The sequence below is a fragment of the Nonomuraea sp. NPDC049709 genome (assembly GCF_040674815.1).
Classification (GTDB): Bacteria; Actinomycetota; Actinomycetes; order Streptosporangiales; family Streptosporangiaceae; genus Nonomuraea.
On sequence record NZ_JBFANM010000003.1, the window covers coordinates 111757 to 168539 of the forward strand.

Annotated in this window: 49 protein-coding genes and 1 riboswitch (2 of these 50 only partly in view); of the genes, 24 read left to right on the forward strand and 25 right to left on the reverse strand. The window is 71.0% G+C overall.

What is annotated here, in order from left to right; translation table 11 throughout:
- Positions 1-77: the final stretch of an MFS transporter gene (locus AB0J69_RS04095; RefSeq protein ID WP_364112660.1), read on the forward strand. Its footprint begins 1144 nt before the window's first position; only the last 77 of its 1221 coding nucleotides appear in the window; its start codon lies beyond the left edge, outside the window; its stop codon occupies positions 75-77.
- 46 nt (positions 78-123) lie between these two features.
- Here AB0J69_RS04095 and AB0J69_RS04100 read toward each other — a convergent pair whose 3' ends face one another.
- Both AB0J69_RS04100 and AB0J69_RS04105 read right to left on the reverse strand, forming a co-directional pair.
- The gene (locus tag AB0J69_RS04100; RefSeq protein WP_364112662.1) at positions 124-1110 is read right to left on the reverse strand and encodes a malate dehydrogenase; all 987 of its coding nucleotides are present in this window, start codon (positions 1108-1110) and stop codon (positions 124-126) included.
- A gap of 58 nt (positions 1111-1168) precedes the next feature.
- Positions 1169-3190, reverse strand: a complete 2022-nt coding sequence (locus tag AB0J69_RS04105) for a transporter substrate-binding domain-containing protein (RefSeq protein ID WP_364112664.1) — start codon at positions 3188-3190, stop codon at positions 1169-1171.
- A gap of 205 nt (positions 3191-3395) precedes the next feature.
- On the opposite strand from AB0J69_RS04105, the gene AB0J69_RS04110 reads away from it, so the two are divergent.
- A complete protein-coding gene (locus tag AB0J69_RS04110; RefSeq protein ID WP_364112666.1) occupies positions 3396-4526 on the forward strand; it encodes a saccharopine dehydrogenase NADP-binding domain-containing protein in 1131 nt (376 codons plus the stop codon).
- A gap of 20 nt (positions 4527-4546) precedes the next feature.
- Here AB0J69_RS04110 and AB0J69_RS04115 read toward each other — a convergent pair whose 3' ends face one another.
- From AB0J69_RS04115 to AB0J69_RS04130, 4 genes are all read right to left on the reverse strand, one after another.
- Positions 4547-5575 (reverse strand): polysaccharide deacetylase family protein, encoded by a 1029-nt coding sequence (locus tag AB0J69_RS04115; RefSeq protein WP_364112668.1) that lies wholly within the window; start codon positions 5573-5575, stop codon positions 4547-4549.
- A 227-nt stretch (positions 5576-5802) separates the two neighbouring features.
- Positions 5803-7020 (reverse strand): NADP-dependent isocitrate dehydrogenase, encoded by a 1218-nt coding sequence (locus tag AB0J69_RS04120; RefSeq protein WP_364112670.1) that lies wholly within the window; start codon positions 7018-7020, stop codon positions 5803-5805.
- Positions 7021-7073: 53 nt separating this feature from the next.
- Positions 7074-7376, reverse strand: a complete 303-nt coding sequence (locus tag AB0J69_RS04125; RefSeq protein ID WP_364112672.1) for a DUF3017 domain-containing protein — start codon at positions 7374-7376, stop codon at positions 7074-7076.
- 2 nt (positions 7377-7378) lie between these two features.
- On the reverse strand, positions 7379-8500 hold the full coding sequence (locus tag AB0J69_RS04130) for a citrate/2-methylcitrate synthase (RefSeq protein WP_364112674.1): 1122 nt from the start codon (positions 8498-8500) through the stop codon (positions 7379-7381).
- A 181-nt stretch (positions 8501-8681) separates the two neighbouring features.
- Here AB0J69_RS04130 and AB0J69_RS04135 point away from each other — a divergent pair, with 181 nt between their 5' ends.
- Positions 8682-9329 carry an FHA domain-containing protein gene (locus tag AB0J69_RS04135; RefSeq protein WP_364112676.1) on the forward strand — a complete coding sequence of 216 codons (648 nt, stop codon included), beginning with the start codon at positions 8682-8684 and terminating at the stop codon, positions 9327-9329.
- Between the two features lie 195 nt (positions 9330-9524).
- Here the strand turns inward: AB0J69_RS04135 and AB0J69_RS04140 are convergent, their stop codons facing one another.
- Complete coding sequence (locus tag AB0J69_RS04140) at positions 9525-11054, reverse strand: family 10 glycosylhydrolase (protein ID WP_364112678.1); 1530 nt, start codon at positions 11052-11054, stop codon at positions 9525-9527.
- A gap of 87 nt (positions 11055-11141) precedes the next feature.
- On the opposite strand from AB0J69_RS04140, the gene AB0J69_RS04145 reads away from it, so the two are divergent.
- Both AB0J69_RS04145 and AB0J69_RS04150 read left to right on the forward strand, forming a co-directional pair.
- Positions 11142-12572: a glycoside hydrolase family 3 N-terminal domain-containing protein gene (locus AB0J69_RS04145; protein WP_364112680.1), complete on the forward strand. Its 1431-nt coding sequence runs from the start codon at positions 11142-11144 to the stop codon at positions 12570-12572.
- Positions 12569-13429: a MurR/RpiR family transcriptional regulator gene (locus AB0J69_RS04150; RefSeq protein WP_364112682.1), complete on the forward strand. Its 861-nt coding sequence runs from the start codon at positions 12569-12571 to the stop codon at positions 13427-13429. Before AB0J69_RS04145 ends, AB0J69_RS04150 begins: the two co-directional genes overlap by 4 nt.
- A 65-nt stretch (positions 13430-13494) precedes the next feature.
- Here the strand turns inward: AB0J69_RS04150 and AB0J69_RS04155 are convergent, their stop codons facing one another.
- Positions 13495-14265, reverse strand: a complete 771-nt coding sequence (locus AB0J69_RS04155) for an IclR family transcriptional regulator C-terminal domain-containing protein (RefSeq protein WP_364112684.1) — start codon at positions 14263-14265, stop codon at positions 13495-13497.
- Positions 14266-14369: 104 nt separating this feature from the next.
- On the opposite strand from AB0J69_RS04155, the gene AB0J69_RS04160 reads away from it, so the two are divergent.
- The 4 genes from AB0J69_RS04160 to AB0J69_RS04175 are packed head-to-tail and all read left to right on the forward strand — an operon-like array spanning position 14370 to position 19394.
- The gene (locus AB0J69_RS04160; protein ID WP_364112686.1) at positions 14370-14549 is read left to right on the forward strand and encodes a hypothetical protein; all 180 of its coding nucleotides are present in this window, start codon (positions 14370-14372) and stop codon (positions 14547-14549) included.
- A complete protein-coding gene (locus tag AB0J69_RS04165; RefSeq protein ID WP_364112688.1) occupies positions 14546-16129 on the forward strand; it encodes a thiamine pyrophosphate-dependent enzyme in 1584 nt (527 codons plus the stop codon). Before AB0J69_RS04160 ends, AB0J69_RS04165 begins: the two co-directional genes overlap by 4 nt.
- Before the next feature lie 11 nt (positions 16130-16140).
- Positions 16141-17601 carry a benzaldehyde dehydrogenase gene (locus tag AB0J69_RS04170; RefSeq protein WP_364112690.1) on the forward strand — a complete coding sequence of 487 codons (1461 nt, stop codon included), beginning with the start codon at positions 16141-16143 and terminating at the stop codon, positions 17599-17601.
- A gap of 44 nt (positions 17602-17645) precedes the next feature.
- Positions 17646-19394 carry an ABC transporter substrate-binding protein gene (locus AB0J69_RS04175; RefSeq protein WP_364112692.1) on the forward strand — a complete coding sequence of 583 codons (1749 nt, stop codon included), beginning with the start codon at positions 17646-17648 and terminating at the stop codon, positions 19392-19394.
- Here AB0J69_RS04175 and AB0J69_RS04180 read toward each other — a convergent pair.
- From AB0J69_RS04180 to AB0J69_RS04205, 6 genes are all read right to left on the reverse strand, one after another.
- Entirely contained in the window at positions 19330-20103 is a 774-nt protein-coding gene (locus AB0J69_RS04180) for an SDR family oxidoreductase (protein WP_364112694.1), read from the reverse strand. The genes AB0J69_RS04175 and AB0J69_RS04180 overlap by 65 nt on opposite strands.
- Positions 20103-20930, reverse strand: coding sequence for a polysaccharide deacetylase (locus AB0J69_RS04185; RefSeq protein WP_364112696.1), 828 nt, complete (start codon positions 20928-20930; stop codon positions 20103-20105). Before AB0J69_RS04185 ends, AB0J69_RS04180 begins: the two co-directional genes overlap by 1 nt.
- A complete protein-coding gene (locus AB0J69_RS04190; RefSeq protein WP_364112698.1) occupies positions 20923-22047 on the reverse strand; it encodes a C45 family peptidase in 1125 nt (374 codons plus the stop codon). The genes AB0J69_RS04185 and AB0J69_RS04190 overlap by 8 nt, the downstream gene beginning before the upstream one ends.
- Before the next feature lie 16 nt (positions 22048-22063).
- Positions 22064-23368, reverse strand: a complete 1305-nt coding sequence (locus tag AB0J69_RS04195; RefSeq protein ID WP_364112700.1) for an MFS transporter — start codon at positions 23366-23368, stop codon at positions 22064-22066.
- Positions 23369-23403: 35 nt separating this feature from the next.
- Positions 23404-24153, reverse strand: a complete 750-nt coding sequence (locus AB0J69_RS04200; RefSeq protein WP_364112703.1) for an SDR family oxidoreductase — start codon at positions 24151-24153, stop codon at positions 23404-23406.
- A gap of 111 nt (positions 24154-24264) precedes the next feature.
- The gene (locus tag AB0J69_RS04205; protein ID WP_364112705.1) at positions 24265-25116 is read right to left on the reverse strand and encodes a bifunctional methylenetetrahydrofolate dehydrogenase/methenyltetrahydrofolate cyclohydrolase; all 852 of its coding nucleotides are present in this window, start codon (positions 25114-25116) and stop codon (positions 24265-24267) included.
- Between the two features lie 231 nt (positions 25117-25347).
- On the opposite strand from AB0J69_RS04205, the gene AB0J69_RS04210 reads away from it, so the two are divergent.
- Genes AB0J69_RS04210 through AB0J69_RS04220 form a run of 3 tightly spaced genes read left to right on the forward strand, consistent with a single transcriptional unit; the run spans position 25348 to position 32425 of the window.
- Positions 25348-29682: a glycoside hydrolase family 38 C-terminal domain-containing protein gene (locus AB0J69_RS04210; protein ID WP_364112707.1), complete on the forward strand. Its 4335-nt coding sequence runs from the start codon at positions 25348-25350 to the stop codon at positions 29680-29682.
- Positions 29679-30878: a hypothetical protein gene (locus AB0J69_RS04215; protein WP_364112709.1), complete on the forward strand. Its 1200-nt coding sequence runs from the start codon at positions 29679-29681 to the stop codon at positions 30876-30878. The genes AB0J69_RS04210 and AB0J69_RS04215 overlap by 4 nt, the downstream gene beginning before the upstream one ends.
- Entirely contained in the window at positions 30878-32425 is a 1548-nt protein-coding gene (locus tag AB0J69_RS04220; protein WP_364112711.1) for an ROK family protein, read from the forward strand. Before AB0J69_RS04215 ends, AB0J69_RS04220 begins: the two co-directional genes overlap by 1 nt.
- Before the next feature lie 532 nt (positions 32426-32957).
- Here AB0J69_RS04220 and AB0J69_RS04225 read toward each other — a convergent pair.
- A complete protein-coding gene (locus tag AB0J69_RS04225; RefSeq protein WP_364112713.1) occupies positions 32958-34412 on the reverse strand; it encodes a glycine hydroxymethyltransferase in 1455 nt (484 codons plus the stop codon).
- Between the two features lie 20 nt (positions 34413-34432).
- Positions 34433-34518: riboswitch (ZMP/ZTP riboswitch) on the reverse strand.
- A gap of 169 nt (positions 34519-34687) precedes the next feature.
- Positions 34688-35869, reverse strand: a complete 1182-nt coding sequence (locus tag AB0J69_RS04230) for an FAD-dependent monooxygenase (RefSeq protein ID WP_364112715.1) — start codon at positions 35867-35869, stop codon at positions 34688-34690.
- A 31-nt stretch (positions 35870-35900) separates the two neighbouring features.
- Here AB0J69_RS04230 and AB0J69_RS04235 point away from each other — a divergent pair, with 31 nt between their 5' ends.
- Positions 35901-36629: a TetR/AcrR family transcriptional regulator gene (locus tag AB0J69_RS04235; RefSeq protein ID WP_364112717.1), complete on the forward strand. Its 729-nt coding sequence runs from the start codon at positions 35901-35903 to the stop codon at positions 36627-36629.
- Here AB0J69_RS04235 and AB0J69_RS04240 read toward each other — a convergent pair.
- From AB0J69_RS04240 to purN, 3 genes are all read right to left on the reverse strand, one after another.
- Positions 36626-36805, reverse strand: a complete 180-nt coding sequence (locus AB0J69_RS04240; RefSeq protein WP_364112719.1) for a hypothetical protein — start codon at positions 36803-36805, stop codon at positions 36626-36628. The two genes, AB0J69_RS04235 and AB0J69_RS04240, sit on opposite strands and share 4 nt — an antisense overlap.
- 121 nt (positions 36806-36926) lie before the next feature.
- Complete coding sequence (gene purH / locus AB0J69_RS04245) at positions 36927-38474, reverse strand: bifunctional phosphoribosylaminoimidazolecarboxamide formyltransferase/IMP cyclohydrolase (RefSeq protein ID WP_364112721.1); 1548 nt, start codon at positions 38472-38474, stop codon at positions 36927-36929.
- The gene (gene purN, locus AB0J69_RS04250; RefSeq protein ID WP_364112723.1) at positions 38471-39100 is read right to left on the reverse strand and encodes a phosphoribosylglycinamide formyltransferase; all 630 of its coding nucleotides are present in this window, start codon (positions 39098-39100) and stop codon (positions 38471-38473) included. Before purN ends, purH begins: the two co-directional genes overlap by 4 nt.
- 75 nt (positions 39101-39175) lie before the next feature.
- On the opposite strand from purN, the gene AB0J69_RS04255 reads away from it, so the two are divergent.
- Positions 39176-39595, forward strand: coding sequence for a hypothetical protein (locus AB0J69_RS04255; RefSeq protein WP_364112725.1), 420 nt, complete (start codon positions 39176-39178; stop codon positions 39593-39595).
- A gap of 19 nt (positions 39596-39614) precedes the next feature.
- Here AB0J69_RS04255 and AB0J69_RS04260 read toward each other — a convergent pair whose 3' ends face one another.
- From AB0J69_RS04260 to sucC, 3 genes are all read right to left on the reverse strand, one after another.
- Positions 39615-41249, reverse strand: a complete 1635-nt coding sequence (locus AB0J69_RS04260) for a DUF6350 family protein (protein ID WP_364112727.1) — start codon at positions 41247-41249, stop codon at positions 39615-39617.
- 345 nt (positions 41250-41594) lie between these two features.
- A complete protein-coding gene (sucD, locus tag AB0J69_RS04265) occupies positions 41595-42470 on the reverse strand; it encodes a succinate--CoA ligase subunit alpha (RefSeq protein ID WP_364112729.1) in 876 nt (291 codons plus the stop codon).
- Between the two features lie 3 nt (positions 42471-42473).
- The gene (gene sucC / locus AB0J69_RS04270; protein WP_364112731.1) at positions 42474-43655 is read right to left on the reverse strand and encodes an ADP-forming succinate--CoA ligase subunit beta; all 1182 of its coding nucleotides are present in this window, start codon (positions 43653-43655) and stop codon (positions 42474-42476) included.
- A gap of 350 nt (positions 43656-44005) precedes the next feature.
- On the opposite strand from sucC, the gene AB0J69_RS04275 reads away from it, so the two are divergent.
- From AB0J69_RS04275 to AB0J69_RS04285, 3 genes are all read left to right on the forward strand, one after another.
- Positions 44006-44809: a hypothetical protein gene (locus tag AB0J69_RS04275; RefSeq protein ID WP_364112733.1), complete on the forward strand. Its 804-nt coding sequence runs from the start codon at positions 44006-44008 to the stop codon at positions 44807-44809.
- Positions 44810-44888: 79 nt separating this feature from the next.
- Positions 44889-45746 carry a hypothetical protein gene (locus tag AB0J69_RS04280; protein ID WP_364112735.1) on the forward strand — a complete coding sequence of 286 codons (858 nt, stop codon included), beginning with the start codon at positions 44889-44891 and terminating at the stop codon, positions 45744-45746.
- A gap of 67 nt (positions 45747-45813) precedes the next feature.
- Positions 45814-46590: a hypothetical protein gene (locus AB0J69_RS04285; protein WP_364112737.1), complete on the forward strand. Its 777-nt coding sequence runs from the start codon at positions 45814-45816 to the stop codon at positions 46588-46590.
- A gap of 160 nt (positions 46591-46750) precedes the next feature.
- Here AB0J69_RS04285 and galE read toward each other — a convergent pair whose 3' ends face one another.
- Positions 46751-47728, reverse strand: a complete 978-nt coding sequence (gene galE, locus AB0J69_RS04290) for a UDP-glucose 4-epimerase GalE (RefSeq protein ID WP_364112739.1) — start codon at positions 47726-47728, stop codon at positions 46751-46753.
- 164 nt (positions 47729-47892) lie between these two features.
- Between galE and AB0J69_RS04295 the strand changes: the two genes are divergently transcribed.
- The 6 genes from AB0J69_RS04295 (at position 47893) to AB0J69_RS04320 (ending at position 53127) form a co-directional block, all read left to right on the forward strand.
- Positions 47893-49344, forward strand: a complete 1452-nt coding sequence (locus tag AB0J69_RS04295; RefSeq protein ID WP_364112741.1) for a glutamate--cysteine ligase — start codon at positions 47893-47895, stop codon at positions 49342-49344.
- A 6-nt stretch (positions 49345-49350) separates the two neighbouring features.
- Positions 49351-50061 (forward strand): neutral zinc metallopeptidase, encoded by a 711-nt coding sequence (locus AB0J69_RS04300; RefSeq protein WP_364112743.1) that lies wholly within the window; start codon positions 49351-49353, stop codon positions 50059-50061.
- 97 nt (positions 50062-50158) lie between these two features.
- The gene (locus AB0J69_RS04305) at positions 50159-50416 is read left to right on the forward strand and encodes a WhiB family transcriptional regulator (protein ID WP_364112745.1); all 258 of its coding nucleotides are present in this window, start codon (positions 50159-50161) and stop codon (positions 50414-50416) included.
- 708 nt (positions 50417-51124) lie between these two features.
- The gene (locus tag AB0J69_RS04310; protein WP_364112747.1) at positions 51125-51898 is read left to right on the forward strand and encodes a CPBP family intramembrane glutamic endopeptidase; all 774 of its coding nucleotides are present in this window, start codon (positions 51125-51127) and stop codon (positions 51896-51898) included.
- A 594-nt stretch (positions 51899-52492) separates the two neighbouring features.
- A complete protein-coding gene (locus AB0J69_RS04315; protein ID WP_364112749.1) occupies positions 52493-52717 on the forward strand; it encodes a type II toxin-antitoxin system VapB family antitoxin in 225 nt (74 codons plus the stop codon).
- A complete protein-coding gene (locus AB0J69_RS04320; protein ID WP_364112751.1) occupies positions 52699-53127 on the forward strand; it encodes a PIN domain-containing protein in 429 nt (142 codons plus the stop codon). The genes AB0J69_RS04315 and AB0J69_RS04320 overlap by 19 nt, the downstream gene beginning before the upstream one ends.
- Positions 53128-53209: 82 nt before the next feature.
- Here AB0J69_RS04320 and AB0J69_RS04325 read toward each other — a convergent pair whose 3' ends face one another.
- On the reverse strand, positions 53210-53929 hold the full coding sequence (locus AB0J69_RS04325; RefSeq protein WP_364112753.1) for a PIG-L deacetylase family protein: 720 nt from the start codon (positions 53927-53929) through the stop codon (positions 53210-53212).
- A 124-nt stretch (positions 53930-54053) separates the two neighbouring features.
- Here AB0J69_RS04325 and pcrA point away from each other — a divergent pair, with 124 nt between their 5' ends.
- Positions 54054-56282, forward strand: a complete 2229-nt coding sequence (gene pcrA, locus AB0J69_RS04330) for a DNA helicase PcrA (RefSeq protein WP_364112755.1) — start codon at positions 54054-54056, stop codon at positions 56280-56282.
- A gap of 89 nt (positions 56283-56371) precedes the next feature.
- Here pcrA and AB0J69_RS04335 read toward each other — a convergent pair whose 3' ends face one another.
- Positions 56372-56783, reverse strand: the final stretch of a protein-coding gene (locus AB0J69_RS04335; protein WP_364112757.1) for a L,D-transpeptidase. It continues 554 nt past the right edge of the window; the window shows 412 of its 966 coding nt (coding positions 555-966); its start codon lies off the right edge, out of view — the gene reads right to left on this strand; the stop codon is at positions 56372-56374.

The window sequence follows — 56783 nt, forward strand, 5'->3', positions numbered from 1 at the left end:
GGCTGGCGGTCCCGCCGGTGGCGCGCTGGGCCGGACGTACGCGTCCCGCCACCGTCCCTGAGACGCAACCCGCCTGAACGCGAACGCGCGCGCCCCCACCGCAGGAGAACGCGCGCGCCTGGCTCAGATGAGGCCGAGCTCCTTCACCGCGTCGCGCTCCTCCTCCAGCTCGCGCACGCTGGCGTCGATGCGCTCGCGGGAGAAGGCGTCGATCTCCAGGCCCTGGATGATCTCGAACTTGCCGTTCGCCGCGCGGACGGGGAAGGACGAGATGAGGCCCTCGGGCACGCCGTAGGAGCCGTCGGAGACCACGGCCGCCGAGGTCCAGTCGGTGCCGTTGACCCAGTCGTAGACGTGGTCGATCGCGGCGTTGGCGGCCGAGGCGGCCGAGGAGGCGCCACGGGCGTCGATGATGGCGGCGCCGCGCTTGGCCACCGTCGGGATGAACGTGCCGCTCAACCACTCGGACTCGACCTGCTCGGCCGCGACCTTGCCGCCGACCTCGGCGTGGAACAGGTCAGGGTATTGGGTGGCGGAGTGGTTGCCCCAGATCGTCATCTTCTTGATCTCGGTGACCGGGACCTGCAGCTTGGCCGCGAGCTGGGACAGCGCGCGGTTGTGGTCGAGCCTGGTCATCGCGGTGAAGCGGTCGGCGGGCACGTCGGGCGCGTTCCGCTGGGCGATGAGCGCGTTGGTGTTGGCCGGGTTGCCCACTACCAGGACCCTGATGTCGTCGGCGGCGTGGTCGTTGATCGCCTTGCCCTGCGGGCCGAAGATGCCGCCGTTGGCGCCGAGCAGGTCACCGCGCTCCATGCCGGCCTTCCGCGGCATGGCGCCGACCAGCAGCGCGACGTTGGCGCCGGCGAAGGCGACGTTGGGGTCGTCGGTGATCTCGATGCCGGACAGCAGCGGGAACGCGCAGTCGTCCAGCTCCATCGCGGTGCCCTCGGCCGCCTTCACCGCCGGCGGGATCTCCAGGAGGCTGAGCTTGACCGGCGTGTCGGCGCCGAGCAGCTGCCCCGACGCGATGCGGAACAGCAATGCGTAGCCGATCTGGCCGGCGGCTCCGGTGACGGTCACCTTGACGGGCACAGTGGCTGACGACGCCATGGCCTTCCCCTAACTCGATGCATGAATCATTGACGTTGGGGATGTTACCCGCTCGTCATCAGCAGGTTTCCATCGCGGGCACTTTCAGCTCCGCCTCGAAGTCGACCTTTCCGAACTGCCTGGTCACGAGCTGCTTGATGAAGCCGGTGGCGTAGAGATCGGCGATCACCGCCTTCACCGCCTTGCAGGTCTTCACGTCGCTGTCCCTGATGCCCACGGCGTAGCGCTCGTTGGTGAGCTTGACGCCGAGGATCTTGTAGCGCATGTTCTCCCGGGCCGCGAACCCGGCCAGGATCACGTCGTCGCCCGGCACCGCGTCCACCTTGCCGCTGCGGAGCATGTCCATGCAGGCGGCGTAGTCGCTGGCCGCGACGGGCTCGACCTTCACCCGGTCCTGGACCGCGCCGACCGACGGGCTGTTGGGGGCACAGATCCGCTTGCCGTTCAGGTCGTCGATCGACTCGACGCCGCCGCCCGCGCGTACCAGGATGTCCTGGTGGGCCAGGTAGTAGGGGCCCGCGAACCGCACCTCGCTCCTGTCGATGGAGTAGGTGGCCACGACCAGGTCCACCCGGCCCTCCTCCAGGGCGAGCGCCCGGTCGTCCCGGCCGAGCCGGACGAACGTCGTCTCCTTCGCCCCCAGCTCCGTCGCGATGCGCCTGGCCATCTCGATGTCGAAGCCCTGGAACTCGTCGCCGTTCTGCAGCGCGACGCCCGGCAGGTCGCCCTTCACGCCGATCACGATCTTCCCGGTCTGGGCCACCTTGTCCACCACCGAGGCGAAGCTGGGACCGGGCCCGGAGGTCTCGTCGGGCGGGGCGGACTCGTCCGCGAACGGCAGGGGCTGCCAGCCGTTCAGGTACAGTGCGAGCGCCGCGGCGGTGATCAGCGCGACCGCGGTGGCCAGCCCGGCCCACACCTTCCCCCGCCGGCGCCGCGCGGGCTCGGCGGGCCCGGCCATCGGGTAAGGCGCCCCACCCTCCGGGGGCGCCGGCACGCCGGAGGCCCCGGTGGTCACGGACGGGACCGGCGGCACGGTCACGGCCCGCTGCCCCGTCGCCCGCTGCTCCACCGGCCCCGCACCCGAGCCCGCGGTGTGGGACGGTGCGCCCGAGCCGGCCGTCTGGGCGCCCGCGGTGTGGGAGGGGGGCACCACGGAGCCCTTCCGCTGATCGGTGATCGACCCGGCGGACACCCTGGTGAACGGCGTGGTGTCGTCGCTGGCCACCTGCACGCCCCGGGTGAGCACCGCCGTCGAGGCGCCCACCGTGGAGGACTGCCCCAGCAGCCGCAGCAGGATCTGGTCGGCGGACGGCCGCTCGGCCGGCGCCTTCGACAGCGCCGCGCGGACCACGCTCCGCAGCGGCTCCTGCATCATGCTGACGTCGACCTCGTGGTTGAGGATCCGGTTGAGCACCACCGCGATGGACTTGCCCTCGAAGGCCACCGTGCCGGTCGCCGCGAAGGCGATGGTCGCGCCCCAGGAGAAGACGTCGGTGTAGGGTCCGATGTCGTCGCCGGCGATCTGCTCGGGCGCCATGTAGGCCGGGGTGCCGATCGCGCGGCTGGTGATCGTACCGGTGGAGTCGATGATCCGGGCGATGCCGAAGTCGACCACCCGCGGCCCGTCGGCGGCGATCAGCACGTTGTCGGGCTTGAAGTCCCGGTGCACGATCGAGGCGTGGTGGATCGCGGTGAGCGCGGTGGCGGTGCCGATGGCCAGCCGGTCGAGCGGGGTGCCGGTGAGCGGCCCGTCGGTCTCGACGACCTCGCGCAGCGGCCGGCCGTCGATGTATTCGCTGGCGATGTAGGGCGTGTTGCCGTCGAGGTCGGCCTCCATCACCCGGGCCGTGCAGAACGACGCGACCCGCTTGGCCGCCTTCAGCTCCCTGGCGAAGCGCGACCTGGCGATGGTGTCGCCGCTGAACTTGACGTGCAGCAGCTTGACCGCCGCCCGCTCGTCCTTGTCGTTGACGCCCAGATAGACGATGCCCTGACCACCTTCTCCGATCCGTCCGGACAACCGGAAGGACCCCAACTCGGTGGGATCGCCGGCGACCAACGGCGAGATTTGCGGCATTCGTCATCCCCACGTGTACTGAACCCCATCGACGAAAACTTTACGACGTTCAGCAACTTCTCAGGGATCCGTTAAGGCTTCGTGACGTCACGGGTTTGACTCTTTCGCGCACGGCTTCGTCACGTTCGCGCACAAAACCGCAGGCTTCGCGGCAGTGACGCGGAACACCTTGCGTCCCGGGGCGCCGGCGAGCAGTCTCGGGATCATGGACCGTCCGTACGACATCGTGCTCTTCGGGGCCGGCGGATTCACCGGCGCGCTCACGGCCGCCTACCTCGCCCGGGCCGCCGGCCCCGGCACCCGGTGGGCCCTGGCCGGGCGCGACCGGGCCAAGCTCGAGCGGCTGGGGCTGGACGTGCCGATCCTGCTCGCCGACGCCACGGACGCGGCCTCACTGGCCGCCCTCGCCACCCGGACCCGCGTCCTGGCCACCACCGTCGGCCCGTACGTCCGGTACGGCGAACCGCTCGTCGCCGCCTGCGCCGACGCCGGCACCCACTACCTCGACCTCACCGGCGAGCAGGAGTTCGTGGACCGGATGTACACGCGCTACCACGACCGGGCCGCGAGGAGCGGCGCCAAGCTCGTGCACGCCTGCGGCTTCGACTCGATCCCGTACGACCTCGGCGTCCTGTACACCGTCGGCCTGCTCCCGGAGGGCGTCCCGCTGAAGGTCAGCGGCTTCCTGCGGACCAGCCTACGGCCGTCGGGCGGCACGCTGGACACCATGCTGTCGGTGCTCGGGCGCGCCCAGGAGACGGTCGCGGCGGGCACGCAGCGCCGCTCGGCCGAGCCCCGGCCCAAGGACCGCAAGGTGAGCTCCCTGCCCGGCGGCCTGCGCTACGTGGGCGGCTGGGCCCTGCCCATGCCCAGCCTCGACTCGAAGATCGTCGGCTACTCGGCCCGGCTCCTCGACCGCTACGGCCCCGACTTCACCTACCGCCAGCGCTATGCGGTCAGGACCCTCCCGGCCGCGCTGGCCACGGTGGCGGGCGCGGGCACGTTCGCGGCGCTCGCCCAGCTCCCTCCGGTGCGCGGCTGGCTCCGGAGCCGCCTCAAGCCCGGCGACGGCCCCTCACCAGAGCGGCGGGCCAGGAGCTGGTTCAAGGTGACGTTCCTGGGCGAGGGCGGCGGCGAGCGCGTGGTCACGGAAGTGTCGGGCGGCGACCCCGGCTACGACGAGACCGCCAAGATGCTCGCGGAGTCGGCCCTCTGCCTGGCCTTCGACGACGTACCGGACCGGACGGGCCAGCTCACGACCGCCTCCGCCATGGGGCAGCCCCTCATCGACCGCCTGCACGCCGCCGGGATCACCTTCACGACCAGGGCCGCCTGACCGTTCCCCCGCCGCACCGGTCAGTAGGGCAGGCTCCACTTCGCGAAGGTCTTGCGCATGTACGGGGCCTTGTACTTGGGATAGGCCACCGTGCTCACGTCCCCGTCGGAGGTGTAGCGCATGTCCGGGTTGTTCTTGAGCCAGTCGAGCCAGGCCGCCGAGCAGAACTGGGCGCAGTCGCCCTTCTTCTCCATGACCTTGATCCGCGGGATCCCGGCCGGGTCGAACGACTTGCTGAACGGCGCCGGCGCCGGCGTGTACCCGGCCAGGAAGGCGCCCTGGTGCTTGTAGAGCTTGCCGCGCATGGCCCAGTGCTTGTTGTTCGGCTGGTTGCCGTACGGGAGGGCGATCGTGGTGGGGTTGATGTAGGACAGGGAGTTGATCTGCTTGGCGATCGTGCCGATCTGCTCCTCGACCTCCTTGTGCGAGCGGCCGCGCAGGTTGAGGTGGTCGCGGGTGTGGTTGCCGATCTCGAACCCGTTGTCCTTGAGCCAGAGCAGGGCCTGCGCCTGCTCCTCGCGTACGCTCTTGCCGAACATGTCGCGCGTCACGTAGAACGTGGCCGCCGGACGCCAGCCCGGATGCTTGGCGGCCACCTCCTTCAGGATCGCGACCGCGGTGTCCTTCTGCGGGACGCCCATCTCGTTCAGGGTGAGCTGCGAAGGCGAGGAGTCGTCGAAGGTCAGGACCACGGGGTGCTTGCCCGCCGGGATGTCGATCTTGCCGGACACCATCTGCGCGGCGGTGATCGGCACGTAGTCCTCCCGGACCAGCCGCTCCAGGTCGGCCCTGAACTGCTGCGGCGACCGGTCGTCCGTCGTCTGCGGCTTGGGCACGATGCGATGCCACATCAGCACCGGGATCTGCCCCAGCTCGTTCGCCTTGACCTTGGCGGCGGCCTTCACCTTGGCGGCCCTGGTCGCCTTGAGCCTGGCGGCCGCCTCTGCCTTGGTGTCGGTCAGCTTGACGGTTTCGGGCTGAGAGTCGCAGCCCGTCAGGATCGCGGCAGCCGTGAGCACACCGAGCCCACTCAAAATACGCAGTCGCATCCGAACCCCCCGAGACGCGTACGACTGTTGCAGCGGCCCGCATCCTGCGGGCTACTGTAGGTAGCGATATATGCACCTACAGTGGGCTCTTACCCCACTGATCAACTGCGCCACGCCGCCGCACCGTCAAGACATGGGAAAGCCGTGTCGTCTCCGCGCACGGTCTGCCCGACGGCACGAAAATGGCCCCTACCTTGCGGAAAACCGCAGGCAGAGGCCATGTTCCATCAAGCAGACATCTTCTTCTTGAGGTTCTCGTCCAGCGCCGCCAGGAAGTCCTGGGTGGTGAGCCACTTGGCGTCGTCGCCGACCAGGAGCGCCAGGTCCTTGGTCATCTGGCCGCCCTCGACGGTCTCGACGCAGACCTCCTCCAGCTTGTTCGCGAACTCGGTCACCGCCGGGGTGTTGTCGAGCTTGCCGCGGTGGGCCAGGCCACGCGTCCACGCGAAGATCGAGGCGATCGGGTTGGTGGAGGTGGGCTTGCCCTGCTGGTGCTGGCGGTAGTGGCGGGTGACGGTGCCGTGCGCGGCCTCGGCCTCGACGGTCTGGCCGTCGGGGGTCATCAGGACCGAGGTCATCAGGCCGAGCGAGCCGAAGCCCTGGGCGACCGTGTCGGACTGGACGTCGCCGTCGTAGTTCTTCGCGGCCCAGACGTAGCCGCCCTCCCACTTCAGCGCCGCGGCGACCATGTCGTCGATGAGGCGGTGCTCGTAGGTAAGGCCGGCCTTGTCGAAGTCGTCCTTGAACTCGGTCTCGAAGACCTCGGCGAAGATGTCCTTGAAGCGGCCGTCGTACGCCTTGAGGATCGTGTTCTTCGTGGAGAGATAGACCGGGTAGTTGCGGGCCAGGCCGTAACGCATGGAGGCGCGGGCGAAGTCGCGGATCGACTCGTCCAGGTTGTACATCGCCATCGCGACGCCGCCGCCGGGGAAGTCGTACACGTCGAGCTCGACCGGCTCGGAGCCGTCCTTGGGCGTGTACGTCAGGGTCAGCGTGCCCTCGCCGGGAATCACCAGGTCGGTGGCGCGGTACTGGTCGCCGAAGGCGTGACGGCCGACGACGATCGGCTTGGTCCAGCCCGGGACGAGCCGCGGCACGTTCGACATGATGATCGGCTCGCGGAAGATGACACCGCCGAGGATGTTGCGGATGGTCCCGTTGGGGGACTTCCACATCTTCTTGAGACCGAACTCCTCGACCCGCGCCTCGTCCGGGGTGATGGTGGCGCACTTCACACCGACGCCGTACTTCTTGATGGCGTTCGCGGCGTCGATGGTGACCTGGTCGTCCGTGGCGTCACGGTGCTCGATGCCGAGGTCGTAGTACTTCAGGTCGACGTCGAGGTAGGGAAGGATCAGCTGGTCCTTGATGAACTGCCAGATGATCCGGGTCATCTCGTCGCCGTCAAGCTCGACGACCGGACCCTCCACCTTGATCTTGGGCATGCGAATGGTTCCCCTTCAATGAATTGATGCGTTGAGGCTATCGGACCGTCCGGTCACGGGGCGAAAAGGGACAGGATGAGCGCCTTGAGCTCGTTGTTGTAGAGCAGCAACGAGGTCAGGACCAGCACGAATCCGAAGACGGACAGCGTGATGACATCGGCCTTCTTGCTCCGGAGGGCGAGCTGCCCGCCGTAACCGGCGAAGCGCAGCGCGGCGGCGACCATGATGACGGCGCCCAGAACGAACCCACCCCAGCGCGGGTTCGTGAAGAAGATCACGAGCACGCCGACGGCCGCACCCCCCAGGATCAGCGGGTACGGCCCCCAGCTCTCGCGTTCGGTTCCTTGCTGGCTCAAACTCAACGCTCTTCTATCGGCTTCCACTTCTGGTCGGTCTCACCGATGTACTCACTGTCGGGGCGGATCAGCCGGTTGTCGGCGTGCTGCTCGATCACGTGAGCGGTCCAGCCGGCCATGCGGCTGATGGAGAAGACCGGCGTGAACAGGTCGGTCGGGATGCCCAGGTAGTGGTAGACGGAGGCGGCGTAGAAGTCGACGTTCGGATAGAGGCCCTTCGTCTCGAAGACGACCTCCTCCATCTCCTTGGACATCCGGTAGTAGGTGTCGTCGCCGCTGGACTCGGCCAGCTCGGCGGACATCCTGCGCAGGTGGGTGGCGCGCGGGTCCTCGGTCTTGTAGACGCGGTGCCCGAAGCCCATGATCTTCTCGCCGGCCGCCAGCTTGTCGCGTACGGCCTGGGCCACGCCGCCGGGGGACAGCGACTCCAGGGTCTTCATGACCTGCTCGTTCGCCCCGCCGTGCAGCGGGCCCTTGAGGGTGCCGATGGCGGCGACGATGGCGGAGTGCATGTCCGACAGGGTCGCGGCGCAGACGCGGGCGGCGAACGTGGAGGCGTTCATGGTGTGGTCGGCGTGCAGCACCAGGCACTCGTCGAAGATCTCGACCTCGCGTGCGCCGGGGGTGCGGCCGGTGACCTGCAGCAGGAAGTTAGCGGCGATGCTCAGGGACGGGTCGGGTTCGGGGGCGCTGCCACCGGTGCGGGCCGCGTGGTAGCGGGCGACCAGCAGGGGCTGCTGGGCCACCAGACGGGCGGCCTTGCGCAGGTTGGCGTCGGGGGCGATGGAGTCCTTGTCGGGGTCGTCGGCGCCCGACAGTGACACCAGCGAACGCAGCGCCTCCATGGGTTTCTGTTTCTCGGCGATCTCGGCGATGTTCGCGGACACCAGGGCGCCCAGCTCCCGGCCGCGCACCAGCTCGGCGCCGTAGGCGTCCAGCTGGGAGCGGGTGGGCAGCTTGCCACACTGGAGCAGGTGTGCGGTCTCCTCGAACGTCGCGCGACCGGCCAGGTCGTGGATGTCGTATCCACGGTAGAAGAGCCGACCGGCCTTTCCGTCAATGTCGCTCAGCGCTGTGGACGCCGCGACGACATCGGCCAGACCTTTCGTGGGCTTGTCCGCCATGAGTGTTTCCTCCGCTTATCTTCGACCGAAGTCTACCCGTGAGCAGGCAAAACCGACTGCAAAGGTCCAGACCAATTTCACGTCGGATTCTCCTTTCGGCAAAGGAGATTCCGCATCCCCTCGGTTGGGTAAGCCGGAGCTGTAGTAATAGTTACGGCGGGCTACCTGGGGAGGAACTGCCGTGGAGGGGCCGTTCATACGCATCGAGGACACTGGCGAGGTGGTCCCGTTGCGCCCCGAGATCACGACGGTCGGAAGGGGCCGGGGTGTTGACATCCGGCTCACCGATCCGAGCGTGTCTCGACTCCATGCCGAGTTCGTCAGACGAGGACCCTACCTGTATGTCGTCGACCTGGGACTGTCCAGGAACGGCACACGGGTGAATGGCAGGCCGATCGCCCGGAGGGTCCTTGACGACGGCGACGTCGTTTCCTTCGGCGCGGCCCGGGGTCGAATCGGTGGAGTCCCCCGAGAGGACTTCACCCCCGAGGTCGAGCTGCGCAGGGCGGCCGCGCCCGAGCTGACCAGGCGCGAGGTCGATGTGCTGACCTCGCTCTGCAGGCCGGCACTGTCGGACGAGGCGTTCGTCGCTCCGGCGACCGCACGCGAGATCGCCGACGACCTGGTCGTGACCGAGGCCGCGGTCAAGCAGCATCTGCTGCGGCTCTACCAGAAGTTCAGGATTCCCGAGGGCACCAACCGGCGCACGCGACTGGCCAACGAGGTCGTCGCGCTCGGTCTGGTGCGCCCGACCCCTGTGGTGCCACCGCAGCGGTCGTCGGGAGCCTCTGCCGAGCAGCCTTCCGCCGCAGGGCGAAGGGCGTCATAGGGGCGCAGGGCTTCTTAGGATCGGATCGCGACCGGGGCTTCGGCGAGGGGTTCCGGCAGCGTCGGAACCTGAGCGTCCAGCGTGCCCTGGCAGAGCCGGCACGGCTTCGAGCAGCGGCGTCCGCCCGTCGGGCGGGCGCCGGGCTCGTCGCCGGTCAGGAAAGTGGCCGGCGACGCGCGCAGGCGTAGCACGCCCTCAGATCACCCGGAATCCGTTGCTCGGCTTGCTGGTCCTGTTGGCCCGGTCCACCGCGACGGCGTAGTAGTGGTCGCCACGCTTGCCGTCGGGGTCGGTCCAGCGGATCTGCCGGTCGCCGGGCACGATCGCGACCAGGTTCCGCGCGTCGGCGAAGGCGCCGGCGCCGGCGTGCCGGTCGAACCGGAAGATCGCGAACAGGAACGGCTCGTCCCTGCCGGTGGCCACGGCCCGTACCTCGACCCCGCCCGAGCGGCGCAGCGCGTACGCCAGCACCGGCCGCCGGGGCGGCTCGCCGTCGGCCAGCCTGGGCAGCACGGGAGCGAGCGCGGGCCGCTGGTAGTGGTCGTTGACCGCGGTCGAGATGGAGCCGATCCGGTCCACCTTGACGTCGTTGGCGTTGTACCAGATGTCGCCGCTGATCTCCGGGTGGTCCCGGTTGAGCGTCAGGTGCCTGGACAGCTCGTTCGGCACCTGCCACTCGGCCGCCTGGGCGGGGTCGCCGGCCTTGTACCCGGCCTGCCCGATCCACAGCAGCGTGTTCGTGCCGCTCGCGACGTCCGACCACCAGGGCACGAGCTTGGAGTAGTCGGCCGGCGGCTGCCCGATGTACCAGTAGAGCTGCGGCGCGATGTAGTCGAGCCAGCCCTTCTTGACCCAGCCGCGGGTGTCGGCGTGCAGGTTGTCGTACGACTGGCCGCCGTTGGTCTCCGAGCCCAGCGGGTCGGTGCCCTTGTTGCGCCAGATGCCGGACGGGCTGATGCCCCAGGCGATCTCCGGCTTGGCCGCCAGCACGCGCTGCTGCATCTCCTGGACCATGAGGTCGACGTTGTGGCGCCGCCAGGAGGCCAGGTCGGGGAAGCCGGCGCCGTATTCGGCGAACTCCTCGGCGTCGTCGAAGGCCGTGGTGTTGGTCGGGTAGAAGTAGTCGTCGAAGTGCAGGCCGTCGATGTCGTAGCGGGTGACCGCGTCCATCATGGCGTCCTGGCAGAACTTGCGCACCTCGGGCATGCCCGGGTTGTAGTAGAGCTTGCCGCCGAACGGCAGGATCCAGTCGGGGTTCTTGCGGCCCGGGTGGTCGGGGTGCAGCTTGGCCGGGTCGGCCTGCATCGAGACGCGGTACGGGTTGAACCAGGCGTGGAAGGCCAGGCCGCGCTTGTGCGTCTCCTCCACGGCGAAGCCGAGCGGGTCGTAGCCGGGGTCCTGCCCCTGGGTGCCGGTCAGATACTGTGACCACGGCTCGTACGGTGACGGCCAGAACGCGTCAGCCGTCGGCCTGACCTGCACGAACACCGAGTTGAGCCCGCGACTGACGGCCACGTCCAGCCAGGCGAGATACTCGGCCTTCTGCTGGTCGGCGCTCAGCCCGGGCTTGGACGGCCAGTTGATGTTGACCACGGACGCGATCCACATGCCGCGCATCTGGCGCAGCGGCGGAACGTGGTCCGCCGCCGCGAAAGCCGGCAGCGGGACGGCGGAAGCGGCGGCGGCGAGGGCGAGACCCTTCAGGAGAGTCCTTCTGCTGGGCATGGGGGGTGGCCTCTCGGAAGTGGTTGTATCGAAGGCGACGATGACAGAAAATTACCTTCAGATCAACAACTGTGAAGGAAAATGCCGATGAGCGGTGACCTGTACAGACTGGCGATGACGGTGCTGCATCCGGGGTTCGAGGGAACCTCCGCCCCCGACTGGCTGCGCCGCGCGCTGGGCGAGGGTCTGGGCGGTGTGGTGCTGTTCGCCCGCAACGCCATCGGCGAGCGGCTCGTCCGGCAGTTGCGCGCCGAGAATCCCGGCGCTGTCGTGGCGATCGACGAGGAGGGCGGCGCGGTCACCCGGCTGGAGGTCAGGACCGGCAGCTCCTTCCCCGGCAACCGGGCGCTGGGCGTGGTGGACGACGTGGAGCTCACCGAGCAGGTGGGCCGCCAGATCGGCAGGATGCTCGCAGATCTCGACATCACCCTCGACTACGCCCCCTCCGCCGACGTGAACGCGAACCCGGCCAACCCCGTGATCGGCGTCCGCTCGTTCGGCCCCACGCCGGAGCTGGTCTCCCGCCACACGGTCGCGTACGTCAACGGCGTGCAGGGCGCGGGCGTGGCCGCCTGCGCCAAGCACTTCCCCGGCCACGGCGACACCGTCACCGACTCCCACCTGGCGCTGCCCACCGTGCACGCCTCCCGCGAGTTGCTGCACGAGCGCGACCTCCCGCCGTTCCGGGCCGCGATCGGCGCCGGGGTGCGCTCGATCATGTCCGGCCACCTGCTCATCCCCGCCCTCGATCCGTCCGCGCCGGCCACGCTCAGCCGGGCCGCCATGACCGAGCTCCTGAGGGGCGAGCTCGGCTTCGACGGGATGCTCGTCACGGACGCGATCGAGATGCGGGCGGTGGCCGCCATGTACTCCCCCGGCGAGATCGCGGTGCGCGCGCTCGGCGCCGGCGTGGACGCCATCTGCGTCGGGCTGACCACCGAGGACGGCCTGCGCGAGATCCGCGACACGATCGTGGCGGCGGTGCGCGACGGCAGGCTCCCCGAGGAGCGCCTGGCGGAGGCGGCCGCGCGGGTACGAGCCCTGTCCACCTGGTACGCCGACCGGTCGGCGCTGCGCGAGAAGGCGCACCACGACGTCGACGAGGGCGTCGGCCTGCGGGCCGCCAGGGCGGCGCTGACCACGGCCGGCACCGCCGCGCTCGACCGCGGGCCGCTGGTCGTCGAGGTCAACACCCGCTTCAACCAGGCCGTGGACCCCGCCACGCCGACCGGCATCACGGCCGCGCTCGCCTCCCTGCTGCCGGACACCGCGCGGGTGCAGATGGAGCCGGAGGGTGAGCTGCCCGCCTTCGACGACCGGCCGGTCGTGCTGGTGGTGCACGACGCCGCCCGGCACGCCTGGGTACGCGACACCGTGGCCAGGGCCCTGGCGATCCGGCCCGACGTGATCGTGGTCGACACCGGCATCCCGGCCCCGCCCGAGGGCGTGACCCATGTCGCCACCCACGGCGTCTCCCGGGTGTCCGCGGTGGCCGCGGCGGAATGGCTGCTCCAGTGACCGCGGAACCGGCGAACCCCGTCGCGACCGTACGCGCCGTGCTGCCCTCCCTGACGCCGGCGGCCCAGTCCATCGCCCGCCTCATCCTCGACGACCCCGGGCTGGTCGTGCGGAGCACGATCACCGAGTTCAGCGCGGTGTCCGGGACGAGCGAAGCGACGATCGTCCGCACGGCGCGCGCCCTGGGCTTCGCCGGGTACTCGCAGATGCGCTTCGCGCTGGCCGCGGCCGTGGCCAAGGAGCCGGAGCGGCTGGTGCCCGGGGACCTGGCGCCCGACGACCCGCTGACGGACGTGATCGCCAAGGTGGCGCGGGCCGAGTCCGAGGCGCTCGCCGACACCGCCGCCCAGCTCGACCCGGACCGGCTCGGCGAGGTCGTGACGGCGATCTCGGACGCTCGGCGGGTGGACGTGTACGGGGTGGCGGCCTCGGGGCTGGTGGCGGCGGACATGTCGCAGAAGCTGCTGCGGATCGGGCTGTCCAGCCATCCGTTCAGCGACGCCCACCTGGCGCTGACCAGTGCCGCGCTGCTGCGGAGAGGCGACGTGGTGGTGGCGATCAGCTGCAGCGGGGAGACGCCCGACGTGCTGGTGCCCGCCCGTACGGCGGCCGAGGCGGGCGCGTTGGTGGTGGCCATCACCAACAACCCGCGGTCGTCGCTGGCCGAGCTGGCGGATCACACGCTGGTGTCGGCGGGGCGGGAGACCGCCTTCCGGCCAGGGGCGCTGGCCAGCCGGATCAGCCAGTTGCTGATCGTGGACTGCATCTTCGTGGGGCTGGCGCAGCGGCGGTACGACACGGCGGACGCGGCCATCCGGGCCACCCGGGAGGCCACGGACCGATACCGCAACCGCTGATCCGCCGACCCCGAAGGCAGGAAGGGGCGCCTCCCTGCGGCGGGCCGGCGGGCGTGGCAGAGGGGTCAGGCGCGGGTGACGGAGAGGGCGGCCAGGTCGGCTTCGATCTTGGTGGCCGTGGCGAGGAGCGGGGGGAGCAGGTCGCGGACGGCCGCCTGCAGGCTCGTACGGGTGGCGTGCGTCGAGACGTTGACCGCCGCCACCGTCCGCCCCGTGCGGTCGCGGATGGGCGCCGCGATCGAGCGCAGCCCCTCCTCCAGCTCCTGGTCCACCATCGCCCACCCCCGCCCCCGGACCTGGTCCAGCTCCGAGCGCAGCGCCGCGGGCAGGACGATCGTCCGTGAGGTGAGCCGGCGCAGCTCCGCCCGCCCCAGGTAGGCCTCCAGCGCCTCGGGCGTCAGCCCCGCCAGCAGCACCCGCCCCATCGACGTGCAGTACGCCGGGAACCGGGTCCCGATGTTGATCGTCACCCGCATGATCCGGGCCGTGGCCACCCGCGCCACGTAGACGACGTCCTCCCCGTCGAGCACCGCGACCGAGGCCGACTCGCGGACCTCGGCGGCCAGCCGTTCGAGGTGCGGGTCGGCCACCTCGGGCAGCGACAGGCTGGACAGGTAGGCGTAGCCCAGCTCCAGCACCCGCGGCGTGAGCGCGAACAACCGCCCGTCGCTGCGCACGTATCCGAGATCGGTCAGCGTGATGAGGAATCGCCGGGCGGCGGCCCTGCTGAGCCCGGTCGCGCGGGCCACCTGGCTGAGTGTCAGCTCGGGCTCCGCGGCGCTGAACGCCCGGATCACCGCGAGCCCGCGGGCCAGCGACTGCACATGATCGACCATGCGATCCCCCTTGACAGGAGCCGACAAGAGCGTAGCTTCCGCGATACGGGGTTGTTCGGTCAGAGAATACATGTGCGCATCGCGAACAGAAATGGGAGCCAGCCGTGCGTCGCGCCCCCTTGATCCTCGCCGCCCCGCTCGTGACCGCCCGCGGCGGCGCGCAGCTCCGAGCCGACCTGGAGGACCCGCGGATCGACCAGCTCACGACGCGCTCGCTGCCCCGGTTCGGGGAGCCGCGCGGGCGCGTCCACCGGCAGCTCCGGCGGGCGAGGGGTGCGCTGTGACGAGTGTCAGGGACGCGGTCTTCGAGGTGCTGCGGCGTCACGGGCTCACGACTCTGTTCTGCAATCCCGGCTCGACCGAGGTCTCGCTGCTGACCGGGCTCCCGGACGACCTGCGTTTCGTGCTGGCCCTGCACGAGGGCTCGGTGGTGGGGATGGCCACCGGATGGGCGATCGGGCGCGATGCCCCGGCGCTGGCCGTCCTGCACACCACGGCCGGGCTGGGCAACGCCGTCGGGGCCATCGCCACCGCCCGGGAGAACCGGGTGCCGCTGGTGATCCTCGTCGGGCAGCAGGACCGGCGGCATCTGGCGCTGGAGCCGTTCCTGACCGGGCGGCTGGGCGGGCTGGCCGGGGACTATCCGGTGCGGGTGGACCAGCCGGTGCGGGCGCAGGACGTGCCGGGCGCGGTGGCCCGGGCCTTCCACGAGGCGGGCACGTTCCGGGGGCCGGCGCTGGTCGTGGTGCCGATGGACGACTGGGTGGCCCCCTTCGACGGTGAGGTCCTTGCGGCCCCGCGGCGGCTGCTGCGGCCGTCCGCCGTGGCCGACGCCGACCTCGCGCCGCTGGTGGAGCTGCTGGCGGGGGCTCGTACGCCGGCGATCGTGGCGGGCGCGGGCGTGGGCGACGGGTGGGACGCGCTGGTGGCGCTGGCCGAGCGGCTGGGGTGCCCGGTGTACCAGGAGTCGTTCGGCGGGCGGGCCGGGTTCCCGCAGGACCATCCGCAGTACTTCGGGGTGCTGCCGGCCGACCGGGCGCGGTTGCGGGAGCGGCTGGGGCCCCACGACGTGGTGCTGGCGGTGGGGGCACCCGTGTTCCGGCAGTACCCGTACGCGCCGGGTCCGCTGGTGCGGCCGGGCACGGTGGTGGCGCTGGTGACGGACGATCCCGCGGTGGCCCATCGCAGCCCCGCCGACCTGGCCCTTCTCGCCTCGCCCGGAGCCGTCTGCGATCGCCTGGCCGCCCTGCTGCCGTTATCGGGGCGGGGCGGCGGGAGGGTCCGGGCGGAGGCGGAGGAACCCGCGACGGAGCCGCTGCGGCCGGCGCATGTGCTGCGCGAGCTGGCCAGGCGGCTGCCCCGCGACGCCGCGCTGATCGAGGAGACGCCCTCGTCGCGCCCCGACCTGCACCGGCTGGTGCCCGCCAGGAACCCGCTGGGTTTCGTCTCGGCGGCCATGGGCGGGCTCGGGTTCGCCGTCCCGGCGGCCGTGGGCCTGCGGATGGCGCTCCCCGACCGGCCCGTGGTCGCGGTCGTGGGCGACGGGTCCGCGCTCTACGGCCTGCACGCCCTGTGGAGCGCGGCGCACTACCGGGTGGGCGCGCTGTTCGTCGTGCTCGCCAACGGCCGCTACGCGGTCATGGACCGGCTGGCCGACCAGCAGGGCGGCAAGGGGCCGTGGCCGCCGTTCACCGAGGTGGACATGGGCGGCCTGGCCAGGTCGCTCGGGTGTCCCGCCGTACGCGTGGACTCGTACGAGGAGCTGACCACGGCTCTCGACGACGTCATGCCCACGCTCGCCACCCGCGAGAGCCCGTTGCTGCTCGACGTGGCCGTGGGCGTGGATCCGGATTTCCAGCCCTGAGGAGGCGCACCATGACGTTCCTTGACCCCAAGATCTGGACGGGACTGATCTTCGACGGTGCCTGGACGGCCTCGCGGGCCGGCGACGTGGCCGTCGTCGAGCCCGCGACCGGCGACGAGCTCGGCCGCGCCGGTACGGCCGGCGCCGAGGACGTGGCGGCGGCGGCCGTACGCGCCAGGAAGGAGCAGCGGGCCTGGGCGGCCACGCCGTACGAGGAGCGGGCCGCCCTGCTGCGGCGGGCCGGGCGGCTGTTCGAGGAGCACGCGCTGGAGATCCAGGACTGGGTCGTGCGCGAGTCCGGCGGCGTGCCGGGCAAGGCGGCGTTCGAGACGCACGTGGCGGCGCAGGAGTGCTACGAGGCGGCGGCGCTGGCCTCGCAGCCGCTCGGCGAGGTGCTGCCGACCTCCCGCAAGCGGCTCAGCTTCGCCCGGCGGGTGCCGGCCGGGGTCGTGGGCGTGATCGCGCCCTTCAACTTCCCCCTCATCCTCGGCATCAGGTCGGTCGCCCCGGCCCTGGCGCTGGGCAACGCGGTGGTGTTCAAGCCGGACCAGCGCACCGCCGTCTGCGGCGGCTACGCCATCGCCCGCGTCTTCGAGGAGGCCGGCCTGCCCGACGGCCTCCTGCACGTGCTGCCCGGCGGCCCCGAGGCCGGTCAGGCTCTGGTGTCCGACCCGAACATCCCGGTGATCTCCTTCACCGGCTCCACGGCCGCCGGCCGCCGGGTCGGGGAGGCGGCGGCCCGCTCGCTCAAGCGCGTGCACCTGGAGCTGGGCGGCAACTCCGCGCTCGTGGTCTTCGACGACGCCGACCTCGACCCGGCGGTGTCGGCGGGCGCGTGGGCGTCGTTCTTCCACCAGGGCCAGATCTGCATGACCTCCGGCCGGCACCTGGTGCACGAGGCCGTGGCCGGCGAGTACGTGGAGCGCCTGGCTGCCAAGGCCGCGGGCCTGCCGGTCGGCGACCCGGCCACGGGGCAGGTCGCGCTCGGCCCGCTCATCGACGCCCGGCAGCGCGACCGCGTGCACCGGCTGGTCACGGAGAGCGTGACGGCGGGGGCGCGGCTGGCCGCCGGCGGGACGTACGAGGGGCTGTTCTACCGGCCCACGGTGCTGGCGGAGGTGCCGGTCGGCGCTCCGGCGTACGCGGAGGAGGTGTTCGGGCCGGTGGCGCCGGTGACGACGTTCTCCTCGCTGGAGGAGGCGGCGGCGCTGGCGGGGGACTCGGAGTACGGCCTGTCGCTGGGCATCCTCACCCGGGACGTGATGAAGGGCCTGGCCCTGGCGGACCTGGTGCCGACGGGCATCGTGCACATCAACGACCAGACGGTGGACGACGAGGCGGTGGCGCCGTTCGGCGGGGTGGGGGCCTCGGGGACGGGGTCCCGGTTCGGCGGGGCGGGTGCCAACATCGACGCCTTCACCGAGACTCAGTGGGTCACCATGCAGGGGGACATCGCCAGGTACCCGTTCTAGAGCCACCATGGCGGCGTCCGGTATGTGCCCGGTATCGTCGCTAAATGGGGAAACGTCTCGAAGCCGAGCCTGAGTTTCGAGCCAGGCTCACGGTGGACGCCGGGCAGCGCGTGCTCACCGGCGCCGGCGCGTTCTTCGCGCGCAACCCTTCCCTCGTCGGACACGCGAAGCGGGCCGCCGGCGAGGGGCCGGGGACGCTGCGTTACTACTGGCGGGGTGCCGATCGCCGGCTCTACCGGGTGACCGTCGAGAGCCACGGCACCGAGCGCGGGCCCGTGACCGGGCTGGAGGCGCGGCGGTGTGCCGCGCCCTGGGGGCTGACCCAGCGGGAGCACGAGGTGCTGACGTGCGTGGCCGTCGGCATGACGAACCCGGAGACGGCCGCGCGGGTGGGGTGCGGGACCCGTACCGTGGCCACGCATGTCGAGAACGTGCTGGCCAAGCTGGGCGCGCCCACCCGGGCGGCGGCCGCCGCGCTGGCCATGGCGGAGGAGGCGCTGCTGGCGCCGTTCGCGGAGCCCGACGGGATGGAGATCACCGCCGTCGGGCGGGTGACCCGGGAGACTTCCGGCGGGCAGGTCCGGCGGGCCGGGGCTCCCCGCGAGCAGGCGCGGCGGCCGATCCGGCTGGGGGCGATCTATCCGCTCGACGGCCCCCGCCGTTTCGACGCGCTGGCCATGCGGCGGGGCGCGGCGATCGCCGTGGACGAGCTGAACGCCCGGGGCGGCGTCGCCGGGCGGCGGATCGACCACCTGGCGATCGAGGTGTCCGGCGACACCGACGGCGATCTGCTGCGCGCCGTCGACTACCTGCGCTCGCACGACGTGGACGCCATCACCCTGGGAAACGTCAGCCCGCGCCACCACCTCGGCGCCATCACGCTCGCCGCCGAGTACCGGGCGCCGCTGCTGCACTCCATGGTGACTCCTTCGATTGCCGAGCACGTGCACGACAATCCGGGCGTGCTGGGGCAGACGTTCCAGGTGTGCGCGACCGAGACCGCCTACTTGTCCGGATTTATCAGGACGTTGGATCTGCTCGCGGAGTCCGGGCAGTGGCGGCCCGGCAACCGGCGGGTGGTGGCCGTGATGCGCGAGGACGGCTACGACCCCGTGCAGGCGAACGGGCTCGCCGAGCTGGCCGCCGCGGGTGGCTGGGAGCTGGCGGCCATGGTGCCGGTCCCGGACACGGGCGTGCCGTGGCCGGCGGTGGTCGCGGCCGTGCAGGCCGGGGATCCGGCCGCGGTGCTGGTGTGCACGTACGTCGAGGACGAGCTCCGGCTCTTCCTGCGGGAGCTGCGCAAGAGCGGCGGCCGCTCGCTCGTCCACACGGTGTGGACGCCCACGATCCCGGGCTTCGAGGAGCGGATGGAGGGGCTGGCGGAGGGCCTGCTGTGGTCCACCGTGATCGGCACGTACGGGGACCCGGTGAGCGCCAGGTTCATGGAGCGGTACCGGCGGGCCCATGGGGACGAGCCGGGCAGCGGGAGCGCGGCGATCCACTACGACATGATCCACATGCTGGCCGGGGCCTGGGCGACGGTGGGGCGGCCCTGGGACTTCGGAGCGGTGGTCCGGTCGCTGCGGGAGGGCGTGCACCGGGGAGCCGCGGGGCCGTACTACTTCGGCGGCCGGGGCCAGCGGGCCCTGGCCTACCCCGACGACACGTTCGACGCCTCCCTGGCCCACGCCCACCTCGTCCATCAGGTCCAGGACGGGAAGAGCCGGGTCATCTCCCCCGTGGAGCTGGCGCGGCACCGGTTCCGGCCGCTGCCAGCCACGAGGGCATGGTAGGCGAGCCGAGCCCGGCGCCGCCGTCCGCCGCGAGCACGTGCCCGTTCACCCAGGCCGAGTCCGGCGAGCACAGCCAGAGCAGGCTGGGCACGATGTCCTCCGGCGTGCCGACGCGGCCGGCCGGACCGGCCTCGCGCAGGGCCTCGACGTAGTCGTCCGGCACCGGGTTCAGCGCCGACCCGACGTCCACGAAGCCCGGCGCGACCGCGTTGACCCGCACGCCGAGGGGGCCGAGCTCCAGCGCCAGGCCCCGGGTCACCGCCTCCAGGGCCGCCTTCGAGGCCGCGTAGACGGTGGTGCCGGGGCGCGGGCGCAGGGCCCCTCCCGTGCTGGTGAACACGACGGTGGCCGGGCGCGCGTGCCGTACGCACAGGTCGGCCAGCGCCGTGGCGGCCATCAGCGCCGAGCGCGTGTTGACCGCCATCACCGCGTCGAACAGCTCCTCCGTCGTCTCCAGCGCGCGCCGCGCCGGGAACAGGCCGGCCACGTGCAGCAGCGCGTCCACCGGCCCGTGCTCCTGCCACGCGCGCAGCACGGCGGCCCGCGCCGCGCCGGGCTCGGCGAGGTCGGCCGGCACGGGCCGGGCGTACCGCTCGGCGACGTCCGACCGTGGCGAGTCCACCGCCACGACCTCGTGGCCCGCCCGCGCCAGCGCGGCGCACGCGGCCGAGCCGATCCCGCCGCACGCGCCCATGACCAGGGCCCGCATCAGGCCACCCGGAAGGCTCGGGCGGTGTCCAGGCACGTACGGAAGTCCAGCGGCCGGTCCAGGCAGGCGTCGAGGAAACGTTCGAGCCCCATCAGGCGATGCCCGCGCCCGATGACCTGCGGATGGAACGTCAGCACGCACACCCCGCCGGGCACGTCCCGCACCATGTAGTCCACGTCGTCGAGGAAGTTGCGGAACACGCTCGCCGGGTCGCGCAGGCCCGGCAGCACGGCGTTGTCCAGCCGCAGGTACTCGAACTGGGGGTAGTCGTCCAGCGACCACGACACCGGCAGCTCGACGAGCGGGGTGGGCTCACCGAACCGGTACGGCCCGTCGGGGTCGGCCACGTCGCCGCGCCTGGCGTAGTAGGGGGTGTAGTCGGTGGCCATGAGGCTGGAGTCGTACTCGCAGCCGAGCTCCAGCAGCACGTCCACGGTGGAGGTGGTGAAGTCCCAGCTGGGCGTGCGGTTGCCGACGGGCTCGTAGCCGGTGACCTTGATGATCGAGTCACGGGCCCTCGTGGCCGCCGCCATCTCGCCGTCCCGGTCCAGCTTGGAGACCGCCTCGTGGACGTACCCGTGCAGGGCGATCTCGTGGCCGGCCTCCGCGATGGCGGCGCACTCGGCGGGATAGGTGTCCACGGTGTGCCCGGGGACGAAGAACGTGGCGGTGATGCCGCGTTCGCGCAACATCTTGAGGATCCGCGGCACCGCGTGCGCCCCGAACTCGCCCCGCGAGACCGGTCCGGGCGAGGTCATCCCCCGGGCCAGCCAGAGCGAGATCGCGTCGAAGTCGAACGTGAGGCAGATCGTCGAGCGGTCAGGCATGTTCCTCCTCGATCGGGAAGCAGATGTCGGGCACCGCGCCGGGCTCGAACAAGTCGTCCAGGCGCCACCGCTCGTACGGCCGCTCGCACGGCGGGTGCGCGGCGATGTACAGCTCGCGTACGTCGAGGTCCATCACCACGGAGTAGACGGACGCGACGTCCTCGCCCTTCGCCACGTCCGGATCGACGTGGCGGCAGATGCTGTCGGGATAGGAGTAGTGGTCGCGCAGGGCGGCGACGATGTCGGCGAGCTCCAGAATCCGGGCCTCGGCGGCGTCCTCCAGCAGGTGCCTGGCCCGGGTGGGCCGCAGGAGCGTCAGCGCCGAGGTGGCGGCCTTCCGGTCCACCAGCGGCAGCGGGCACTGGAAGTGGTTGGAGTGAGTGATCAGCCCGTCCCGCGGCAGCAGCGTCCCGAACACGTCCGGCGCCACCTCCAGGTCGATCGCCTCGCCCCCGGCGTCCGCGATGAGCAGGTTGCCGGAGGAGATCCGCGGCACGTCCAGCGCCTTGCGGTGCGCCTGGCTCATCGTCCTGGACTGCAGGACGCCGCGCAGCAGGTAGTGGTACGGCACGCCGGGGCCGCCGGTGTCGCGGTCGGAGACCAGGAGGTTCGCGCACACGCCCAGGCCCGCCGAGTTGAGCCCCGACTTGGCCAGCATGCCCGCCTCGGCCAGCGTGAGCACGGCGAAACCCTCGGTGTCCCTGGTCGCCAGCAGGAACGTGACCGGGCCCTGCTCGGGGTGCCAGTCCCAGTTCTGGGCCAGCAGCGTGTGGCGCGTCCTGGTGTGCCTGGGCAGCACGGCCACCGAGGTGCAGCCCTCGTCGCGGTAGCCGGTGCCGTACAACATCTCGGTGCGGGCGTTCAGCGCGGTGATGTGCTCGACCGGCTGTCCGGCGCCCGCCGCGAGCCCTTCGAGCATGGCGGCGATGCTCGCGTCGTAGCCCCTGGCCACGTCGAGGTAGGTCGCGCCCCAGCGGCGCACGTCCGCGCCGGTCAGCCCGGCCTGGTCCCGGAAGCGGCGCAGGTACGTCTCCACGCTGCGTGCGACCAGCTCGCTCGTGCGGCGGCCCAGCTCGGCGCCCATCTCCTCGTACGTGCCCTCGACCGCGATCAGCATGTCGGTCCGCTCCTCTCTAGCCCAGGCTCCGGTGCGCGCTCTCCTTCATGCCGAGCAGCACCAGGAGCGTCACCGCCGCGGACACGATCGGCAGCAGGGCCGTCGCCATGCCCGAGCCGGTGAGCTGCACCAGGCCCGTGGCGACGAACGGGGCCGTGCCGCCGAAGGCCATGACCGCGAAGTTGTACCCGATGGACATCGTCGAATAGCGCAGCTTGGTGGGGAACAGCTCGGACAGCGCGGCCGGCCCCGGACCCGAGAACATCGCCAGGACCACCCCGATCACGATCTGCCCCAGGAACACCCCGGCCACCCCGCCGTTCTGGATCAGCGCCATGACGGGCCAGCTCAGCACCAGGAAGCCCACGGCGGCGGACAGCAGCAGCGGCTTGCGCCCGACCCGGTCCGACAGCGCGCCGAACGCCGCGATGCACACGGTCAGCGTCACGAGGCCGACGAGGTTCGAGGCGCGCGCCACGCCCGCGTCCACGCCCGCCACGTCGGTGAGCCAGGTGGGCAGGTAGGTGAGGAAGAAGAAGTACGCGACCGTCCACAACATCGTGAACCCGAAGCCCCGGGCGATGCCGGGGAACTGGGTGCGCAGGCCCTCGCGCAGCGGGCTCTTCGCGGTCGTGCCCTTGGCCCGCTCCTCGGTGAACGCCGGGGTCTCGGCCAGGCCGTACCTGAGCCAGAGCGCCGCCACCGCCGTCAGCGCCGACAGCAGGAACGGCACCCGCCAGGCCCAGTCGGTGACCTGCTGCTCGGTGAAGATCGTGTTGTTGAGCGCGACGACGCCCGACGCCAGCAGGAACCCGCCCGCCGTCGACACCTGGTTGAAGCTGCCGAAGAAGCCGCGCCGGCGCTCCGGGGCGTACTCGACCAGGAACGCCGCCGAGCCCGCCCACTCGCCGGCCACCGAGAAGCCCTGCACCATCCGCAGGATCACCAGCAGCAGCGGGGCCAGCACGCCGATGCTCTCGTACGTGGGCAGCAGGCCGATCAGGGTGGTGGCCGCGCCCATCAGCAGCACGCTGACGACCAGCGCGATCCGGCGGCCGAACTTGTCGCCGACGTGGCCGAACGTGATCGCGCCGAGCGGGCGCATGAGGAAGCCGACGGCGAACACGGCGAACGTGTACAGGGTGCCGACGATGCCGTCCGACTCCGGGAAGAACAGTTTGCCCAGCGTGGCCGCCGTGTAGGCGTACACGAGGTTGTCGTAGTTCTCCATGACGTTGCCGAAACTGCCCGCCACGACGGCGCGCAGGTTGGAGCTTCGGGGGGTGCTGACGGTGGATGCTGTGGCGCTGTCGCCGCTCATCGCGACCTCTCACTCATGGGGGGGTTTCGGGGCATTCACGACGCGGTGTATCCGCCGTCGACCGGCAGCAGCACGCCGGTCACGAACGACGCTTCGGGGGAGGCCAGGTAGGCGACGGCCGCCGCCACGTCGGCGGGGTCGCCGGGCCTGCCCATGGGGGCGCGCTCTGTCCGCGGGCGCAGTTGCTCGTCGGACAGCTCCTGGAGCAGCGGGGTGACGAACACGCCCGGCAGCACGCTGTTGACCCGGATGCCTCTGGGAGCGAGCTCCACCGCCGCGGTCCTGGTCAGCATGTGCAGGCCGGCCTTGCTGACCTGGTAGGCGACCGAAGACGGGGGTGAGGGCGGCGGTGGGGGCGGGATGTGGCCGTAGATGGAGCCGATGTTGACGACGGAGGCGTGGGGGCTGCGGGTGAGGTCCTCGACGAACGTGCGGATGCCCGTCCAGGGGGCCCACAGGTTGGTGCGCAGGACGCGGTCCCAGTCGTCGTCCGTGGTGTCGAGCAGGTTCTTGCGGGCGCTCACGCCGGCGTTGTTGACGAGGATGTCGAGACGGCCGTACGTGGTGCGGACCCGGGCCGCCAGGTCCTGCCAGGAATGCCGGTCACGGACGTCCAGCGGGTGGTGGAGCGTACGGTCCTGGGGGAACCCGGCGGATTCGTCGTCGCGGTCGCGCAGGTCGCCGTATACGACGTGCGCGCCGCGGGAGGCCAGGCGGCCGACGATGGCGGCGCCGAGGCCGGAGGCACCGCCGGTGACGACGGCGACCAGCCCGTCCAGCTCCATGGACATCTCCTCTCGGGCCTGCCCTACCGGCGTAAGCGCTGGTAGAGCCCTTGAGGACCATCCTGGAACGGCGGGCCGGCCGCCACCTCCGTCAAATGACGGAGGCGCGCGTTACCGGAGGCGGTGTTCGGCGGCCTCCACGACGTTGGACAGGAGCAGGGCGCGGGTCATGGGCCCGACGCCACCCGGGTTGGGGGTGAGGTATCCGGCGACTTCCTCCACGTCCAGCGCCACGTCCCCCGCGATCTTGCCCTCGACGCGGGAGACTCCCACGTCGAGCACCGCCGCACCCGGCTTGACCATGTCGCGGGTGATGAGCTCGGGCACGCCGGCCGCCGCCACCACGATGTCGGCGCGGCGCACGTGGGCGGCCAGGTCGTGGGTGCCGGTGTGGCAGAGGGTGACGGTGGCGTTCTCGCTGCGGCGGGTCAGCAGGAGGCCCAGCGAGCGGCCCACCGTGATGCCGCGACCCACCACGGCCACCTCGGCGCCCTTGATCGGCACGCCGTATTCCTGCAGGAGCAGCACGATGCCGTGCGGCGTGCACGGAAGGGGGGCGTCGACCATGTGGACGAGCCGCCCGAGGTTGACCGGGTGCAGGCCGTCGGCGTCCTTGGCCGGGTCGATGCGCTCGAGCAGGGCCATCGTGTCGAGGTGCTTGGGCAGCGGGAGCTGCACGATGTAGCCGGTGCACGCCGGGGAGGTGTTGAGCTCGTCGATGGCCGCCTCGACGTCGGTCTGGGTGGCGGTCGCCGGCAGGTCGACGCGGATGGAGGCGATGCCCACCTCGGCGCAGTCGCGGTGCTTGCCGGCGACGTAGATCTGGCTGCCCGGGTCGTCGCCCACGAGCACGGTGCCCAGGCCGGGCACGATCCCGCGTTCCTTGAGCGCGGCCACCCGCTTCTTGAGGTCTGCCTTGATCTTGGCGGCGGTCGCCTTGCCATCGAGTTTCACTGCGCTCATGCCGCAATCCTTCCATGCCTGCCCGGCAGGCCCGCCCCCCACCCGCCGATCCCTTCCCGTCCCCCTTGACCGCCGATCCTCGGCACTCTTCCTCGGCCAGGATCGCGAAGTTATCCACAGACGCCAGGCAGTCAACCCGGGTTATCCACAGCCAGTCGTTGACATCGTTGTCATTGATCTTGGAAGGGCTTAGTGTTACGGGCGCCAGCAACAAGTGCACGGAGGTCCCCCTTGCCTTTCCGCCTGTTGTCCGCCGAGTCGACCGACCTCTTCGTGGGCTCGCGTGACGAGCCCCGCCAGGTCCTGCGCGTCACCGTCGCCGAGGGAGAGCACGAGTCGTCGCTGGAGCTGCGCGGCGACGGGGTGCGCCTGGCCGGCCCGGTCACCGTTCCCCCGGCCGCCGGAGTGCTCGAGGTCCCGCTGTCCGTGTCGGCGCCGCCGGGCACCACCGTGCCGTGCGTGCTCACGCTGGCCGGCGACGAGGGGTCCCTGGAGGTGGGCGTCACAGTCGAGGAGCCGGGCTGGACGATGTTCATGGTGTCCCACTTCCACTACGACCCGGTGTGGTGGAACACGCAGGCCGCCTACACCAGCCCGTGGGAGCTGCTCTCCGCCGACGCCACGACCAGGCCGCTCTGGGAGCGCAATGCGTTCGCGCTGGTCGAGGCGCACATCGAGCTGGCCCTGCGCGATCCCGACTACCGTTTCGTGCTGGCCGAGGTCGACTATCTCAAGCCGTTCTTCGACACCCACCCCGAGCGCCGCGCCGACTTGCGCGCCCTCATGGCCGAGGGCCGGGTCGAGCTGGTCGGCGGCACCTACAACGAGCCCAACACCAACCTGACCGGCGCCGAGACCACGATCCGCAACCTCGTCTACGGCATCGGCTACCAGCGCGACATCCTCGGCGGCGACCCGCGCACCGCGTGGCAGCTCGACGTGTTCGGCCACGATCCGCAGTTCCCGGGCTATCTCGCGGCGGCCGGGCTGACCGGCAGCGCGTGGGCGCGCGGGCCGTTCCACCAGTGGGGTCCGATCAGCAAGAACTTCAAGAAGGCCAAGAACGACGCGGCGCTGATGCAGTTCCCCAGCGAGTTCGAGTGGATCTCGCCGTCGGGGCAGGGCGTGCTGACCCACTACATGCCCGCCCACTACTCGGCCGGATGGTGGATGGACTCCTCGCCGTCCCTGGAGGAGGCGTGCCAGGCGGTCCACGACCTCTACCGCTCGCTCAAGCCCGTGGCCGCGACCAAGAACATCCTGCTCCCGGTCGGCACCGACTACACCCCGCCTAACAAGTGGGTTACCGACATCCACCGCACGTGGGCCTCCCGCTACGTCTGGCCCAGGTTCGTCTGTGCCACCCCCCGAGACTTCCTCGATGCCGTACGCGCTGACATGTCGTCCTTCAGCCCCCAGACGCGCGACATGAACCCCGTCTACACCGGCAAGGACGTCTCCTACATCGACACCAAGCAGGCCCAGCGCGCCGCCGAGGTGGCCGCCCTCGACGCCGAACGCCTGTCGACGTTCGCGTCAGTGCTGGGCCTGGGCGGCTATCCGCACACGGCGCTCGACAAGGTGTGGCGGCAGCTCGCCTACGGCGCCCACCACGACGCGATCACCGGCTCGGAGTCCGACCAGGTCTACATCGACCTGCTGACCGGCTGGCGAGAGGCCTTCGACCTGGCCACGGAGGCCCGCGACAACGCCCTCGCGGCGCTGACCGCCCAGATCGCGCTCGACGGGCGAAGCGTCGTGGTCACCAACACCCTGCCCTTCGCCCGCGACGGCCTGGCCAGGATCGTGCTCCCGGCCGGCCACACCCTGGCCGGCCCGTCGGGCGCCCCGGTCCCCGCCGTCGTGGAGGGCGGCACCCTCACGTTCCTGGCCCACGACGTCCCGTCCATGGGCTGGCGCACCTACCGGATCGTCCCCGGCGCCCCCGAGACCTGGCACCGCTCCCCCGCCCCGGAAGAGCCGGCCACCGCCACGATCGAGAACGACCGCTGGCAGATCACCGCCGACCCCACTCTCGGCGGCGCCCTGACCTCGATCCTCGACCGCGCCTCCGGCCGGGAGCTCCTCACCGGCCCGGGCAACGAGCTGCGCCTCTACGACGAATACCCGCAACACCCCGACATGGGCGAGGGCCCGTGGCACCTCATCCCCACCGGCCACGTCGTGGGCTCGGCCGAGACCCGCGCGGCGACCACGACCACGGAGACGAGCCCGATCGGCCGGCGGCTGACCGTCACCGGGCAGGTCGGCGAGATCACCTACGAGCAGACCGTCACCCTGCTGACCGGATCCGACCGCATCGACTTCACCACCCGCGTCCTCGACCACACCGGCGCCGACCGCCTGCTGCGGGTCCGGTTCCCCGCCCGCGTCGAGGGCGCGCTGCCGGTGTCCGACGTCTCGGGCGCCGTCGTGGGGCGCGGCTTCGCGCTGCCCGACGTGGACACTGCCGAGCACCCGTGGACCCTGGACAACCCGGCCAACACCTGGTTCGGCCTGTCGGCCACCGCGAAGGTCGATCTCGGCGAGGCCGGCGCACGGGCGCTGGGCGTGGCCGAGGTGGTGGTGCCCGCGCTGGAGGACGCCCCGCAGGCCCGCGACCTCGTGGTGGCGCTGGCCCGCGCCGGGGTCACCGCCACGACGTCCGCCGCCCACGGCACCCGATACGGCTGGCTCGACGTCGACTCCAACCTCCCCGACGTACGCATCGTGCTGGGCGGCCCCGACACCAACCCGCTGGCCGCCGAGCTCCTCGCCCGCGCCGACGTGTCCTACCTGGAGGCCCTGAAGTCGGGCGCGACCCGGGTCTGGGTCCCCGCCGAGCGCCCGCTGCCGGAGGTCTGGCAGCCCAGCGCCGACCTGCGCGACCTGCGCGCCCTTCCGGCCCTGATCGTCACCGACCCCATCGCCGACCTGGTGGCCGACCTGTCCGACGCCACCATCGAGGCCGTCTGCCCCCTGGGCACCGAACACCTGGAAAACCGCACGGTCGCCCTCCTCGCCTACGGGCTTCCCGGCTTCGCGGTCGACCCGTCCGGCGCCCTTCACCTGTCGCTCATGCGCTCGTGCACCGGCTGGCCCTCCGGCATCTGGCTGGACCCGCCCCACCGCACGACCCCTGACGGCTCGGGCTTCCAGCTCCAGCACTGGACCCACGAGTTCTCCTACTCCCTGGTCTCCGGCGAAGGCGACTGGCGCGCCCTGCGCCTGCCGTCCACGGCCCAGGAGCACATCACCCCGCTGCTCCCCCGCCTCGTGGCAGCCCCGCAACCGGGCGACCTCCCCGAGGTCCACTCGCTCCTCACGGTCACCCCGGCCCGAGACGTCCTCCTGGGCACCCTGAAGTCCACCGGCAACCCCCACGCCCACGGCCGGACCGGCGACCACCCGTCCCAGCAGGACCCGGCGGTGACGATCCGCCTGGTCGAATCCACGGGTCTGGGCTCCAGAGCCGAGCTGACCTCCCCCGTCCTCCCCCTCGACACCTTGACCCGCTCCGACCTCCTGGAACGCCGCACCACCCCGCCCGGAGCCCCAGCCGCGCCCGCCTCTCCCGCAGACTCCGCCGCGCCCGCCTCTCCCGCAGACTCCGCCGCGCCCGCCTCTCCTGCAGACTCCGCCGCTGCCGCCGCTCTGGCGGGCTCCGCCGCTGCCGCCGCTCTGGCAGATCCCAACCCCGGCCTCGACCTCACCGGCTTCGAGATCGCCACCTACCTCGCCGCCGTCCCACCCTCACCCACCCAGCCGGAGCTGGCCTCCACCACCGAGCAGGCCCAGCCGGTCTACAGCCGCTACTGGCTCCACAACAAGGGCCCCGCCCCTCTGGGCTACCTCCCGGTCTCCATCGCCATCTCCCCGGGCCTGGTCACCCACCAGGAGGGCGCCTTCGAAGCGGAGGTCGTGCTCTCCTCCCACCTCACGGACGAACCCCACGAGGGCGTGGTGGACCTCCTCGTCCCGGACGGCTGGAGCGCCACTCCCGCCCAGCGCCCGTTCCGCCTCCCCCCGGGCGGCCACCTCCGCTTCCCGGTCACGGTGACGCCCGCCTCCTCACCGTCCAGGCCCGGGCTGCACTTCGTCTCCGCCCGCACCCTCGCAGCCGGCCAGCTCATCGAGGACATCACCACCGTGGCCATCGGCGACGCCCCCGAGCTGCCCGCCGACGGCCCCCCGCCGCAGTCCGGCACCGCCGTCCGAGGCACCAAGTCGGCCGAGGCCCGCTCCACCGGCCTGGCCGTCGCCACGGTCGCGGACACCGTCTCCCTCCGCCCCGGCGACCGCACGGCTCTCACGCTGAGACTCACCAACACCACGTCGGACGAGATCCGCGGCGAGGCCCAGCTGGCCTCCCCCTGGGGCACCTGGGCCATGCTGCCGCAGGTCATCCAGGGCTTCACCGTCCCGGCAGGCGAGACGATCGAGGTGTCCTTCGCCGTGGAGGTGCCGCAGGACCAGCCGACCGGCCATGCCTGGGCCCTGGCCAAGGTCATGTGGTTCGGCCGCTGCCAATACTCCCCGGCGATGCGCCTGGAGGTGACCCGATGACCACCGCCATCGGCTGGATCGACGACCACCCGGTCCCCCGCGAGCTCCTTGACCGGCGCATCGCCGACCTCCGCAACGGCCCGCTCAGCTCGGCCCTGCCGGCGCCGGGCAGCTCGGAGGACCGCCAGCTCGCCCGCTGGCTGACCCAGGTCATCCTTACCGAAGCCCTCTGCGAGTCAACCGCCACCACCCTCGGCCTGTCCCCACACCAACCCGACCCATTCACCCCAGCCCGCCCCCACCCACCCACCTCACCCCAACCCCGACCAGACCGACCCTCACCGCACAGAACCACCGCTGACAAAGCCCTCCCCGACCGACCCACCCCCGCTCCGACCGCCCTCAGCAGCACCCTCCCGAACCGGGCATCCCTCGATCACCCCACTCCCAGCCACGCCTCCCTCGAACCCAGCGCCCTCGATCACCCCACTTCCGACCACCCCTCCCTCGAACCCAGCGCCCTCGACCGGAGCGATGTCCGTCCAGAGGTGCTCGATCGGGTGGCCGCTGTGGAACTCGGCTCGATCAACGCCGCCGCCTACAACGGCAGCCCATGGGTTCGAGCCGTGTTCCAGCACGTCACCGCCGCGGTGACCGTTCCTCCGGAGTGGCGACGACCGCCGTCCCCCGAGCGCACCCCTCGCCACCTCGTACGCCACCGCCTGTTCACCGACCCCGAACGGGCACGCCAGGCCACCGAAGCGGACCTGGAGCCGCTCGGCCCGGTCGAGCTCGACTCGTTGCCCGGCACGATCGCCGAAGCCCTCCGAAACCACCCGCACGACACGCTCGTCGGCCCGGTCGAGGATGCCCTCGGCTGGCACGTCGCGGTCGCGACCCCCGAACCGGAACCCCAGCAGACCACCACCACGGCCTCCCGGCTGACGCCCACCCCCGGCGCGTTCCAGCCGGCGCCCGCACCCGACCCCAGGACGTACGCACCGATGCCCACGCCCACCGTCCAGCAGGCTCCATCCACCGACCCACGGACGCCCCCACCCGGGAGCGCCGGCCGGCAGGCGCCCGATCGCACACCACACGCCGACGAAACCCATGACGCCCATCTCATCGCGGCAGCACGTCGGCAAGCCTTCGCGCGGTGGCTCGACGACATGCGCGCCAAGAAGGTAAGACTCGTCCCCGGCCTGGAGCATCCTGGCGATCCCCGCCAGCCCGACAACCACCACAAACACTGATGAACTGCGTACTCGCCATTGACATCGGAGGAACCAAGCTCGCCGCCGCACTGGTGGACGAGGCGGGTTCCATCCTGCGTTCCGCTACCCGGCCGACGCCTCGTACAGAGGTCATGTCCGCCCTCGCGGCCCTGATCGCGGAGGTCACCGACGGCGGCCCGCCGCCCCAAGCGGTCGGCATCGGCTGCGCCGGCCCGCTGGACCTCGCCTCGGGAACCGTGAGCCCGGTGAACATGCCGAGCTGGCGGGGGTTCCCGCTGCGTGAGGAGGTGCGGAAGCTGACCGGGCTCCCCACCATGCTCGCGGGCGACGCGCAGTGCTTCGCACTCGGCGAGCACTGGCTGGGAGCGGGGCGCGGCTGCACGTCGCTGCTGGGTGTGGTCGTGTCGACCGGAATCGGCGGCGGCCTGGTCATCGACGGCGCCCCGCTCCTGGGCCCCACCGGAAACGCCGGACATGTCGGCCATATGAGCATCGACCCCTACGGCGAACGTTGCGAATGCGGCGGCCGTGGATGCGTGGAGCACTACGCGAGCGGCCCGAACATGGTCCGGTGGGCTCTCGAGAACGGCTGGTCCCCCACCACCACTCCACCCGATCAGGACACCACCGACGACCACATCGGGGTACCGGCTGGCGCGGGCTCCGGAGGAGCAACCCTCACGGACGGCTCGAAGGCGCATGCCGCCGTGCGCGTCGCCGACCCGGCGGGCGTAGAACCCGGCGGGCAGCCCGCCGACGGTGCGCGGCAGGCGACCGTTGCGCGCTCCGACGACGCAGCGAGCGGCGTGACCAGCGGTGCGACGAGCGGTGCGACGAGCGGACCTGCCGGAGCGGGGACAGTCCTTCGCGATGGCGACGGCCACGGTCACGTCGGCGGCGATCCAGGTGCTGGTGCGATCGGTGAGGTCACCGCCCCTTCCAGGGAAGCGGCTGGGCTCCGGGTTCACGACGGCGCCGGAAGTGGTGGGGACGCGGTAGCGGGTTCGCGGACAGGGATGGTGAATCGCGTTCAGGGGATGGCGGACGTCGGACATGGCGGTGGTGGCATCCCTGCTCACGAGCAGGCTGACGTCGGCCGTACCGGTGAGAAGGGGAACGCCGACCGAACTGACGCCAGGACGGCCGCCGTCCGTACGGGCGCGAACGTGAACGTCGTGCGCACCGATGGGAAGGCGGATGCCGATCGTATCGACGACGACGCGGACGCCGTCCGTACGGGTGTGAAGGCGGATGCGCGGGCGCTCGCGCGTGATGCCGCCGCCGGGCATCCGGTCGCGATGGCGGCGTTCGAGCGCGGCGCCCGGGCGCTGGCCGCCATGGTCGCGTCCACGGCCGCTGTCGCCGAGGTCACGACCGTGGTGATCGGGGGCGGTGTGTCCGCGGCGGGCGCCGTCTTGTTCGACCCGCTGGAGCGGGCGCTCGACGACGTGGCCGGGCTCGCCTTCGTCAGGGCGGTCCAGGTGAAGCAGAGCACCCTGGTGGGACGCGCCGGGCTGGCGGGTGCGGCGAATCTGGCCTGGCAGGCTGTCCGCTCAACCGCCTGAGTTCTGCGTGCGAGCCCCAGACGGTCGTCGGCCTCTGGGGCTCGTTCCCCCAAGGACCCGGGGAGCCGGCCACCGTCCGGGCACCTGGCGGTCTGTGGCAACACTGTCCCGGCACACCGCCCAAGCACCACCATCCCGGCACCACCGCCTCGGCACCTCCTGGGCCGCGCGCGCCGGGGTGACGTTGCGCACGCGCTCGGGCATTCCCGCACAGACGCCCCACGCCACCGGACAGCGGCACCCCCGCCGGGGCCCCGAACAACCCCGCACGGCAGCCTTCCCCGCACAGACGCCCCACGCCACCGGACAGCGGCACCCCCGCCGGGGCCCCGAACAACCCCGCACGGCGGCCTTCCCCGCACAGACGCCCCACGCCACCGGACAGCGGCACCCCCGCCAGGGACCCCGAACAACCCCGCACGACAGCCTTCCCCGCACGAATGCCGGACGACGCGGGTGGGGGCATCCCGGGAAGGGGTCGGCGGCTCGGGGGTGTCCTGAGCCCGTAGGAGGGGTGTTCGGTGTGGAGGGGTCAGGTGAGGTCGAGGCCGGGGTAGAGGGGGTGGGCGGTGAGGAGTTCGGCTGCGGCGGCGCGGGTCTTGGCGGCGGTGTCGGCGGGCAACGTGTACGCGGCCTTGGAGGTGCGGCCGTCGGGCGCGGAGGCGGGGGTGGTGGCGGAGAGGACGTCCACGATCAGTTCCGCGATCCGGTCGAACTCGTCGGCGCGGAAGCCCCGGGAGGTGAGCGCGGGCGTGCCGACGCGTACGCCCGAGGTGTACCAGGCGCCGTGGGGGTCGCGCGGGATCGCGTTGCGGTTGGTGACGATGCCGGAGTCAAGCAGCGCCGATTCGGCCTGCCGGCCGGTCAGGCCGAAGCTGGTCACGTCCAGCAGGGCCAGGTGGTTGTCGGTGCCACCGGTGACCAGCCGGACTCCCCGGCGAAGCAGCCCTTCCGCCAGGGCGGACGCGTTGTCCACGACCGCGCGGGCATAGGCGGCGAAGGCGGGCTGGCGGGCCTCGGCGAGGGCGACGGCCTTGGCGGCCATCACGTTCCCCAGCGGGCCGCCCAGCACCATCGGGCAACCGCGGTCGATCGCGTCGGCGAACTCCCGCCGGCACAGCACCAGGCCGCCGCGCGGACCGCGCAGCGACTTGTGCGTCGTGGTGGTCGTGATGTGAGCGTGCGGCACCGGGTCGTGGTCGCCGGTGAAGACCTTGCCCGCGACCAGGCCGGCGAAGTGGGCCATGTCCACCAGGAGGGTCGCGCCGACCTCGTCGGCGATCTCCCGCAGGGCCGCGAAGTCCACGCGGCGCGGATAGGCCGAGTATCCGGCGATCAGGATCAGGGGCTTGAACTCGCGGGCCAGGTCGCGCAGCGCGGCGTAGTCGAGCAGGCCGGTTTCCGGATCGGTGCCGTACGAGCGCTGCCGGAACATCTTGCCGGAGATGTTCGGCCGGAAGCCGTGGGTGAGGTGCCCGCCCGCGTCCAGTGACATGCCCAGGGCCCGCTGGTCACCGAGGGCCTTGCGCAGGTTCTCCCAGTCCTGCTCGGTCAGGTCGTTGACGTGGCCCACGCCGATGCTGGCCAGGGCCGGAGCCTCCACGCGGTGCGCCAGTACGCCCCAGAACGCCACCAGGTTCGCGTCGATGCCCGAGTGCGGCTGGACGTAGGCGTGGTCGGCCCCGAACAGGGCCTTGGCGTGGTCGGCCGCGAGTCGCTCGACGGTGTCGATGTTCTGGCAGCCGGCGTAGAAGCGGCGCCCGATGGTGCCCTCGGCGTACTTGTCGGACATCCAGGTGCCCATCGTGAGCAGCACCGCCGGGGACGCGTAGTTCTCGCTGGCGATGAGCTTCAACGACGTGCGCTGGTCGGACAGCTCCGTACGGATCGCCTCCGCGACGTGCGGCTCGACGGCGGCGATCACGTCCAGCGCGCTGCGGTAGGCAGCGGTCACCGCGGTGGCGTCGTACATCTGCGGCTGGTGCACGGCATCTCCTGTTCGTCGCGTTGAGATGCCCAGGCGCGCGGCAGGACTGCGGAGCCGCTCCCCGGTGGTCATCCACCTTCAGGTCACGCCAGTAACGACCCGAGAGCGACGTTACGGCGACGCAGGATCGCGTGCAACGCCTTTCGAGGGTCTGGCGGGGAGGGATGTCGGACCGCGGAGCCGGCCGCCCGTCGCTGCTTCGCGGGGTTCGGGGGACGGTGATGGACGGGTGGCAGCCGGCCGTGCGCGCGGGGGTCGGCGCGCTCCCCTGGTGGTCAGGCGGGGAGGGCGATGGGCCGGTCCCAGTCGATGCGGTGCTCGTAGATCCAGCGGCTCGGGTCCGTGCCGGTCCTGGCGGCGTGCTTCATGGCCAGGCCCATGATCAGGTCGCGCGGCACCCGCGCCAGCGGATTGAGCGCCTTCCAGCCGCCCGTACGGTTGCCCTGCGCCACGACCCGCTCGACCCGCTCCCGTCGCAGCACCTCGTACGCCCTGAACGCGGCCTCGATGCCCGGGCTGTCGCGCAGGCACTTAGCCAGGACGACGGCGTCCTCGATGGCCATGGCGGCGCCCTGCCCGATCGACGGCGCGGTGGCGTGGGCGGCGTCGCCGATGACGATCATCCGGTCGCGGTGCCAGACCGGGACGCGGGGCACGTCGTAGGAGCTCCAGCCGGCGAAGATCTCCCCGGTCGCGGCGATGATGTCGAGCGCCGGGCCGTGGTCGTGCCGGAACAGGTCGCTCAGCCGGGTCCGCCACTCCTGCGGGGTGATCGCCGCGATCTCGGCCGGTGTGAGCTCGGTGGCCTGGGCGGGGTTCGCGGCCCACCACACCTCGCCGTCCGGGTGGGCCGTGTAGGCGAAGAAGCAGCGCTTGCCGAAGACGGCCTGCATCATGCCCGGTTCGCAGCCGGTCGCGACGCCGCGCGCGTAGCCACCGGTGTTGAGCAGGCCGGTGTAGCGGGTGCCGGGCGCCGCCGGGTCGATGATGCGCCGGGTGGCCGAGCGCAGGCCGTCGGCGCCGATCAGCAGGTCGCCCTCGGCCGTGCTGCCGTCGGAGAACGTCGCCCGCACCCCGTCGCCGGTCGCCACGGCACCGACGAGGCGCTTGCCGTACTCCAGGTGGAGGTCCTGATCGCGGAGGTACCGGTAGAGGTCGGCGCGCTTGACCGTCCTGCTCACCACGTCGCCCAGGCGGTAGGCCAGCTCGCCGAGCCGCCGGCCGGAGCCGCTGGTGATCGTGATGCCCGGGGTGTCGAAGCCGAGGCCGCCGACGTCCAGGTCGAGAGCGCGTAAGGCGTCGAGCGCGTTGGGCGCCAGCGTGAGGAAGGCGCCTGCCTTGTCGGCCGTACGGTCGTAGGCCTCGTACACCACCGCGTCGATCCCCGCCTTGCGCAGGGCGACGGCGCTCGCCGTGCCCGCGATCCCGCCACCCACGACCAGAGCTGTGTATGTCATACACCGAGTGTATGACATACACTCAGGGTTGATGGAAGACAATCTCTGGGAACGGCTCGCGAAACCTGCGCCCGAGCCCAAGACCGGGCTGAGCCTCGGCCGCATCGCGCGGGCGGCGGTGGAGCTGGCCGACGCGGGCGGCCTCGACGCGGTCTCGATGGCCCGGGTCGCCGAGCGGCTGGGCTTCACCACGATGTCGCTCTACCGGCACGTCAAGAACAAGAACGAGCTGCTGCTCCTGATGCTGGACTCGGTCGCGGCCGTCCCCGCCGCGCTCGACGAGCCCTGCGAAGGCTGGCGGCCGGGCCTGCGGCGCTGGTGCGCCGCGCAGTGGGAGATGTTGCGGGCCCACTCCTGGATCGTGCAGCTGCCCATCACCGGGCCGCCCGTCACGCCCAATCAGCTCGCGTGGACCGACCGTGCCCTGGCGGCGCTGGCGGGCACCGGGCTCGACGAGCGCGCGAAGGCGGGCGTCGTGCTGCTGATCGCCACGTACATGCACGCCACCGCGCGGCTGAGCGCGGACCTCGGCAGCGCCGCGTCGGGCGTCGCGATCGCCGGCCACAGCGCGCTGCTCGGCTCGCTGGTGGACGCGCGGCGCCTGCCCGCGCTACGCGCGGCGGTCGAGGCGGGGGCCTTCGACTACCCGCAGGACATGCCCGAGGAGGAGCGGCGCTTCGACTACGAGTTCGGCCTGGACCGGATCCTGGACGGGGTGGAGGTCATGATCGGGACCGGCCGCCCCGGAGACACGACCTAGTCGCGCTCAGCCGCCTGGGCCTCGCGGCGCTCGATGATGCGGCGGGTGAAGGGGATGACCTCTACGACGCGGCTGCCGAGGTAGGCGCCGATGAAGGCGAGCACCAGGAGCACGAAGGGGCTGGTGGCCAGGCCGTTCATGGTGACGAATGCCTGCAGGATCGCGTCGAGCGCCATAGGGGTACTCCCGGGGGACGGGGATGCGGGGAGGAGTTCAGGGTAGCCGCACCCGGCCAGTGCTCGCCGCCAAATGGGATAAAGGGCGACATGATCTACCATGCCGCCCTTTAGGTGATGATCAGTGGAAGAAGTGGCGGGTGCCGGTGAAGTAGAGGGTGATGCCGGCCTTCTTGGCCGCCTCGATGACCAGCTCGTCGCGGACGGAACCGCCCGGCTCGACGATGGCGCGTACGCCCGCCTCGGTCAGCACCTCCAGCCCGTCGGGGAACGGGAAGAACGCGTCGGAGGCCGCCACCGAACCGGCCACCCGCTCCCCGGCCCTGGTGACCGCGAGGCGGCACGAGTCGACCCGGTTCACCTGGCCCATGCCCACGCCCACGGTCGCCCCGCCGCTGGCCAGCAGGATGGCGTTGGACTTCACCGAACGGGCGGCCCGCCAGGCGAACTCCAGGTCGGCCAGCACCTCCGGCGAGGCGGGCTCGCCGGTCTTGAGCTCCCACTGGGCCGCCGAGTCGCCGGAGGCGTCCACGCGGTCCACGGTCTGCACGAGCAGGCCACCGTTGATCTTGCGGAACTCGGTCGGCTCCGCCGGGCCCTCCGGGCAGCGCAGCAGGCGCAGGCTCTTCTTGCCGCGCAGCACCTCGAGCGCCTCGTCGTCGTACGCCGGAGCGACGACGACCTCGGTGAACACGTCGAAGATCTGCCTGGCCAGCTCCGCCGTGACCGGCCGGTTGACGGCGATCACGCCGCCGTAGGCCGACACCGGGTCGCACGCGTGGGCCTTGCGGTGCGCGTCGGCCACGTCGGTGCCGATGGCGATGCCGCACGGGTTCTGGTGCTTGATGATGGCCACGCAGGGCTCGGCGAAGTCCCAGGCGGCCCGCCAGGCGGCGTCGGCGTCGAGGTAGTTGTTGTACGACATCTCCTTGCCGTGCAACTGCTCGGCGTTGGCCAGCCCGCCGCTCCCCGCCGTGCCACCGGTGTAGAGGGCGGCGCGCTGGTGCGGGTTCTCGCCGTAGCGCAGGGTGGCCTTGCGCTGGTACGCCGCGCCCGCGAACTCGGGGAACTCGCCCTCCTCCGACGTGCCGGCGAACCAGTTGGCCACGGCTACGTCGTACGAGGCCGTGTGCGCGTACGCGATGCCCGCTAGCTTCCTGCGCTCGGTCAGCGTGAAGCCGCCCTCGGCCAGCGCGTCGACCACGTCTCCGTAGGCACCGGGGTTCACCACGACCGCGCAGGTGTTGTGGTTCTTCGCGGCACCCCGGATCATGGCCGGCCCGCCGATGTCGATCTGCTCGACGCACTCCTCGTCGGACGCCCCGGAGGCCACCGTCTCCTGGAACGGATAGAGGTTCACCACCACGAGCTGGAACGGGTCGATCTCCAGCTCCTCCAGCTGCGCCACGTGGTGGGGCTTGGTGACGTCGGCCAGCAGCCCGGCGTGCACGCGCGGGTGCAGCGTCTTGACCCGCCCGTCCAGGCACTCGGGGAACCCGGTGAGCTGCTCCACCTTCGTCACCGGGATCCCGTAGGACGAGATCGCGGCGGCAGTGCCGCCGGTCGAGACGATCTCCACTCCGGCGCCGTCGAGGGCTCTGGCCAGCTCCTCGAGCCCGGACTTGTCATATACAGCGATCAACGCGCGCCGGATGGCGATGCGAGTCACGTGGTTTCCCCTCCTGTGTGGTTGCCGATTCGGACGTTGCGTCCGCTGACCGTCCAGCCCTCGCGGGCCATCCGGCCGACGGTCTCGACGAGCAGGCGGCGCTCGACCGTCTTGATGCGCTCGTGCAGGACCGCCTCGTCGTCGCCCGGAAGCACGGGCACCGCCTCCTGGGCCACGATCGGCCCCGTGTCGACACCCTCGTCGGCCAGCATCACCGTGCAGCCGGTCACCTTGACCCCATGGGCCAGCGCGTCACGCACGCCGTGGGCGCCGGGGAACGACGGCAGCAGGGCCGGATGGGTGTTCAGCACCGGGAAGGCGTCGAGTGTCGGCGTACCCAAAATTTTCATGAAGCCGGCGGACACGACCAGGTCGGGTTCGTACGCTGCGATCTTGGCGGCGATGGCGACGTCCCATTCACCTCGCGTCGCATAATCGCCCAATTTTTCAACAAAAGTCGGAACGTTAGCCTTCGACGCCCTGGCCAGCCCTTCGATCCCCTCCCTGTCGGCACCGACGGCTACCACGCGAGCGCCGTACGACGGATCGGCGGAAGCGTCCAGCAAGGCCTGTAGGTTGGTTCCAGAGCCGGAGACGAGGACGACGAGCCGCCCAGCCTTAGACACGCGCACTCCAAAAGAGGAAACAGGGTGGGGGTCACAGGGTATCTGTTCATCGCCCGGCGACGCAGAGGAGGTCAGGTGTCGACACCGGTGAAGGCACCGGCAGGCCAGCAGCCCGCGGAGTCAGCGGGCCGCCGAGCGATCTGGTTGTCCATCGCAGCGCTGGCCATGACGTTCATGTTGCCGCTCGCCGGCCTGGTCATGGCGTTGTTCGCGCTGATGGCCGGGGTGCGGGCGCTGCCACTGCTGAAGGGCGAGGGCAGGCCCACCGGCATCGCCGTGGGCGGCATCACGGTCTCCTCGATAGCGCTGGCCCTGTCGGCCCTGGCCACGGGGATGCAGCTCTACCTCATGGACGAATACTCCGCCTACCAGGAGTGCATGAAGGGCGCCGGCACGGTTTCGGCGCAGGGCGAGTGCTTCACGCAGTTCAGGGACGCGGCGCAGCGCAAGCTCCCGGCCGACGTGCTGGAGATGCTCGGCGCCATGCAGCCCTGACGGACGAGGCCACGAGACGCTAGTCGCGATCCCAGGCGTACGGGTCGACGTAGATGACATGACCGCCGCGGTCGTCCGACTCGTCCACGATGTCCTTGCGCGGCGGCCGGGCTCCGGCCTCCGGCTCCGGCGGGCGCGGTCGGGCCTGGGCCAGCGTCTCCGCCTCCGCCGAGGCGTGCTCGTCCTGCCAGTCGTCCCTGATGACCGGGATCTCCTGGGTGTCGGCCTCCGTGGCGTCCATCCAGTGACCGGGCAGCGGGCGCGGGTCCGACTCGGCCAGGCCCACCTTGCTCGCCGCCTTGGCGATCGCGGCGCCGGCCTTGCGCACGGGGGCCGCCGCCTTGTCGAGCGGCGCCCGGGCGCGCTTGTTGAGCAGCAGCAGGTTGGTCACGCCCGCCGCGATGCCCGCGGCCACCCCGACCTCGATCGCCACCGACAGCGCCACCTCCCAGGGTGAGGGGCCGACCGTGGCCAGCCGCCCGCCGCCGATGGGCCCGCCGGACAGCGCCGCCAGCAACCCGGCGACGACCCCGGTGGAGACCCCGCTGAGGAACCCCCACAGCGGCGCGGCCTCGTACGACGGCGACGGCGAGATCCTGGCCACCATCACGCCCGCCACGGCCCCGGCCGCGAACGGCAGCGCGATCACCGCCATCATCCACGCCGGCACCGGCCCGCTCTCCGGCAGCGCCCCCAGCAGCGGCAGGCTGGGCACGGTGCCGAGCTGCACGCCGGTGGGCGCGACCAGGGTGTCGGCGCCGATGGCGAACCCGGGGCCGGCGATGTAGGAGAAGGCCCAGATGACGGCGTTCAGCAGGTAGAGCAGCTGCATCAGGATCAGCAGCACCCCGCCCACGAACCCGGGCGAGAGCACCTCCGACAGCTCCCTGACCTGCCCGAAGTTCAGGACGACGGCGACCAGCACCAGCGCGCACCCGGCCACGAGCAGCACCGCCGTGGCGACCGCGGTGCCGACCGTCAGGGCGCGCACGCGCTCGGGCAGCAGCCGCAGCATCACCCGCCACGGCCCGATCATGCGCGCCGTGGCCAGCGCGCCCGCCAGGAAGGCCAGCACGAAGTGGCTGAGCAGCGCCTCGCCGATGAACGGCTGCGTGATCTCGTTGCTCGCCACGAGCGCGATCAGGCCGGCGAGCAGCGCGTACGGGGCCGCCAGCGAGACGCCCGCCTGCGCCACCAGGACGAGCTGGGCGCGGCGGCGGGCCCCGGCCTGCTCCTTGGGACTGTTCTTCGGCAGCCGGGCGGGCAGGCGCAGCCGCAGGTCGGCGTCGCGGGCCATCCACCGGCCCGCGCGGTAGAGCAGCACGGCCGGCAGGATCGTCAGCCCGAGCGGCAGCAGCCCGACGCGCCCGCCGGGGATGGCGAAACCGGCGTGGTGGGCGGCCAGCCAGAGCTGCGCCGCCGTACGGAACACTCCCGGCAGCCCGGCGCCCAGCGTGCCGCGCGGCGCGGCGATCCAGCCGACCAGGGTGAGCGTGGTGAGGGCGGCCAGTCCGACGCCGAGCGTGGCGGCGGCGGCCAGCATTCCCGACACCGGCAGTGGCCGCCGGTTCTCGTCGTCATCGCTCGAGACCCCGGGGAGCTTGCCGAGCACCGACCGGGGGGCAGTGCGCAACTGGTCGAGAATCGCCGTCACAGTAGGCGATTTTCTCAAGGTTTCCCGACCGAAGCTTGGTTGACGCGCCGCCCGGTATCCACTTTGTGCTCCGATCCATCCCCGCACGTGTCCGAACTCCTCGATTCAGCCCCCGTTCCCGCCGCGCGCCCCTTTCCCATCCCGTTCTTTACGGCTGCGCGGGCTTGCCCCACCCGCCGTCGCGGGCCGGCGCCCGTCCAGGGAGACGCTTTCTGACCCGGTCAGTGGCGCGCCGCCGTTACGACGCGCTGTGGGCCGGGTTCCGTGGTGACCTGTGGGCCACCACGTCCGGGCATGCGAAAGCCCCGCGCGGACGCCGCCGCACGGGGCTCACGCGACCGTCGACTAGCGGGCCTGCATGATCTCGCGCATGAGGCGGGCGGTCTCGGAGGGGGTCTTGCCGACGCGGACGCCGACCTTCTCCAGGGCTTCCTTCTTGGCCTGGGCGGTGCCGGCCGAGCCGGACACGATGGCGCCGGCGTGGCCCATCGTCTTGCCCTCGGGGGCGGTGAAGCCCGCCACGTAGGCCACGACCGGCTTGGTGACGTGCTGCTCGATGTAGGCGGCCGCCCGCTCCTCGGCGTCGCCGCCGATCTCACCGATCATCACGATCGCGTCGGTGCCCGGGTCTTCCTGGAACGCCTGCAGCGCGTCGATGTGCGTGGTGCCGATGACGGGGTCGCCGCCGATGCCCACGGCGGTCGAGAAGCCGAAGTCGCGCAGCTCGTACATCAGCTGGTAGGTCAGCGTGCCGGACTTCGAGACCAGGCCGATGCGGCCGGCGGTGGTGATGTCGGCGGGGATGATGCCGGCGTTGGAGGCGCCGGGCGAGGCGATGCCGGGGCAGTTGGGGCCGATGATGCGGGTCTTGCCGCCCTTGGCCACCGCGTACGCCCAGAACTCCGTGGAGTCGTGCACCGGGACACCCTCGGTGATCACCACGCACAGGGGCATCTCGGCGTCGATGGCCTCCTTGACCGCGTCCTTGGTGAAGGCCGGGGGCACGAACACGACCGACACATCGGCGCCGGTCTGCTCCATCGCCTCCTTGACCGTCCCGAACACGGGCAGGCCCTCGTGCGTGGTGCCGGCCTTGCGGGCGTTGACGCCGCCGACGACCCGGGCGCCGGAGGCGAGCATGCGGCGGGTGTGCTTGGTGCCCTCACCGCCGGTCATGCCCTGAACGATGATCTTGCTGTTCTCAGTCAACCAGATGGCCATGGGTCACGCACCTACCGCAGCGAGCTCGGCGGCCCGCTTGGCCGCGTCGTCCATCGTGTCTACCAGCTCGACCCGCGGGAGCGCGGCGTCGGCCAGGATCTGCCGCCCGAGCAGGGCGTTGTTGCCGTCGAGGCGGACCACCAGCGGGTGGGTCACGGCCTCGCCGCGGCTCTCCAGCAGCTTGAACGCCGAGACGATGCCGTTGGCGACGGCGTCGCAGGCGGTGATGCCGCCGAAGACGTTCACGAAGATCGACTTGACGCTCGGGTCGGAGAGGATGATCTCCAGGCCCGCGGCCATGACCTCGGCCGAGGCGCCGCCGCCGATGTCGAGGAAGTTGGCGGGGGACGGCTTGCCGGGGAACGCCTCGCCGGCGTAGGCGACCACGTCGAGGGTGGACATGACCAGGCCCGCGCCGTTGCCGATGATGCCGACGTTGCCGTCGAGCTTGACGTAGTTGAGGTCCTTCTCCTTGGCCTTGGCCTCGAGCGGGTCCTCGGCCGCCTTGTCGGCCAGCGCCTCGTGGTCGGCCTGGCGGAACCCGGCGTTGTCGTCGAGCGTGACCTTGCCGTCGAGGGCCTTCACCTGGCCGTCGGCCGACAGGATCATCGGGTTGACCTCGACGAGCGTGGCGTCCTCGTCGACGAAGCAGCACCAGAGCTTCTCGATGAGCTCGGCGGCGCCGTCGAGCGCCTTCTCCGGCAGGCCGCCGGCCACCGCGATCTCGCGAGCCGTGGCGCGGTCGATGCCGTTCAGCGCCGAGACGGGCACCTTGGCGACCTTCTCCGGCGAGGTGTGGGCGACCTCTTCGATGTCCATGCCGCCCGCGGCGGAGCAGATGGCGAGGAAGGTACGGTTCGCGCGGTCGAGCAGGAAGGAGAAGTAGTATTCCTCCGCGATCGCGCTGGCCTCCTCCACCAGCACCTTGTGGACCGTGTGGCCCTTGATGTCCATGCCGAGGATGGCCTCGGCCTTGGCGACGGCGTCGGCGGCGTCGTCGGCCACCTTCACGCCGCCGGCCTTGCCCCGGCCACCGGTCTTGACCTGGGCCTTGACGACAACTCGGCCGGTCAGCTCCGTCGCGGCCGACCGCACCTCCTCCACGGTGTGGGCGACGATGCCGCGTGGCACCGGGATGCCGTAGTCAGCGAAGAGCTCCTTCGCCTGATGTTCGAACAGGTCCACGAGGGTCCGTCCTTGCTTATCCGACTGATGTTCGACGGCCCGGGCAGCTGTGCTGGCCGTCGCGTCCGCTCGCCGCTCGTGGTCGTGCCTCGCTCTCTCACGGCGAGCTCCTACGCTCAGGGGTGCGTGCCGGGCGTTTCCGCCAGTGAAGCCTAGCCCGAAGCTTGACCTGACCAGGTCATCGGGTCGCCGTTCTCCCGCTGTGTGACGCTGATCTCACTTCTCCAGGACGACCTCTGCACGAAAATTGCACGGATTAGACGTCGTATGACCTGTCACTCGATATATGGTCGTGATCTTCAAATGGCAGGCTTGCCACCCGCTCTCCCCGTAATGCCGAAGGAAACCGAATGAAGCGAATTCTCGCGGGTCTTGCGCTGGCGTCGTCGGCCGCGCTCATGACCACCGCGCCCGCGCACGCGGCGGCGCCCGCCGACCCGGTGAAAGCGCTCAAGAAGCAGTACGTGGCCGGTCACGGGGTGCGCGTGTCGGAGACGGCCCGTACGTCGGCGGACGGCAAGAACACGACCGTCATGACGACGAACGGCACTTTCGGGTTCGGCAAGTCGGGCGTGGTCGCGGCGGACCTGCGTACCCGGGTAAAGGGTGGAGCGACCGCGCTGTATCCGCCGCGAGTGGTCACCGTGGGCAAGCACACATATGCCCAGGGTGGATTGTTCAGCGAGGAATTGCCCGAAGGCAAGAAGTGGGTTCGCTATGCGAATCAGGCGAGCCCGAGCACCGGTGGCCAGTTGCTCGACATCTTCGAACCCAAGATGCTGAAGGCGCTCGTCTCACGGGCGAAGAGCGTCAAGAGTGGAACGTACCGGGGCTCGCTCACCTACGGCGACCTCAGCAAGATCTACGACGAACCGGTCCCGGACACCCTGAAGAAGGTCAAGGTCGATTACGCGCTCGACCTGAACTCCAAGGGCCTGGTCACGGGGATCCGCAGCGAATTCACGCTGGACTTCGGCATCCTCGGGAAGACCACCACCACCGTCAGCACCCGTTTCACGGGCTGGGGCGCCAAGATCTCGATCAAGGCCCCGCCCGCCGACGAGGTGATCGACATCAGCGAGCTCGGATCCGACACCCAGGTGCCGCAGGAGATCCCGAACGGCTCGCTGAACTCGCTCGGCAGGATCCAGTAGTCGTCCTGTCTCCGAGCTGCTCCACGAGGCCGGCTCCGGCCTCGAGCAACATCCCCCCTCAACACCCAAGGAATCCCGCATGAAGCGAATCCTGACGGGCGTGGCGTTAGCCACGACCGCAGCTCTGGTGACCGCCACGCCGGCGTTGGCCGCCGCGCCCAAGGACCCGGTGGTCGCCGTCAAGAAGCAGCTCCGGCCCGGCAAGGGCGTGAAGTTCACCGAGCGCACCACCATCATCGACGGTGGCGCGCGGGAGGTGTTCGTCCGGCGCTCCGGCACCCTGCAGTTCAGCAAGTCGGGCATCGCGGCCTCGGACATCACCGGCAAGTTCAACATCTCCCTGAGCGACCTGGGCGAGCTGCCCGAGGGCGAGACCGGGGAGCTGCTCAAGGCGATGGCCGCCAAGGAGCGCACGATCCGGATCGGCACCACGTCGTACCTGTCCGGTGGCATCTGGTCGAGCATGCTGCCCGAGGGCGAGACCTGGTTCAAGGCGGCCAAGGGCCCGACCGGTGGCGTCACCGGCATGTTCGGCCAGCCCCTGAACCTGGCCGAGCCCGCCACGATCAAGACCCTGATGAAGGGCGCCAAGCCGGCCGGCGGCGGCTTCGCGGGCAAGACCAAGGTGGGCGACCTGTGGAACGCCTCCGCCTGGCTGCGGGCCACCTGGCTGGACGCGCCGTCCGCCAAGGCGAAGAAGAGCTCGATCTCCTGGCGGATCACGGTGAACTCGGCGGGCGTGCCGACCCGGCTGGTGACCACGTTCCCCGGCTCCGTCATCGGGGGCGAGGGCACCGTGAGCGTGGACACGAGCTACACCGGCTGGGGTGGCTCCGTGTCGATCAAGGCGCCCAAGAACGAGGTCGCCGACAAGTTCGAGAACGGTGAGGACGACCTCTCCAACCTGAACATCCCGCTGGGCAGCCTGGCCGGCTGATCCGGTCATCCGAGCCCTCTCCCGCCGGTCCTGGCGGGAGAGGGCTTCTCTCTTCCTGAGGATGCACATGAAGCGAGTTCTGGCGGCGGTGGCCGCCGTCGTGACGGGCATTGTCATCGCCGGCGGCACACCGGCGCAGGCGGCCGCGCCCGACCCGGTGAAGGTTGTGAAGAGCAAGTTCGCCCCTGGGCACGGGGTGAAGGTCTCCGAGGTCACCATGACGAAGCCCAAGGGCAAGAAGTCGGTGTTCATGGAGGTCACGGGCACCTACGGGTTCGGCAGGTCGGGCGTCGTCGCCGCCGACCTGACCTTGCGGTCCGCGCTCGACGAGAAGGTCTCCATCCGCTTCCTCGCGGTGGGAACGCGGGTCTACATGAGCAGTGACGCGATCGATGACCGCCTGCCCGAAGGGAAGACGTGGGTGCGCATGGACGTCCCCGACGCCGGCAGGGCCCCGTCCTTGCAGCCCGTCGACATCTTCCGGCCCCCCTACCTCAAGGGCCTGCTCTCGCATGCCTCGTCCGTGCGGAACGGCGTCTACCGTGGTGAGCTCTCCTACAAGCAGGCGAAGAAGATCGACGGCGGCGGCGCGTTCGACTACCGGCTGAGCACCGACTCGACCGGTCTGCCCACCCGCTTCCACACCGGGCAGGGCTCGCTGTTCGGGGGCGGCCGGGACTACACCGACACCAGGTACTCCGCCTGGGGCCACGAGGTCAGCATCGTGGATCCGCCCGACCACGAGGTGATCACCGAGGCGGTCCTCACGGACACCGTGTACGACCAGATGCTCGAGGAGATCAAGGAGATCCCCATCGAGGCACTCGGCTCCGTCGGCCGGTAAGTCCGCCCGGCCTCGCTCGGCCGGGTCTCAACCGGCCTCGCCCCGGCCTCGCCCCGGCCGGATCGCGGGGCCCCGGTCGAGCCGGACTTGCTCGTGGGGCCCCGGTCGAGCCGGGCGGGCTCGTGGACCGCTGAGTCCCGGCCGGGACTCAGCGGGTCGCTCAGCTCAGGCGGGAGTCACGCAGGCTCGCCCATTCCAGCGAGTGCCTGATCCCCTCCTCGACCGAGTAGCGGGCCCGCCAGCCCAGCAGGCGGTGGGCGCGGTCGCTGCGGGTGTAGGCGCCGGCCACGTCGCCGGGGCGGGCGGGGGCCTCGACGACCTCGATCGGGCGGTCGACGACACGGTTGAACGCGTCGACCAGCTCGCGGACGGTGGTGCCCGCGCCGGTGCCCAGGTTGATCACGTCGGCCTCCAGCGCGTCGAACCGTTCCAGGGCGGCGACGTGGGCTGCCGCCAGGTCCCAGACGTGCACGTAGTCGCGGATGCCCGTGCCGTCGCTGGTCGGGTAGTCGGTGCCGGTGATCTTGAACGGGACGCCCTCCTCGTACGCCTCGATCATCTTGCCCAGGGCGTGGCTGGGGCGGCGGAGTTGCAGGCCCGTGCGCATCCGGGGGTCGGCGCCGATCGGGTTGAAGTAGCGCAGAGAGAGGATCCTGATGGGCCGGCCTGCCGCGATGTCGGCGAACATGCCCTCGCAGACGGCCTTGGTCCGCGCGTAAGGACTCTGGGGGTCGAGCGGGGACTCCTCGGTGACCGTGTGGTCGTCGCCCGTGCGGTAGATCGACGCCGAGGAGCTGAAGATCATCCGCGTGCAGCCGTTGCGGACCAGGTGGTCGACGAACTCCAGGCTCTTGGCGACGTTCGCGCGGTAGTAGCCGATGGGGTCGGCCACCGAGTCGGGGACCACGATGAGCGCCGCGCAGTGGATGACGGCCTCGATATCCGGATTTTCGGCGAATATCTTGTCAATCAGCGGGCCGTCGCTGATATCACCCTCGTAGAACACCCGTCCCTCGGCGAACTCCCGTCGCCCCGTCACGAGGCTGTCCAGAATCACGGGGGCGATCCCGGCGTCCAGGCACGCCGATGCGATGGTGCTCCCGATATATCCGGCCCCGCCAGTAATCAAAACGCGCATCCCTGAACCCTAACCATGCGCGGCTCCATGCGTGAGCGGGTCTGTGGATAACTTCCTTCGAGCGGTACGGCGGCGCGCACCGGACGCCACTCCCGACTTCCGTTGCGTTCGTGCTCTGGTGCAGTCGGCTTTGGCGTGCGACATTTCCTGATATGGGCAGGGACGTGCCAGTCGTCGTGTTCAGCAGGGACGATCGCCGGAAATATCGGGAAAAGGTGCGTCGATGTCTCGACGTCTTCGCCCAGATGCTGCGTGAATCGCGGTTCGAGTTCGACCGGCCGCTGGCCGGTCTGGAGATCGAGCTCAACATCGTCGACGCGCGCGGCGAGGCGGCCATGCGCAACGCCCAGGTGCTCGACGCCATCGCGCAGCCGGACTGGGCGACGGAGCTGGGCCAGTTCAACGTCGAGATCAACATCGAGCCCCAGGAGCTGGCCGGCGACGGGGCGCGCCGCCTGGAGGACGACGTCCGGGCCCGGCTCAACCACGCCGAGGAACGCGCCCGCTCCGAGGGCGGCCACCTGGTCCTGATCGGCATCCTGCCCACGCTGCGCGAGCAGGACATCGGCGAGGGCACGCTCTCCGCCAACCCGCGCTACCGCCTGCTCAACGAGCAGATCTTCGCGGCCCGTGGCGAGGACCTGCACCTGGCCATCGAGGGCGTCGAACGCCTTGACACGCATGCCGACAGCGTCGCCCCCGAGGCCGCGTGCACCAGCGTGCAACTCCATCTCCAGGTCAGCCCTGAGACGTTCGCCGCGAACTGGAACGCGGCCCAGGCCATCGCCGGGCCCCAGGTCGCCGTGGCGGCCAATTCGCCGTACCTGTTCGGCCGGGAACTGCACCGGGAGACCAGGATCGCACTGTTCGAGCAGGCCACGGACACGCGGCCGGCGGAGCTGAAGGCGCAGGGCGTACGGCCGCGGGTGTGGTTCGGGGAGCGGTGGATCACGAGCGTGTTCGACCTGTTCGAGGAGAACGTCAGCTACTACCCGGCCCTGCTCCCCCTCTGCGAGGACGAGGATCCACGCACCGAGCTCGAACAGGGCCATATCCCCCACCTTCACGAGCTGACCCTGCACAACGGCACGATCTACCGGTGGAACCGGCCGGTGTACGCCGTGGTGAACGGGGTACCTCACCTCCGCGTGGAGAACCGTGTGCTGCCGGCCGGGCCTTCCGTGGTCGACATCGCGGCAAATGCCGCGTTCTACTACGGGTTGATGCGCGTGCTGCCGTACGACGAGCGGCCGATCTGGAGCCAGATGTCGTTCCGGGCGGCGGAGGACAATCTCGGCGCCGCGGCGCGGCACGGGCTGGACGCGCGGCTCTACTGGCCGGGGATGGGCGAGGTGCCCGCGGCCGAGCTGATCCTGCGGCGGCTGCTGCCCATGGCCCACGACGGGCTGGTCAAGTGGGGGGTGCACGGGCCCGTCGCGGATCGGCTGCTGTCCGTCATCGAGGGGCGCTGCCTGTCCGGGCGTACGGGTGCGACGTGGCAGGTGGACCGGGTACGCGCGCAGCGGGGCGACCGGCACGAGGCCCTGCGGGCCATGACCCTGGAGTACATCGAGCGCATGCACACCAACGAACCCGTACACACCTGGGATGTGTGAAGGCCCGTGATCCACGTCCCACCCCGCACCGTCCCCGCCCCGCCCTTTGCCCGTCCCTCCGTCCTGCCCTTGGCCCGCCCCTCCGTGCTGCCCTTCGTCCTGCTCTTTGTCCTGCTCGCCACCGCATGTGGCATCGTCAGGCCGTCGTCCATGGACAGGGCGGGCACCGACACGTTCGAGGGCGACGTGCGAACGGCGCGCGCGCTGACGGAGGAGTTCTGGAGGCGGCAGTTCCAGCAGTCCGGGGAGACTTATCGGCCCATCGCCGACTTCATCCCCTACTCGGGGAACTCCGGCCCGAGCTGCGGCGGCGAACCTTCCGTACCGAACAACGCCTTCTACTGCCCGATCGGCCACTTCATCGCCTTCGACCAGGACTGGATGGAGGCGCTGTGGAACGACATGGGAGACGGTTCGGTCTATGTCATCATCCCGCATGAGTTCGGCCATGCCGTCCAGGCGCAGCTCCGTACCGACTTCGAACTGAACGTCCAGATGGAGCTCCAGGCGGACTGCTACGCCGGCGCCACCCTGTCGGCCCTGGTCGGCTCGGGCGTGCTGACGGCGGATGAAGGGGACGAGAATGAGCTGCTCCTGAGCCTGGCCGCGGCCGGCGACCCGACGGACGACTGGCTCAACCCGGCCGCCCACGGAACGGCGGAGCAGCGGCAGAGCTTCTATGTGACCGGGTACCAGGGTGGGGTGGGGGCCTGCTGAGGGCGTACGCGCGGGACCCGATCGGACCTGGGGATGTATCCACGTGTCAACCCACAGGATGATGTGACCGATCATCCCCACGCTCTACCGTTGACCCATGCCATTGGAGGAGATCAGCTGGCTGCGCAGGGGGGCATGCAGATCCAGCGACCCAGACCTCTTCTTCCCCCTAGCCCCAACCCCCTTGCAGGAGGCCCGCGCCAAGGCGGTCTGTGCGAGCTGCCAGGTCATGCAGGAGTGCCGTGCGTACGCCTTACGCGCCGGCGAGTCGGAGGGGATCTGGGGCGGCCTCACACCGGAGGAGCGCCGCCGCGCCCGCTTCCCAGAAGGCTGGCGCCGCCCAGCCGCCTCCTGACCACTTCCGCCAGTAGACCGGGAGCCGAGGTCCGACCGCAGCCGAAGAGCGCGGCCCGGACGTCGGCCTGAGCTGGAGGCCGGTCAGCACTGGGACGCCGGCCTGGGCCTAACGCCGGTCAGAGCTGGAGGCCGACCTGGGCCGGAGACCGGTCGGAGCCGAAGGCCCCTCGGGTCTGGAGGCCCGCCGGAACTGGAGCCCCGCCGGAACTGGAGCCCGCCTGAGCTGGAGGCCCCGCCGGAACTGGAAGCAGGCCTGAGCTGGAAGTCAGCCAGGACCGAAGGGGCGAGGGCTGAGGGTTGGCCGGAGCCGAAACCGGAGCTGGAGTCGGCCGGAACGGGGCGGACGCGAGAGCGGAGCCGACGTGGGTTGGTGGGCACGGGTGCGAGGCGCAGGGGCGCGGGTCGGTGGCGCCGGGGCGAGGAGCGGGGCCCGGGCGAGGAGCGGGGCCAACATGGGTCGCAGGGGTGGGCACGGATGCCAGGCGCAGGGGCGCAGCCGGAACGGGGCCAGCGCGGGTCGCTGGGGTGGGCACGGGTGCGAGGCACAGGGGCGCGGGGCCAGCGCGGGTCGGTGGGGTGGGCCCGGCGCAGGGGACGTGGCCGGAACGGGGCGGGCGCGAGCAGCGGGCCAGGCGGGTCGGTTGGGGGCGGGCGCGAGGAGCGGGTGGGTGGGCCCGAGTGGGTGGGGGGGACGTAGCCTGCAAGGGTGCTGCTCCGCTCGATTGCCGTCCTCGCCGCCGCCAACATCCTCAACAACAAGATTGCCCCCCGCCTGGGACCCCTTACGTCCACGGTCGCGACGGCCGCGCTGGTCGCGATGGCTCGTAGGTCTGGGCTGTCTTGGCAGGAGCTCGGGTTCGAGCACGGGCGGCGCGGCGCCGTGGCGGGGGGTGCCTTAGCGGCTGTGGTCGCCACCGTCTACACGGTCGGCGTCGCCTCGCCCCGCACGCGGCCGCTCTTTCACGACGAGCGCGCCCTGTCGCTCTCGCGTGCCCGCGTCGTGGAGGAGGCCCTTCTCCAGGTGCCCCTCGGCACGGTCCTGCTGGAGGAGGTGGGTTTCCGGGGCGCCCTGTACGCCATGGTGCGCCAGCGTCGCGGTACGGTCGCCGCCACGGCGATCTCCTCCGCCCTGTTCGGGCTGTGGCACATCCTGCCGGCCATCGACATGGCCCGCGCCAACCCCGCCCTCGGTGCGCTGACGGCGGGCGAGTCTCCTGCCCGCCTGGACACGGCGCGGGTGGTTGCGGGCAGCGTCGTCTCCACGGCGGCGGCCGGGGTGCTGTTCTGCGAGCTGCGCCGCCACCGCGGCCTTCTGGCCCCGGCCATGCTCCATCTGTCCACCAACTCGCTCGGCTACCTCTTCGCCCGAATCGCCGCCAAGCTGAAGCCCGTACCTGGTACGAGTGAACCTGCCGTCCCCGGTACGGGTGAACCTGCCGTCCCCGGTGCGGATAATCCTGTCGGCGGCGGTGCTGGGTAGTCCCGTCGATCGGGGTGCTGGGTAGTCGCGTCGACGGTCCCGGATTGTCCCGCCGGCCCGTCCCGGATTGTCCCGCCGGCCCGTCCCGGATTGTCCCGCCGGCCCGTCCCGGATTGTCCCGCCGGCCCGTCCCGGATTGTCCCGCCGACGGTCCCGGGTTGTCCCGTTGGTGCTCCGGGTGGACCGGCTTCCCCATGACCGGTGGTTGATCTCTCGGAAGTGACCGCCCCGTTGGAAGCGCCCGGCCGGTGGTGGTCCAGAGGGTGCCGGGAGTGGGGTGATCGGCGGCGGTGGGGATGGGTCGTGTCCGAGATGGGTGGTACGCCCCTGGCTGCTAGGGATTGCGGTTACGGAACGTGAGCTGGCCGGCCGTCACGGGTGGATCATCGACTCGCGCAGGATGAAGGTTTTCACCTCCCGGCAGTGTTTTCTCCCCCGCCCGCCGAACCGCCCTGTGGCCAGGGCTTGTCCAGGCTTTAACGTCTCCGAGGCGCTTCACCTCAAGGCGGTCCCAAGGCGACCGTCTTGAGAGGCGTACGCGTAGCCGAGATCACGACAAACTCATGAACGCCGGAGGTACGGAGGTGGTGTTGCATGCGTACGGTAATCGACATCGACAAGGAGCTCCTGGAAGCGGCCCAGCAGAAGCTTGGTACGCCGACCATGAGAGAAACGGTCCACGCCGCGCTGCGAGCGGTCGTCGACCGGGACGCGGAAAGGGCGGGTGCGATCAGGGCGTTCGAGTTCTGGCGCACGGAGGGGAGCCCGGACCTGCTGGATCCGGAGATCACGAAGCATGCGTGGCGACGACAGGACTGATGTATCTCCTCGACAAGAGCGCCCTGGCCCGCATCCGCGGCAGTGACGTGATCGCCAAGGCCCTCCAGCCGCTCTACGCCGCACGGGCCGTGGCGACCTGCAGCGTCATCGATCTCGAGGTGCTCTACAGCGCCCGGGACCACGCCCACTACCAGCGCATCCTGCACGCCCAGCGCCAGTGCATCCTGCTCCCGGTGGACCAGGAGGTGCAGGCGCGGGCCATGGCCGTGCAGCGGCAGCTCGTCGAGATCTCGCAGCACCGGGGCATCGGGCCGAACGAGCTGCTGATCGCCGCCTGTGCCGAGGTGCACGGGGCGACGATCCTGCACTACGGGCACGCCTTCGACATCATCTCGGAGGTGACGGGCCAGCCCTCGCTCTGGGTGGTGCCGCCCGGCTCGGTCCCCTAAACCGGCTCGGTCCCTAAAGCCGGCTCTGTCCCTTAAGCCGGCTCGGTCCTCTCAAAAAGCCAAGCCGCCCCCGAAAGCCGGTTCAGGCGGTGGAGACCACCTGGAAGCCCTCCGCGTAGCGGTCCTCGCCGAACCCGGCCTGCTCCGCCCAGGCGGCGAAGCGGCTCCGGACGAAGTCGGTGAAGCCTTCCACGTGTGAAACCTGGCTCACATGCGACTGCAAGGCCGCGAGCTTGCGGTCCATGGCCTCGGTGATGTCCACCCAGTGGTTGGGGGTGGAGCCGCCGTTCAGCCACACCTCACGTACGGTCCACGCCTCCAGCCCCTCTTCCTTGATCAGCTCCGGGAACGCGTACGGATTGCGCGCGTCCGGATAGACCGCGTCCAGGGCGGCCCCGCCCACGGCGCGGTGGTCAGGATGGCTGGGGGCGATGAACTGGTAGTTGCGGTCGGGGTGGTGGGTGATGAGCAGGTCGGGCCGGACCTGGCGGATCACCCTGGTGATGGCCCGCCGGAGCTCCAGCGAGGGCACCACCTGACCGTCGGGGTAGCCGAGGAAGCGAACGTCGGTCACGCCGACCGCCTTGGCGGCCGCCAGCTGCTCGGACCTGCGCAGCTCCGCCATGCCGGAGTTGTCCAGCTCACGCTCGTTGCCACCCGCGTCGCCGTCCGTGACGAGCAGGTAGGTGACCTCCACGCCCCGATCCACGAACAGCGCCACGCTGCCCGCCGAGCCGAAGTCGGCGTCGTCCGGGTGGGCGGTCACGACGAGTACGCGATTGATCTCGTTCTCCGGCAGCATGACTCCCCTTTCAAGACCTTCGTGAACGACAACCGGAACCCCCTCGGAGGCATTCCGGGCACCGTTTGTCGGTGGAGCGTCTTAACCTAGGTGGGTGCCGACCCAAGTCTCTGTTGACCACCCTTTGCTCGATGGCCTCAACCCGCAGCAGCGGGAGGCCGTGATCCATCATGGCAGTCCGCTGCTCATCGTGGCGGGGGCGGGTTCCGGGAAGACGCGGGTGCTCACGCACCGCATCGCCTATCTGCTGGCCGAGCGCGAGGTGCATCCGGGCGAGATCCTGGCGATCACCTTCACCAACAAGGCCGCCAAGGAGATGAAGGAGCGCATCGACAAGCTGGTCGGGCCGCGTTCCAAGGCGATGTGGGTGATGACGTTCCACAGCGCCTGCATGCGCATCCTGCGGCGCGAGGCCAAGCGGCTGGGGTTCCCGTCGAGCTTCTCGATCTACGACCAGGCCGACTCGCAGCGGCTCATGGCGATGGTCTGCCGGGAGATGGAGCTCGACCCGAAGCGCTACCCGCCGCGTTCGTTCTCGGCGCAGGTCAGCAACTTCAAGAACGAGCTGATCGACTACGAGACGGCGATCGACCGGGCGGGCTCGCACCTGGAGAAGACGCTCGCGCAGGCATACAAGGCCTACCAGCTCAAGCTGACCGAGGCCGGCGCGATGGACTTCGACGACATCATCATGAACACGGTGACGTTGTTCCAGCTCTTCCCGGACGTGGCCGAGCACTACCGGATGCGGTTCAGGCACGTGCTGGTGGACGAATACCAGGACACCAACCACGCCCAATACATCCTGATCAGGGAGCTCGTCGGGCATCCCGAGCTGCGGACGAACGACGGCGAGCTGGTGCGCTCGGGCGCCGACATGTCCGAGTTGTGCGTGGTGGGCGACGCCGACCAGTCCATCTACGCCTTCCGGGGCGCGACGATCCGCAACATCCTGGAGTTCGAGCGCGACTACCCGGACGCCCGCACGATCCTGCTGGAGCAGAACTACCGCTCCACCCAGAACATCCTGGCCGCCGCCAACGCCGTGATCGCGCGCAACGAGTCGCGCAAGCCGAAGAACCTCTGGTCCGACCAGGGTGACGGGCCCCTGATCGTCGGCTACGTGGCCGACAACGAGCACGACGAGGCCATGTTCGTGGCCCAGGAGGTCGACCGGCTCAGCGACGAGGAGGACGTCAAGCCGAGCGACGTCGCGGTCTTCTACCGGACCAACGCTGCCTCCCGCGTGTTCGAGGAGATCTTCATCCGCACCGGCCTGCCCTACAAGGTGGTCGGGGGCGTGCGCTTCTACGAGCGCAAGGAGGTCAAGGACCTGCTGGCCTACCTGCGGGTGCTGGCCAACCCGGCCGACGTGGTGTCCATGCGGCGCATTCTCAACGTGCCCAAGCGCGGCATCGGCGACCGGGCCGAGGCGATGATCGAGGCGCTGTCCTCGCGCGAGGGCATCACGTTCTGGGACGCGCTGCGGCGGGCCGACGAGGCGTACGGCATGGCCACCCGCTCGCTCAACGCGGTCCGCGAGTTCGTCGCCATGATCGACGAGCTGATCGCCAAGGCCGAGGGCGTGCCACCGTCCACGCTGGCCGAGGAGATCCTCGTGGCCACCGGCTACCGCGCCGAGTTGGAGGCCTCGGAGGACCCGCAGGACGAGTCGCGCCTGGAAAACCTCAACGAGCTCGTCTCCGTCGCCTCCGAGTTCGAGGAGGCCAACCCGGAGGGGACGCTGGTGGAGTTCCTGGAGCAGGTGTCGCTGGTGGCCGACGCCGACCAGATCCCCGACGCCGAGGGCGGGCAGGGGGTCGTCACGCTGATGACCCTGCACACTGCCAAGGGCCTGGAGTTCCCGGTCGTGTTCCTGACGGCCATGGAGGACGGCGTGTTCCCGCACATCCGGTCCCTGGGCGAGCCCAAGGAGCTGGAGGAGGAGCGGCGGCTGGCCTACGTCGGCATCACCAGGGCGCAGCAGCGCCTCTACCTCACCCGGGCGGCCGTCCGCAGCTCCTGGGGGGCGCCGTCGTTCAATCCCGCCTCGCGGTTCGTCAACGAGGTGCCGGGGCAGCTCATCGACTGGCGCACCGATCCGGAGAAGTCCGCCTGGAGCGCGGCCACGCGCCGCGAGCCGGCCGCGCGGCAGGCGCCGGCGGCGAAGAGCGCGGGCGGGCGCAAGGTGCCCTCCCTGACGCCTGGCGACCGGGTCACGCACGACGCGTTCGGCCTGGGCACGGTGGTGTCCGTGGACGGGGTGGCGGAGAAGACCAAGGTCAAGATCGACTTCGGGAGCGGCGGGGAGAAGACGTTGCTGCTGGCGTACGCGCCGCTGGAGAAGCTCTGAGCGGAAAAGAAAAGGGGCCGCTCCCCCTCCTCAGGTGAGCGGCCCCGGTTCCGGAACGGTCGGCGCCTCAGGCCGTCGTTCCTGGAGGGTCAGCTCTTCAGGGCGCTGCCCTTCTTCCACTGGGTCCAGTTGAGCTGCCAGTAGCTCCAGCCGTTGTTCCACTGGAGCTTGCGCTTGGTGCCGGTGATCTTCACGACGTCACCGCGCTGGGCGATCGTGTAGAACCACTTGGCCCCGGCCGGGGTGGCGCGCACGCAGCCGTGGCTCTGGTTGGAGCGGCCGAGATACTGGTAGTAGCCGGCGCTCTGGTGGACGTACTCACCGCTGTCGGAGATGCGCACCGCCCACGGGATCTCCTCCTTGTAGTAGCGCGGGTCCTTCGGATCCGTCACGCCCATCCAGGAGGAGGTCATGGTCTCGACGGCCTTCTTGCCCATGGTGAGGTGGGTGCCGCTGGTGGTGAGGTAGACGTCCACGCCGTTCCTGATCAGCCCGCCCTTG

What these genes read in the sequence shown, in the direction of transcription:
- AB0J69_RS04100 (WP_364112662.1), bottom strand. Translation starts at nt 1,110, where the DNA reads ATGGCGTCGTCAGCCACTGTGCCCGTCAAGGTGACCGTCACCGGAGCC.
- AB0J69_RS04105 (WP_364112664.1), bottom strand. Translation starts at nt 3,190, where the DNA reads ATGCCGCAAATCTCGCCGTTGGTCGCCGGCGATCCCACCGAGTTGGGG.
- AB0J69_RS04110 (WP_364112666.1), top strand. Translation starts at nt 3,396, where the DNA reads ATGGACCGTCCGTACGACATCGTGCTCTTCGGGGCCGGCGGATTCACC.
- AB0J69_RS04115 (WP_364112668.1), bottom strand. Translation starts at nt 5,575, where the DNA reads ATGCGACTGCGTATTTTGAGTGGGCTCGGTGTGCTCACGGCTGCCGCG.
- AB0J69_RS04120 (WP_364112670.1), bottom strand. Translation starts at nt 7,020, where the DNA reads ATGCCCAAGATCAAGGTGGAGGGTCCGGTCGTCGAGCTTGACGGCGAC.
- AB0J69_RS04130 (WP_364112674.1), bottom strand. Translation starts at nt 8,500, where the DNA reads ATGGCGGACAAGCCCACGAAAGGTCTGGCCGATGTCGTCGCGGCGTCC.
- AB0J69_RS04140 (WP_364112678.1), bottom strand. Translation starts at nt 11,054, where the DNA reads ATGCCCAGCAGAAGGACTCTCCTGAAGGGTCTCGCCCTCGCCGCCGCC.
- AB0J69_RS04145 (WP_364112680.1), top strand. Translation starts at nt 11,142, where the DNA reads ATGAGCGGTGACCTGTACAGACTGGCGATGACGGTGCTGCATCCGGGG.
- AB0J69_RS04155 (WP_364112684.1), bottom strand. Translation starts at nt 14,265, where the DNA reads ATGGTCGATCATGTGCAGTCGCTGGCCCGCGGGCTCGCGGTGATCCGG.
- AB0J69_RS04170 (WP_364112690.1), top strand. Translation starts at nt 16,141, where the DNA reads ATGACGTTCCTTGACCCCAAGATCTGGACGGGACTGATCTTCGACGGT.
- AB0J69_RS04175 (WP_364112692.1), top strand. Translation starts at nt 17,646, where the DNA reads ATGGGGAAACGTCTCGAAGCCGAGCCTGAGTTTCGAGCCAGGCTCACG.
- AB0J69_RS04180 (WP_364112694.1), bottom strand. Translation starts at nt 20,103, where the DNA reads ATGCGGGCCCTGGTCATGGGCGCGTGCGGCGGGATCGGCTCGGCCGCG.
- AB0J69_RS04185 (WP_364112696.1), bottom strand. Translation starts at nt 20,930, where the DNA reads ATGCCTGACCGCTCGACGATCTGCCTCACGTTCGACTTCGACGCGATC.
- AB0J69_RS04190 (WP_364112698.1), bottom strand. Translation starts at nt 22,047, where the DNA reads ATGCTGATCGCGGTCGAGGGCACGTACGAGGAGATGGGCGCCGAGCTG.
- AB0J69_RS04195 (WP_364112700.1), bottom strand. Translation starts at nt 23,368, where the DNA reads ATGAGCGGCGACAGCGCCACAGCATCCACCGTCAGCACCCCCCGAAGC.
- AB0J69_RS04200 (WP_364112703.1), bottom strand. Translation starts at nt 24,153, where the DNA reads ATGGAGCTGGACGGGCTGGTCGCCGTCGTCACCGGCGGTGCCTCCGGC.
- AB0J69_RS04205 (WP_364112705.1), bottom strand. Translation starts at nt 25,116, where the DNA reads ATGAGCGCAGTGAAACTCGATGGCAAGGCGACCGCCGCCAAGATCAAG.
- AB0J69_RS04215 (WP_364112709.1), top strand. Translation starts at nt 29,679, where the DNA reads ATGACCACCGCCATCGGCTGGATCGACGACCACCCGGTCCCCCGCGAG.
- AB0J69_RS04220 (WP_364112711.1), top strand. Translation starts at nt 30,878, where the DNA reads ATGAACTGCGTACTCGCCATTGACATCGGAGGAACCAAGCTCGCCGCC.
- AB0J69_RS04230 (WP_364112715.1), bottom strand. Translation starts at nt 35,869, where the DNA reads ATGACATACACAGCTCTGGTCGTGGGTGGCGGGATCGCGGGCACGGCG.
- AB0J69_RS04235 (WP_364112717.1), top strand. Translation starts at nt 35,901, where the DNA reads ATGGAAGACAATCTCTGGGAACGGCTCGCGAAACCTGCGCCCGAGCCC.
- AB0J69_RS04240 (WP_364112719.1), bottom strand. Translation starts at nt 36,805, where the DNA reads ATGGCGCTCGACGCGATCCTGCAGGCATTCGTCACCATGAACGGCCTG.
- sucD (WP_364112729.1), bottom strand. Translation starts at nt 42,470, where the DNA reads ATGGCCATCTGGTTGACTGAGAACAGCAAGATCATCGTTCAGGGCATG.
- AB0J69_RS04275 (WP_364112733.1), top strand. Translation starts at nt 44,006, where the DNA reads ATGAAGCGAATTCTCGCGGGTCTTGCGCTGGCGTCGTCGGCCGCGCTC.
- AB0J69_RS04280 (WP_364112735.1), top strand. Translation starts at nt 44,889, where the DNA reads ATGAAGCGAATCCTGACGGGCGTGGCGTTAGCCACGACCGCAGCTCTG.
- AB0J69_RS04285 (WP_364112737.1), top strand. Translation starts at nt 45,814, where the DNA reads ATGAAGCGAGTTCTGGCGGCGGTGGCCGCCGTCGTGACGGGCATTGTC.
- galE (WP_364112739.1), bottom strand. Translation starts at nt 47,728, where the DNA reads ATGCGCGTTTTGATTACTGGCGGGGCCGGATATATCGGGAGCACCATC.
- AB0J69_RS04305 (WP_364112745.1), top strand. Translation starts at nt 50,159, where the DNA reads ATGCCATTGGAGGAGATCAGCTGGCTGCGCAGGGGGGCATGCAGATCC.
- AB0J69_RS04315 (WP_364112749.1), top strand. Translation starts at nt 52,493, where the DNA reads ATGCGTACGGTAATCGACATCGACAAGGAGCTCCTGGAAGCGGCCCAG.
- AB0J69_RS04325 (WP_364112753.1), bottom strand. Translation starts at nt 53,929, where the DNA reads ATGCTGCCGGAGAACGAGATCAATCGCGTACTCGTCGTGACCGCCCAC.